The following is a 57,113-nucleotide window of genomic DNA, read 5'->3' as shown; positions in this document are numbered from 1 at the left end:
CCAAGGCGCGCATCGGCCACTTCGTCGAGGCGCAGATCCTCCAGTCGCTGGGCGTGGACTACGTCGACGAGTCCGAGGTGCTGACCCCGGCCGACTACGCGAACCACATCGACAAGTGGGCGTTCACCGTGCCCTTCGTCTGCGGCGCGACCAACCTGGGCGAGGCGCTGCGCCGGATCACCGAGGGCGCGGCCATGATCCGCTCCAAGGGTGAGGCGGGCACCGGTGACGTCTCGAACGCCACCACCCACATGCGGAGGATCCGGCAGGAGATCCGCCGGCTGTCGTCGCTGCCGGCCGACGAGCTGTACGTCGCGGCCAAGGAGTTGCAGGCCCCGTACGAGCTGGTCAAGGAGGTCGCCGAGAGCGGCAAGCTGCCGGTCGTGCTGTTCACCGCCGGCGGGATCGCCACCCCGGCCGACGCCGCGATGATGATGCAGCTCGGCGCGGAGGGCGTCTTCGTCGGCTCGGGCATCTTCAAGGCCGGCAACCCGGCGCAGCGGGCCGCCGCGATCGTCAAGGCCACCACCTTCCACGACGACCCGGACGTGCTGGCGAAGGTCTCCCGTGGTCTGGGTGAGGCGATGGTCGGCATCAACGTCGACGAGATCCCCCAGCCGCACCGCCTGGCCGAGCGCGGTTGGTGAGGATGAACTCACCTACCATCGGTGTCCTCGCCCTGCAGGGGGACGTCCGGGAGCATCTGGCGGCGCTGACCGCGGCGGGCGCGGATGCCCGTCCGGTTCGCCGTCCGGGCGAGTTGGACGCGGTCGACGGCCTGGTGATCCCCGGCGGGGAGTCCACCACCATCAGCAAGCTCGTGGACATCTTCGAGCTGCGGGAGCCGATCGACAAGCGGATCGCCGACGGCATGCCCGTCTACGGCTCCTGCGCCGGCATGATCATGCTGGCCGCCGAGGTGCTGGACGGCCGCGCCGACCAGCGCGGTTTCGCGGGCATCGACATGACGGTACGACGCAACGCCTTCGGTCGGCAGGTCGACTCGTTCGAGGCGCCGGTGGAGATCACCGGCGTGGCGGGCGACCCCTTCCACGCGGTGTTCATCCGCGCCCCGTGGGTCGAACGGGTCGGCGCGGGCGTCGAGGTGATCGGCACGGTGACCGGTGGCCCGGCCGCCGAGCGGATCGTGGCGGTCCGCCAGGGCAACCTGCTGGCCACCTCGTTCCACCCCGAGCTGACGGGTGATCAGCGCGTGCACGCGTACTTCGTCGAGCTGACCCGGGCCGCCTGAGCGACCGACACCGCCGCGCGGGCATGGATCCGGCCCGCGGACCGTTGGTCTGAGCGGGCCCCGACGTCGGGCCGCCGCCCCGGGCGGGTCCCGGGTGTGACATGGCGGGGTGTGACCTCGGTAAGATTGCCGCGGTTCGGCAGGGCCGTCGCCCGGCGCGGCTTTTTCCCGCGGGGCCGACCGGCCGCCGGATCGCCGGATGCGGCGCGGAATCGGTGCGGCAGTCGACGCAGGCGTGCAATGACAGACGGAGGTAGAAGATGTCCGGCCACTCAAAGTGGGCGACCACCAAGCACAAGAAGGCCGTCATCGACGCCAAGCGCGGCAAGATGTTCGCCAAGCTGATCAAAAACGTCGAGGTGGCCGCCCGGACCGGCGGCGGCGACCCGGCCGGCAACCCGACGCTCTTCGACGCCATCCAGAAGGCGAAGAAGAACTCGGTTCCCAACGACAACATCGACCGCGCGGTCAAGCGGGGCTCCGGCCTGGAGGCCGGCGGCGCCGACTGGCAGACCATCATGTACGAGGGGTACGGCCCCAACGGCGTGGCGATGCTGATCGAGTGCCTCACCGACAACCGCAACCGGGCGGCGACCGAGGTGCGGACCGCGCTCACCCGCAACGGTGGCTCGCTGGCCGACGCCGGCTCGGTGTCGTACATGTTCTCCCGCAAGGGCGTGGTGATCGTCCCCAAGGCCGACACCAGCGAGGACGACGTCATGATGGCCGTCCTCGACGCCGGCGCCGAGGAGGTCAACGACCTGGGCGAGGCGTTCGAGGTGGTGTCCGAGCCGGGCGACCTGATCCCGGTGCGCACCGCCCTGCAGGACGCCGGAATCGAGTACGAGTCGGCCGAATCGTCCCTGGTGCCCAGCGTGAACGTGCCGCTGGACGAGGAGGGCGCTCGCAAGATCTTCAAGCTGATCGACGTCCTGGAGGACTGCGACGACGTGCAGAACGTCTACGCCAACTTCGACGTCTCCGACGACGTGATGGCGGCCGTCGACGCCTGACGTCCGGCCCGCCAGGGCTTGATCAACACCAGGTCGCCGAAGTGGGGGTGTCCGCCCGTGCGGACACCCCCACTTCCGTGAACCGGAGTCGATCACGCGCCGAGCGCCGAGCGCCCGGCGCGGGCGTCACTTCGCGGGCACCGTGTCCACCAGGAACACCTGGTCGGACTGGCCCGTGCACGGCTCGGCGGCGGCCTCGGCCGGGACCTGGGTGGCGTCGTCGCGGATGCCCACGCACAGGTCACTGCCCGCCGGTCGCAGGCGGTACGCGTCCGGCGCCGAACCGGCCGGTTCGAAGCGGAACAGCTGGTACCAGGAGTCGGTGCTGCACTGGTCCCACGGCTCGATGAGGTTCTGCCCGGGATCCTCCCGCCGCACCGTGAGGCAGCCGACCCCGTTGACCGGGTGCTTCCACTTGACGAAGTACATGTCGTCGGCCACCGGCACCAGGTAGGTCTCCGGCGGGGTCGCGCCCGCGCAGGGGCGTTGGACCGCCACCGCGTCCTCGTACCGGCCGCTGCGGTCGCGCCCCTCGCTGATGCAGAGGCTCGGGTAACTGGCGGGACGGATCTGGATGCGGCCGCTGGCCGGCGACCGCTGACCGGCACCGGACGCGGTCGGGCTCGGCGACGCGCCGCCGGCGGCCGTCTCCGACGTCCGGCGCTCCTCGTCGTGGGGCCACCAGAACCAGACGCCGAGCCCGACGAGCAGGGTGGCGACGACGAGCAGCGCCAGCAGGGCGTGTCGACCCGACCAGCGCGGTCGTGCCTCAGCCGGGCGGTCGGTCCGCGTGTCGGAAGGCGCGTCCACCGGCGGCCCGGCGACGGCGTACTCGCCCGCGGCCAGCCGGTGCCGCGCGCGCAGCCACTCGTCGACCTGCTCGCCCGCCCCACAGGCGCGGACGAACGCCGCCAGCACCTCGGGGCGCGGCAGGGTGGACCGGCGCAGGAGGTCGGCGGCGGTGCTGCGGGCCAACACGTCACCGGCCGCGACGGCGCGCTGTTCGAGTTGCCGGAACGTCAGTCGGGAGCGGTCCTTGAGGTGGCGCAGCAGTTCGATGAACTCGGCCGGGTTGGCCGCCTCACCCGGTCGAAGCTCCCCCGTGGTCATCGCCTGATTCTGCTGACCCTGCACGCCTTCGGGCAAGTCGGTCCGACGTCTGTCCGAGGTGGTCGGACAAAACCCGGACAGGCCCCTCTGAGCTGCGCGGACACCGCACCGCCCCGACCAGGGCATTGTTCGCGACGACCCGGCTATCTAGCGTTTTCGTCGATGGCCACGGCGGTTCGCACCGTACCGGCCGTCGGGTTCGGAAACGGGGACCGGTCCGAACCCGACCACATCAACGACACGGGGGAGATCCGATGATTGACGCTGTCCGGGATCCGGTGCCGCAGGTGACCACGGCGGGGGAGTACGTGGCGTCGCTGCGGGACGTGCGGCGACGCTCCGGCCTGACGTACCGGGAGGTGGCCCAGCGGGCCTCGGCGGCCGGGCACTGGCTGCCGCCGAGCACCCTCGCCACCATGCTGGGACGCACCACCCTGCCCCGCGAGCGGACCGTCACGGCGTTGCTGGCCGCCTGCGGCACGTCCGCGCCCGAGATCGAACGGTGGCTGGACCTACGCCGCGACATCGAGGCCCGGCTCAGCGAGCCGATGCGCCCCACCGGCCGGCCGGCGTCGGGCGAGCCGACGCACCCCGCGCCGCCGGTCTCCGCTCCGGTGCCCGTCGAGGCGACCGGTCCTCGTCGGTCCACCGACCGACCCCGGTCCGCGCGTCGCCGGCTGCCGCTGGGAGCGCTGGCGCTGGTGGGCGCGCTGACGGTGGGCGCGCTGCTGCCCGCCGGTGACGTGATGACCCCCAGGTCCAGCGGTACCGGATCGAGCGCGCCGTGTCCGCTCGTCCTGCGCCAGGGCATGTACGGCCCCTGCGTGCTGGACCTCCAGGAACGGCTGGCGGCGAGCGGGTTGCGGGTGCCCGTCGACGGGTGGTTCGGGCCCGACACGACCAGCCGGGTGATCGCCTTCCAGGCGTTGCACAGCCTGGAGGTCAGCGGCACGGTGGACCGGCAGGTGCTCGACGCCCTCCAGGACAGCGCGGTGTCGCCCGTCGCGTGGACGGAGAACCGGATCAGCAAGTACCTCCGGGCACGGTTCCCGGAGGACCCGTCGGAGGCGGTGCGGCTGGCCCGGTGCCTGTCCGGACTGGACCCGCTGCGGGTGGAGGTGACCGCCGACGGGTCGCGGCGGTGGGGCCTGTTCCAGTTCAGCGACACGGAGCTGTCCCGCCTCGGGGTCGATCGCCGGACCGCGCTGGATCCGGGTTGGAACATCGGGGCGGCGCGCGACATCTGGTCGCGTACCGGCGATTTTCGTCATTGGACCTGCGTCTCCTCGGTGTGACGCGCGACGACTGCCCGCCCGGCCTCGCGGGGCCGGGCGGGAGTCCGGTCACTGCGGCGGACGACTCACGGCCGGAGCCGGTTGGCGACCACGTACGCGCCCACGGAGTTGCCGGTGGCGATGCCGGCCTCCGCGTCGAACCGGTAGTGCACGCCCAGGTAGATCCGACTGAGCGCGTTCTCCCGGGCGGCCTCGTCGAAGCCGCTCATGTGTCGGACGACCCCCGGTGCGTGCGGATCGTCGGTGGTGGCGTCGAAGGCGATGGCGTTGGTGCCGAAGAAGCCCTTCAGCACCGCCGCCCAGGCGCCGGCGAAGGTGGCGTGCCCGGAGACGTACGCCGGGAAGGGCGGTGAGAACGACACGCCGGCCTCGTCCTGCGACAGCGGCTGCCAACCGTTGCCGATGGCGCTCTCCGGCCGCCACAGGTCGATGGCGGTCAGGTACTTGGCATCCCAGGCGGCGATGGCCGCGTCGGCGAGCGCCAGGGCGACGAGCCCGAAGAGGCGGGCGTTGGCCAGGATGCCCAGCTTCCGCTGCTCGGACACGATCCGGGTGTGCGCGAAGAGTTGGCCCGGTGGCCGGTAGGTCGCGGGCAGGTCGTTGGCCCAGAAGTAGGCGATCTGCGTCTGCTCCGCGGTGCGCAGCGACGACGTCCGGCCGCCGTAGTCCCGTACCTCCTGGACGTTGCGGCGGTACTCGTCCCGGCCGAGCAGGTCGGCGTAACTGGTTGCGCCGGCCGGTGGGCCGGGCCGGAACTGGTCACCGGCGCTCAGGGCGAACGGCGTGACGCGCCCCCAGTTCGGACTGACCGCCGGCTTACCGTCGGTCGGCCGCCACGCGCCGTCGACGCCGTCCGGGGCGTACCCAGCTGGGTTGGTGGCGCCGTCGTTGACGCGAGCCTGGAGGTTCGCGGCGGCGGCCGCGGCCCCGACGGTCTCGCCGCGGGTGACCTCGGCGGCGTTCAGGCCGGACGGCCGCCGCGAGCCGGCGGCGACGTAGGCGGCGTCGAAGGCCGTGCGGCGGGACGGGTACAGGGCGACCAACACGTCGAATGCGGCCTTGTCGATCGCCGCGTGCAGCGACGGTGCCACCACGTCGTCCATGGTGCCCGGGTAGCTGACCGGCACCCGCACCCGGTAGGGGTTGCCGACACCGGTGACGGAGACGGCGGCGTCCTGCATCGCCGCGTGCAGGATGGCCGCGTGGCGGGACAGGACGGTCGGTGGCAGATCCATTCCCTTGAAGGCGTTCAGCAGCGTGTCGTTCCAGTGCAGGACCGGGTCGGTGGCCGGGTCGACGGCCAGCGGGGTGAGCGAGATGTTGTCCAGCCGGATCGTCGACGCGGCCTGGCCCCCGAAGTGGAACAGCAGCACCGCCTTCGGGTCGCCGAACGGCGACGTGAAGTCGAAGGTGAAGCGCCGCGACGTGGAGGTGAGCGCCACCGTCCGGTCGAACGCCGAGGTGAAGGGCGTGTCCACCCGGGAGACCGAGACCCGCACGTCGCGGCCGACGTCGGCGGAGGCGTCGAACTGTACGCGGTACGGCTGGGCCGCCGTCACCCCGAACTCGAAGTGCCCGACCAGGTCCTCCCACACCGGCTTGCCGACGGTGTTGCTGGTGCGGATGCGCAACTGCCCGGCGTTGACCGTGGTGCTGGTCGAGGAGAGCCGGGTCCACCAGGGTTCGGTGCTGCCGTTGTCGAACGTGCCGTTGAGGATCAGGTTGCCCGCCGCGGCGGCGGCCGGCGCGTGCGGGATGAGGGCGGTGAGGGTGCTGGCGAGGGCTACCGTGAGCACCAGGCTGAGCAGACGACGGAGTCGCCGTGCGGGGTTCGGTGGGGACATCGAGAGCCTTCCGGTCCGGGAACCGGCGACGACCAGGTCGACGCCGTGAGGATCGGCTCACGGTAGGAGTGTTCGCGCTGATCACGGCCACCGAACAGCGCTCGGGACAGTGCCGTACGGCAGCGGGCGTCGGCCTCCGATCAGGACACCGACGCCCGCGTCGAGGCGGCCGACCGGCTCAGCCGATCGTCTCCCGCTCCCGCCAGGCGGTACGCAGCGAGGTTCGGCCGTTGGTGCGCAGCAGCGACCCCTCGTACACCCGGGCCCCGGCGAGGACGAACGCGCCGGCGGTGAGCAGCAGGACGACGAGCGAGACGATCGGCTCCCAGCCGGCCGCGTCGCCGGTGAACAGTCGCAGCGGCATGGCCGTGGGCGACGAGAACGGCAGGTAGGACAGCACCCGCATCGCGGTGGCGTTGTCGTTCAGGAAGATCACTGCGAAGAACGGCAGCATGACGGCGAGCTGCACCGGCGTCGACACCGCGGCGATGTCCTCCTGCCGGTTGGCCAGCGCGCCGGCCGCCGCCCACATGGCGGCGAGCAGCACGAAGCCGACGAGGAAGAACGGCACGAACCAGCCGATCGCCGGGGCGAGCAGGCTGAGCAGCCCCGCACTGTCGCCGATCTGCAGCCCGAGCACCGCCACCACGGCGATCAGGGCGATCTGCGCGAACGCCAGGATGGCCCCGGCCACCACCTTCCCGGCCAGCAGGGCCCGTACCGGCACCGCGGCGACCAGGATCTCCACGATCCGGGTCTGCTTCTCCTCGATGACGCTCTGCGCGATCTGCACGCCGAAGGTCTGCGAGGTGAGGAAGAAGACGAACGCGAAGACGAACGGCACCAGGAACGCCACCACCGGATCGACCGCGTCCGGGTCGAGCAGGCGGACGGTCGGCTGGGTGCTCAGGGCCCGCACCACGTCGTCGGGGGCGTCGTCCATGGCCAGGACGGCCGGTCCGGTGACCACCGCGGCATCCACGTCGTCGTCGCGGACGGCCTGCTCGGCGGCCCGGTCGTCGGGGACGACCCGTACCTCGAGCCCGGCGGCGCGCAGCGGGGCGGCCATGCTCTCGGTCGCCGCCACGGTGGACGGCCCGCCGGAGAACAGCGGGGGCAGGATGGTGCCCGCCGCGGCGATCAGCAGGAAGAACAGGGTGCCGAACAGGAAGGTGCGGTCGCGGAGCTTGACCCGGATCTCGCGTTCGGCGACCAGCCGGGTGGCCTGGGTGACGTTCACTGGGTGACCTCTCGGAAGATCTCGGTGAGCGAGGGGCTGACCGGGCGGAAGGAGCGGACCGGGCCGCGCTCCAGAGCCGCCCGCAGCACGGGCTGTTCGTCGGTGCCGGTCGGCAGGTCGAAGACCACCCGTGCGCCGTCCAACTCGACCACCGTCGCCCCGGGGTGGTCGCGTACCCAGCCGGCGTCGTGCTCCACGACCAGCTCGAACCGGGGCACGGTGTACGAGTCGCGCAGTTGCTGGCGGCTGCCGGCGGCCCGGATCACCCCGTCCCCGATGATCACCAGGTCGTCGCAGAGGCGTTCCACGACGTCGAGCTGGTGACTGGAGAAGAGCACCGGCACACCGGCCGAGGCCCGTTCCCGCAGCACGGCCACGACGGTCTCCACGGCCAGCGGGTCCAGGCCGGAGAACGGTTCGTCGAGCACCAGCATCTCGGGGTCGTGTACCAGCGCGGCGGCGATCTGGGCGCGCTGCTGGTTGCCGAGCGACAGCGTCTCCAGCAGGTCGTCGCCGCGTTCACCGAGCCCGACCCGGTCCAGCAGCGCGTCGGTGGAACGCCGGGCCCTGACGGCGTCCAACCCGTGCAGCCGACCCAGGTAGGTCACCTGCTCGCGGGTTGTCATCTTGGGATAGAGGCCCCGCTCCTCCGGCATGTAGCCGAAGCGCCGACGGTCCTGCCGGGTCAGCGTCGTGCCGCCCCAGCTCACCTCGCCGGCGTCCGGGGCGAGGACACCCAGAATGATCCGCATGGTGGTGGTCTTGCCGGCGCCGTTGGCGCCCACGAAACCGGTCATCCGGCCGGCGGACACCTCGAAGGACACGTTCCTGAGCACCTGACGGTCGCCGAAGCTACGGTCGACGCCGTCGAGGCGAAGCGTTCTGGTCACGCACCCACGCTAGATCGAGTACGCCGCCGCGCCGTCCGCCCGGCGGCTGAGCGGACGGGTCCGCCTCGCGGTGGACGCGGGTCACCCGCCGGGCCGGACCACCCCGTTCTCGTACGCGAACACCACGGCCTGCACCCGGTCACGCAGGCCGAGTTTGGCCAGCACCCGACTCACGTGCGTCTTCACCGTCGCCTCGCCCAGGTGGATGGTCGCGGCGATCTCCGCGTTGCTCGATCCGGCGGCGATCAGCATCAGCACCTCCCGCTCGCGCGGCGTCAGCTCGGCCAGCGCGGCCTCGGCGTCCGGGCCCCGGTAGGCGGTGCCCGCCGGGTCGCCGGGTCGGGCGAAGGTGGAGATCACCCGGCGGGTGATCTCCGGGGCGAGCAGACCATCGCCCCTGGCCAGCACCCGGATCGCCTCGACCAGCTCCTCCGGTGTGCCGTTCTTGAGCAGGAAGCCGCTGGCCCCGGCCCGCAGCGCGGCGAACAGGTAGTCGTCGCGGTCGAAGGTCGTGAGGATCAACACCGCGGGGGCCCCGGGGCCGTCGGCGACGATCCGCCGGGTGGCCTCCAGGCCGTCCATCCCGGGCATCTCCACATCCATGAGTACGACGTCGGGGCGGGTGGCCCGGGTCATGCTGACGGCCCGTTCGCCGTCGGCGGCCTCGCCGACCACCTCGATGTCGTCCTCCACCTCCAGGATGACCCGGAAGCCGGTACGGACGAGGTGCTGGTCGTCGGCGAGCAGCACCCGGACCGTCGGGCCGACGTCGGACGCGTGCTGGGCTGTCACGCTCACGCCGGGGACTCCGCGTCGGCTGCCGCCAGGTGATGGTCGGCCGGCTCCCGCTGCGGGCTGATCGTGCGCACCGCCGACCCGTCGAGGGGGAAGCGGGCGCGGACCCGCCAGCCGCCGCCGGTTCGTTGCCCGACCTCCAGGTCGCCGTCGTGGGCGGCGACCCGTTCGCGCATGCCGAGCAGGCCCAGTCCGCCGGTGTCGGCCCGGCCACCGCCGCGCCCGTCGTCGGTCACGTCGACCTCCACCTCCCGGGCCAGGTAGCGGACCCGTACGTCCAGCAGCGCCGCCTCGGCGTGCTTCAGGGTGTTGGTCACCGCCTCCTGCGTCACCCGGTAGGCCGTCTGGGAGACCGACTCGGGCAGCGCGACCGGGTCGCCGTACACCCCGAGGGTCGCCGTGAGGCCGGCGGCCCGGGCCCGCTCGACCAGCTCGCCGATCCGTTCGACGCCGCCGGCCGGCGGCGTCGCGGCGTCGGTGCCGGTGGAGGTCCGCAGCACGCCGAGCATCCGGCGCAGCTCGTCGACGGCGGTGCGGGCGCTCTGTTCGATGGCCGTCAGCGCGGTGCGGGCCTTGCCCGGGTCGCGGTCGAACACCCGCCGGCAGGCGGATGCCTGCACGCCCATCACCGACACGTGGTGGGCGACCACGTCGTGCAACTCCCGGGCGATCCGGACGCGTTCGCCGAGCACCGCCCGTTCCCGGGCGGTGGCCTGCGACCGGCGCAGGTCCTCGGCCTGGGCGCGCAGCTCGTGCTCGCGGCGGGCGGCCACCCAGGCGGTCTCACCGAAGAAGTACGCGAAGCCGAGGACCAGCACGTTGAGCAGCACGCCGGTGACCATCATGGCGAGCCTCGGCGGCACCGGACCGACCGCGTCGGAGAAGGCATCCGCCGGGATGTGGTCGATCATCACCGCGTAGTAGATCCCCAACCAGGCGAACATCGCGGCGATCACGCCGATGCGCAGCCGACGGGCCAGTTGGCGGTTCCGCCCCCAGGCGCCGACGGTGTAGAGCGTGCAGAACAGGGCCCACGCGGAGAACTGGGTCTCCGGTGCCGAGCGGGCCTGAGCGGCGACGAACACCACCGCGACGACCAGCAGCGTCGCGCCCGGCCACCGCCGTCGCCAGATCAGCGGCACGGTCACGGCGACGGTCCAGAACAGCTGCTCCGGCCCGGACGGCGGCGGACCCAGCAGGAACGCTCCGGTGCTGCGGGCCAGGGTGAGGCTGACCAACGCCAGCGCGGTGATCCCCAGGCCGATCCAGATGTCGTTTCGGCGCTGTTCCGCCGTCGGACCCGGTCGGGCCCACTCCTCCCGCGTTACCGTGCTCATCCAGGAACGATGCCACGTCGCTCGGCAGCCCGTCGACCAGGCGGGTCGACGGGCGGCGGCCCGGCGCGGGGTACGCGCCGGGCCGCCGTCTGCGGTGTCGCTCAAGCGGTCGTCTGCTGGCGGGTCTTGCGGGCGGTGTCGATCAGGTCCCAGACCACGATCGCGGCTGCGCCGACCGCGATGGCCAGGCCGAGACCGTCCCGGTTGTCGGGCTCCGCCACCCAGCTCAGGCGCTCGGCCAGCGCCGGGTTGAGCAGCCGGTCGGAGAGCGCCAGCCAGGCCAGCGGCACCGCGAACGCCAGGTCGAGCAGCACCTTCGTGCCGAACAGGGGCCAGGTCCAGCGGTCGATCCGGTACTTGACGATCTCGAAGACAACGCTGAGGACCAGCACCCCGATCAGGGCCGGCAGCCAGAACGACCACAGCGCCGGGTCGAGGATGGCGATGTTCTCGCCGTCGGTGCCGTTCACCCAGGAGTGGTAGTGCTGCAACGGCAGGTACGCGATGGTCAGCACCAGCATGATCACGGATGCGATGGTGTCGGCGAGAGGGATGCCCCGTCGCACCGGCGCGTCGGGCAGTTGGTCGACGGTCCACCTCGGCAGGTCCACGGCCGTCTGGGTGCGCTCGATGACGGCGAAGGTCAGGGTGAGCCAGAAGGCGATCTGCACGGCCACCTGCATGGCCGTCACGATGCCGGGACCGATGGCGCCGAAGCCCTTTCCTTCCGCCGCCTCGACCACCGTGACGATCGTGCCGACGAGCGCCGGGATGAAGCTGAGCAGCAGCTTCAGCAGTCGCAGCCAGATCAGGTAGTAGGTCGGGCCGATGAGTTGCAGCCGGCGGTCGGCGTACCGGGCGGCGAGCAGGTCGGGGTTGCCCAGCTCGGTGAGCACCTCCCGCTCGGCGGTGGTGGCGTCCTGCCCGCCGTCGGTCCGGCCCTCGATCATGTCGTCGATGGAGGCGCGCAACTCGGTGGCGATCTCGTCGCGGCGCGGGGCGGGCACCGAGCGCAGGGTGGCGGCGAGGTAGCGATCGGTCAGGGTGTTCATCGGTCCGCTCCTTGGATCAAGCCGTTGATGGAGGTCTGTACGGCGGCGAGGTCGTCCAGGAGCCGGCTCAGCATCGACTCGCCCTCGTCGCTGGTCCGGTAGAACTTGCGCGGTCGGCTCTCCTCGGTGTTCCACTCGCTGGTCAGCAGGCCCTGGTCCTCCAGGCGGCGCAGCAGCGGGTAGAGCGTGTTGGCGTCCACCGGGAAACCGTGGTCGGTGAGCCGTTGCAGCAGTGCGTAGCCGTAGTCCGGTCGCCGGAGCGCGACCAGGCTGGCCACCACGACGGTGCCTCGACGCAACTCCTGCAGATGCGTCCGTAGAACGTCCTCGCTAACCATGCGTCACACCATACTGTGTGGCACACACTGTTGTCTACGCCGATGTCATTGTGTCGGCTGCGGGTACGCGAAGCGGGGCGCCCGGTCGACACCGGACGCCCCGCCACCTGCGCGGTATCAGCAGGACCCGCCCTGGCGGAAGTTCCGCTCGACGTAGTCGGCCGGACCGACCTGGAAGTAGCCCACGCCCGGCCGGATCGGGTGCCCGGTGAACAGCTCCACCCGCGACCCGACGCGAACCAGGTACGCCTCGGCGTCCCCCGCGTCGTTACGGATCATCGACCCGCGCGCGCCGTAGATCGCCTCCAACTCCGCGAAGGACATGCCGACCCTGGCCCCGGCGGGCGACTGCGGCGGTGCGGTCGCCGTGCCGACCTCCACCAGTCGTCCGTCGCGGAAGGCCAGCAGGAGGACACCGGCCCAGGAACCGGTCACGCCGGCGTTGACCACCGTGCCGCAGCCCGGCGCGGTCCAGCCGATGTGTCCGGCCGCGGTGAGCGCCGCCAGGCTGGCGCCGATCCGGTACACGCCGGCGCCGCGGACGCTGAGCACCCGCGGGTGGGTGTGCCCGGGGGCGGGCGGGTCGTACGCCGGGGCCGCCGCGACGCCGCCGGCCGGGGGCGCTGCCGCCGCCGGGCCCGCGACGGTCATCGGGACGAGCGTGCCGAGCGCCAGCGCGGCGGTGGTGAGAAGGATCGAGGGACGATTCATGGTGCGCTCCTTCGGTGATGGGTCTCCTGCCCTGTTAGTCACCGCGCCGGCGTCAGCGGTTCGTCGGCTTCCCGACCGACCCGGTCTACTGTGAGGAGACCGAGCTGGCCGGGGGTGACACGGTGACGGCTCCGCAGCGGATCGGGCCCTACGCCATCGAGCGACTGCTGGGCGTCGGCTCGTTCGCGACGGTCTGGTTGGGCTACGACGCGGTGCTCGACGCGCGGGTGGCGATCAAGGTGCTGGCCGAGAACTGGAGCCACGACCTGCGGGTCCGGGAACGCTTCCTCGACGAGGCCCGACTGTTGCGCCGCCTGGAGCAGGACCGGCTGATCCGGGTGCACACCGTCGGTGAGTTGCCCGACGGCCGGCCGTACGCGGTCCTGGCCTGGGCGGACCGGGGGAGCCTGCGGGACCGCCTCGACCGGGGCGAGATCCCCTCGCCGACCGCGCTGCGGCTGCTCGGCGAGGTCTGCGCCGGGGTCGCCGTGCTGCACCGGCACGGCGTCGTGCACCGGGACCTCACCCCCGGCAACGTCCTGTTCCGCTCCGCCGGCCCGGACGCTCCCGACGCCGAACAGGTGCTGATCGCCGACCTCGGCCTCGCCAAGGCGCTCGCCGCCGCCTCGGGGCTGACCGCCCGGGCCGGCACCCCCGGCTACATGGCCCCTGAGCAGGACGACCCGGGGGCGGTGGTCGACACCCGCGCCGACGTGTACGGGCTCGGCCGGCTCGGCGTCCGGCTGCTGGCCGCCGACCCGCTGGACGCGCAGCCGTCCCGGCCCGGCCCGCCCCCGGATCTCCGGCTCCGCGAGGATGTGCCACCGGCGGTGGCGGCGGTGCTCGCGCGGGCGACCGCGTACCACCCGGCCGACCGCTATCCCGACGCCGCAGCCCTGCGGGCCGCGTTGACCCGCGCGTGCGACCTGGCGGAGCGGCCCGTCGCCCTGACCCGGGCGGGTGGCCCGCAAGGGCTGGTTGCGGCGGCCGGTTCGGGGCAGCGGCCACCGTCACCTCGGCCGAAGGTCCGCCGTCCGCGCCGCTCGCTGCTCGCCGGGGTGGCCGTCGTGGTCGCCGTCGCGGTGAGCCAGGTGGCCGCCGAACCGGGAGGCACCGGGTCGGGCCGGTCGGCGGGCGGCGCGTACACGACCGGGCCGCTGACCGTGGCGTTGCCGCCCGGCTGGTCCGCCACGGGAGCGACCTGGGCCGGCCAGTACGGCGCCGACGGCGAACCCGAACCAGCCCTGGTGATGTCGCCGCGACCCCGCCGCTGGGCCGCCGACCTCCGACTGCCCGGCGCGTTCGTCGGCCTCTCGGCCACCACGGCGGCCCGCACCACGCCGGCCGGCTTCCTGGCCGAGCGCACGCACGGGGACTGCGCGCCCACGCCGGCCCGCACCACCCGACAGGCGGGCGTGGCCTGGACGGTGGTGCTCTACGTCTGCGACCGGGGCCGGCCGCGGATCGTCGAGTCGGCCGGCCTGCACCCCGACGGCTCCGCCCTGCTGTACGTGCAGATCGCCCCGCCGGAGGGCAGCGGGCCCGAGTTCGTGGACACCCTGCTCGCCGGTGTACGGGTGCGCTGACCCGCCCCGGGGCAGACCAGCCCGTCAGCGGACCACCACGGTGATGGTGTGCTCCCGACCCTCCTTCGGAATCGTCACGGCGACGGTGCCGGGGCGGACGAAGCGAACGTCCACCACGCCCGCCTCGTACTGCTGGGAGACCAGCTCCGGGCGGTCCACGGTGACGAGCCCGGGCCCGATGCCCTGGATCCGTAACACCGCACCGGTCGCGAAGCAGAGCGACCGCAGCAGCTCGATCTCGGTCTCGGCGAGCGGCAGGTCGTAGCGGACCGCGCCCAGACAGGCCGGTGTCGCGGGCGTCGGCGGGGCAGTCGTCCGGGGCGTACCCCGTGGTTTGGGTGGTGCGGGCGGACGCCCGCTGGTCGGCGGCGGTCGGGACGGCGACGCGGTGGGCGCGGGGGTCGCGGAGATCGCCGAGGGTGTCGGCGTCGGTGGGGTCGGGCCGGGCGGCTGGACGGGCAGCGGCGAGACGGCCTCGGCGCCGCAGGCCGCGACCCCCACGGTGGCCGCGAGGACGACGGCGAGCCGGCGCAACGACGCCGGGCTCATCCCGCGTCGAGCCGTTGCCGGACCTGGCGCCGGGCCAGGTGCAACCGGGACTTCACCGTGCCCACCGGAAGGTCGAGCAGGGCGGCGATCTCCGGGTAGCTCAGCCCGAGCACGTCGCGCAGGGCCACCACCTCGGCGTGGTCGGGGTGGACCGCGTCGAACGCGTCGAGCAGATCGAGGCGGGTGCCCGCGACCACGCTGGTCCGTCGGGGATCGGCCTGATCGGGCACCGGAACGCCGCCGGCCTCCAGTCGACAGCGGCGGCGCAGCGTGCGGTACGTGGAGCGGGCCCGATTGGCGGCCAGCCGATGCAGCCAGGTGCGGAACGAGGAGCGACCCTCGAACCGGGTGATGCCGCCGGCCAGCGCCAGGAGTGTGTCCTGGCAGGCTTCCTCGGCGTCCTGGCGGTTGGGCAGGAAGCGGGCGCACAGCCGCAGCACCTCCGGACGCACCGCGACCAGCAGGGCGTCCAGCGCCGCCGGGTCACCCTGCGCGGCGCGACGGGCCAGGGCGTCGAGATCAGCGGAGTCGGGCATGCCGGGTGTCCAATGCTCGCCGGTGGCCGATCCCCAAGCGTACGGCCGTCGGCGCTGGTCCGTCCTCGTCCGGTCCGGCACCCGACCCGGGCTACTCGAAGCGGGACACGTCTCCGGCGCCCCGGCGCAGGATCTCCGGCTCCGGACCGGACAGGTCGATCACCGTCGTCGGCTCCATGCCGCACTCGCCGGCGTCCAGTACCGCGTCGAGCTGGTGGTCGAGCTGTTCCTTGATCTCCCACCCCTGCGTCATCGGCTCGTCCTCGCCGGGCAGCGTCAGGGTGCTGGACACCAGTGGCTCGCCCAATTCGGCCAGCAGCGCCTGGGTCACCGTGTGCCGGGGCACCCGTACGCCGACGGTCCGCTTCTTCGGGTGCAGCATCCGGCGGGGCACCTCCCTGGTGGCCGGCAGGATGAACGTGTAGCTGCCCGGCGTGGACGCCTTCACCAGCCGGAACACCGCATTGCTGATCTGCACGAACTGGCCGAGCTGCGCGAAGTCCCGGCAGACCAGGGTGAAGTGGTGCCGATCGTCGAGGTGCCGGATATGCCGGATGCGGTCGAGGCCGTCCTGGTTACCGAGCTGGATGCCGAGCGCGTAGCAGGAGTCGGTGGGGTAGGCGACCAGGCCGCCGCCCCGGACCAGGTCGGCCACCTGCCGGATCACGCGGGGCTGCGGGTTCTCCGGGTGTACGTCGTAGTACCTCGCCATCTGTCGAGCCTATGCCGATCCGGTGCGGACAGGAGACGCGGACCACCCTCGGCGCGGACGGTGGAGCCGCCGAGATCACCTCGGTAGGGTAGGTGCCGGTCGGCTCCGACCACCTAGATCCACACCGCCGGGGGGCGCCACGCATGGCTGATTCGTTCGCGCATCTGCACGTGCACACCGAGTACTCGATGCTCGACGGAGCGGCCCGGTTGAAGGACCTGTTCGCCGAGGCCAACCGGCTGGGCATGCCGGCGGTGGCGATCACCGACCACGGCAACATGCACGGCGCGAACGACTTCTACAACCAGGCGATGGCCGCCGGGATCACCCCGATCCTGGGCGTCGAGGCGTACGTGGCGCCGGAGTCGCGCTACCACAAGGCGCGGGTCAAGTGGGGTCGGCCGGAGCAGAAGAGCGACGACGTCTCGGGTAACGGCGCGATCACCCACAAGACCATGTGGGCGAAGAACGCGCAGGGCCTGAAGAACCTGTTCACCCTCAACTCGCGGGCGTCCATGGAGGGGCACTACGTCAAGTGGCCCCGGATGGACATGGAGCTGATCGCCGAGCACGCCGAGGGGATCATGGCCACCACGGGCTGCCCGTCGGGGGCGGTGCAGACCCGGCTGCGGCTGGGGCAGTTCGACGAGGCGCTCAAGGTCGCGGCGAGCTACCAGGACATCTTCGGCAAGGAGAACTACTTCCTGGAGATCATGGATCACGGCCTCGACATCGAGCGCCGGGTCCGCGACGGCCTCACCGAGATCGCCCGCAAGCTGGACATCCCGCCGGTGGTCACCAACGACTCGCACTACACGCACGAGGCGCAGGCCACCGCGCACGACGTGCTGCTCTGCGTGCAGACCGGCAGCAACATCGACGACCCCAACCGGTTCCGGTTCGAGGGCGGCGGCTACTTCGTCAAGAGCGCCGACCAGATGCGCGCGGTCGACTCGTCCGAGCTGTGGCAGCAGGGCTGCCGCAACACCCTGCTGGTCGCCGAGAAGGTCGACCCGAAGGGCATGTTCGAGTTTCACAACCTGATGCCGCGCTTCCCGGTGCCCGAGGGCGAGACCGAGGAGTCCTGGTTCCGCAAGGAGACCTTCGCCGGCCTGGCCCGCCGCTACCCGAACGGCATCCCCGAGGGGCACGTCGTCCAGGCCGAGTACGAGCTGGGCGTCATCAACCAGATGGGCTTCCCGTCGTACTTCCTCGTGGTGGCCGACTTCATCCAGTGGGCCAAGAAGCAGGGCATCGCGGTGGGCCCGGGCCGTGGTTCGGCCGCCGGCTCGCTCGTCGCGTACGCGCTGGGCATCACCGACCTGGACCCGATCCCGCACGGCCTGATCTTCGAGCGGTTCCTCAACCCCGAGCGGGTCTCGATGCCGGATGTCGACATCGACTTCGACGAGCGCCGGCGCGGTGAGGTGATCAAGTACGTCACCGACAAGTGGGGTGAGGACAAGGTCGCCCAGATCGCCACGTTCGGCACGATCAAGGCGAAGGCCGCGATCAAGGACTCGGCGCGGGTACTCGGTTTCCCGTACGCGGTCGGCGACCGGATCACCAAGGCCATGCCGCCGGCCGTGATGGGCAAGGACATCCCGCTCACCGGCATCTTCGACCCGAAGCACCCCCGGTACGCCGAGGCGGGCGAGATCCGCGGCCTGTACGACTCCGACCCGGACGTGCGCAAGGTGATCGACACGGCGAAGGGCATCGAGGGGCTGATCCGCCAGACCGGCGTGCACGCCGCCGGCGTCATCATGTCCGCCGAGCCGATCATCGAGCACATCCCGCTGATGCGCCGCGACGCGGACGGCGCGATCATCACGCAGTTCGACTACCCGACCTGCGAGTCGCTCGGGCTGCTGAAGATGGACTTCCTCGGCCTGCGCAACCTGACGATCATCGACGACGCGGTCAAGAACATCGAGCTGAACCACGGCGAGAAGCTCGACCTGTTGGGCCTGCCGCTGGACGACAAGGCCGCGTACGAGCTGCTGGCCCGCGGTGACACCCTGGGCGTGTTCCAGCTCGACGGCGGGCCGATGCGGTCGCTGCTGCGGCTGATGAAGCCGGACAACTTCGAGGACATCTCGGCCGTGCTGGCGCTGTACCGGCCCGGCCCGATGGGCGTCGACTCGCACACCAACTATGCGCTGCGCAAGAACGGCCTCCAGGAGATCACCCCGATCCACCCGGAGCTGGAGGAGCCGCTGCGGGAGATCCTGGCCCCGACGCACGGCCTGATCGTCTACCAGGAGCAGGTGCAGCGGGCCGCGCAGATCCTCGCCGGCTACACGCTCGGCCAGGCGGACCTGCTGCGCCGGGCGATGGGTAAGAAGAAGAAGGAGATCCTCGACAAGGAGTTCATCCCGTTCCGGGACGGCTGCCGCGAGCGCGGCTACTCCGACGAGGCGATCCAGGCGGTGTGGGACGTCCTGGTGCCGTTCGCCGGGTACGCCTTCAACAAGGCGCACTCCGCCGCGTACGGCCTGGTCTCGTACTGGACGGCGTACCTGAAGGCGCACTACCCGGCCGAGTACATGGCCGGGCTGCTCACGTCCGTCGGCGACGACAAGGACAAGATGGCGCTGTACCTGTCCGAGTGCCGCCGGATGCGCATCCAGGTGCTGCCGCCGGACGTGAACACCTCGGCCGGGCCGTTCACCCCGGTCGGCAAGGACATCCGCTTCGGCCTGGCGGCGGTCCGCAACGTCGGCGCGAACGTGGTCGCCTCGATCATGCGGTGCCGTGAGGAGAAGGGCGAGTACACCGACTTCTACGACTTCCTGTCCAAGGTGGACGCGGTGGTCTGCAACAAGAAGACGATCGAATCGCTGATCAAGGCGGGCGCGTTCGACTCCATGGAGCACCCCCGCAAGGGCCTGCTCGCGGTGCACGCCGACGCCATCGACGCGTACGCCGACGTCAAGCGCAAGGAGGCCGTCGGCCAGTACGACCTGTTCGGCGCCGGCTTCGGCGACGCCGACACCGGCAGCACGACGGTGATGCCGGTCATCGGCGACAGCGAGTGGGAGAAGCGCGACAAGCTGGCCTTCGAACGCGAGATGCTCGGCCTGTACGTCTCCGACCACCCGCTGTTCGGCCTGGAACACATCCTGGGCGCGGCGGCCGACACCACCATCGCCTCCCTCGCGGAGGACGGGGCGGTGCCCGACGGGGCGGTCGTCACCCTCGCCGGCATCCTCTCCGGCGTGCAGCGGCGGGTCACCAAGCAGGGCCGGGCGTGGGCCTCGGCCACTCTGGAGGACCTGGCCGGTGGCGTGGAGACGCTGTTCTTCCCGAACACCTACGAGGTGATCGGCCAGTACATCGCCGAGGACGCCATCGTGGTGGTCAAGGGCCGTGTCGACCGCCGCGACGACACCCCACGGATCATGGCGATGGACATGTCCATGCCGGACGTCAGCACCAGCGCCACCAACAAGCCGGTCACCCTCACCATCCCGGTGCACCGGTGCACGCCGCCGCTCGTGGAACGGCTCAAGGAGACCCTGGTGCTGCACCCCGGCGACACCGAGGTGCACGTCAAACTCCTCAACGGCGGTCGTACCACCACCCTGCGGCTCGGGCCGTTCCGGGTAGCGGCGACGACCGCGCTGATGGGTGACCTGAAGAGCGTCCTCGGCCCGGCCAACGTGAGCTGACCGGCCGCGCGACCCGGCCGGCGCACGTCCGGCCGGGCCGCGCGACGCCGCCGTGCTCAGACCTGGTCGGGGGCCGCGATCTCGAGGAGCTGGCCGTCGGCCAGCCGCAGCCACCGCTGTACGCCGATCTCGGCCAGGAACCGCTCGTCGTGGCTCACCACGACAAAAGCGCCCTGGTACGCGGTCAGCGCGCTCTCCAGTTGGCCGACGCTGACCAGGTCCAGGTTGTTGGTCGGCTCGTCGAGCAGCAGCAGTTGCGGCGCGGGCTCGGCGCAGAGCACACACGCCAGGGTGGCCCGCAGCCGTTCCCCGCCGGAGAGCACCCCGACGGGCAGGTTGACCCGGTTACCCCGGAACAGGAACCGGGCCAGCAGGTTCATCCGTCGGGCGTCCGGCAGGCTCGGCGCGTACGCGGCGAAGTTCTCCGCCACCGTACGGTCGAGGTCCAGCAGGTCGAGGCGCTGCGACAGGTACGCGATCCGGCCGTCCGCCCGCTTGATGTCGCCGCCGGCAGCTTCGAGGTCGCCGTTGATGAGGCGCAGCAGGGTCGACTTGCCGACGCCGTTCGCCCCGGTGAGCGCGATCCGTTCCGGACCCCGGATCGTCAGGTCGGCCCCGTCGCCGCCGAACAGCTCCCGGTCGTCGAAGCGGGCCCGCATCCCCGTACCCGTGAAGACCGTCCGTCCGGCCGGGACGGTGGTGTCCGGCAGCTCCACGACGATCCGGTCCTCCTCGCGGACCGCCCGGCCGGCCTCGTCCAGCCGGGCCTTGGCCTCGCCGAGCCGGGCCGAGTGCGTCCCCTGCGCCTTGCCCGCCGACTCCTGCGCGCTGCGCTTGAGCCCGCCGGCGACGATCCGGGCCAGACCGGCGTTCTTCAGGTTCTTGGACGCGTTGCTGGCCCGCCGGTCGGCCCGCTCGCGGGCCTGCTGCATCTCCCGCTTCTCCCGCTTGACCTCCTGCTCCGCGTTGCGCAGGTTGCTCTCGGCCACCTCACGCGCCGCCCGCACCGCCTCGGTGTACGCGGTGAAGTTGCCCCCGTACCAGCGGATCTCGCCGCGGTCCAGCTCGGCGATGCGGTCCATCCGGTCCAGCAGCTCCCGGTCGTGGCTGACCAGCAGCAGGCATCCGGACCAGTCGGTGAGCACGTCGTAGAGCTTGTGCCGGGCCGCCAGGTCCAGGTTGTTGGTCGGCTCGTCGAGCAGCAGCACGTCCGGTCGGCGCAGCAGCTGCGCGGCCAGCCCGAGGGAGACCACCTGGCCGCCGCTGAGCGTACGCAGCGGCCGGTCGAGCGACAGCTCGCCGAGGCCGAGCCGGTCCAGCTCGGAGCGGGTGCGCTCCTCGATGTCCCAGTCGTCGCCGATGGTGGCGAAGTGGGCCTCGCTCGCGTCGCCGGCCTCGATGGCGTGCAGCGCCGCGATCCGTTCGGCGACGCCGAGCACCTGCGCCACGGCCAGGTCACCGGCGAGCGGCAGGGTCTGCGGCAGGTACCCGAGCAGACCGTCGACGGTGACGCTGCCGCCGGTGGGCCGCAGCTCCCCGGCGATCAGCCGCAGCAGCGTGCTCTTGCCCGCGCCGTTGGGCGCGACCAGACCGGTGCGACCGCCGGGGACGCTGAAGGACAACTCCGAGAAGACCGGGGTGTCGTCCGGCCAGGAGAAGGACAGGTTCGAGCAGACGATGAATGCGTCAGACATGGTGGTTGACCTCGAAGGGGTGGGCGGGGCGCGCGTAAGGCGCCCGACGACGAACCGGGACCGGTGGAACGACGACATGGCCACGCCGGCCGCGCACACGCGCGCCGAACCGATGGCCGAACACGTCCGGTCTCACCCGGAGATGTCGTCGTCACCCGCCATGTCTGGTCTCCCTGGTCGTACTGCTACCCGACCGAACGAGTCTAACAACGGATCTCCGCCCCGCCACGGAGTTCCCCCACATCCGCGATCTTGCACTTTGTGTTGAGGAAATGTCGCTATTGCAGGTAATGGTCCCCGCAGAAAGTGCAAGATCGGCGAGGTGTGTCGTCTGACCTCAGCGGGGGCGGTACTCGACCTCGGGGCGGCCGGGGGTGCCGTAGCGGGGTTGGCGGACGGCGCGGTCGATCGTCACCAGGTACTCCAGGTAGCGGCGGGCGGTCACCCGGGAGATGCCGGTCGCCGCGCTCACCTCGGTCGCCGACAGCCCCATCCCCGGGTGGGACCCGTCGGCCAGCGCGGCGCGTACCCGGGTGAGGGTCTGCGCGTCGAGCCCTTTGGGCAGGCTGTGCCCGGTCGTGCCGCGCAGGGTCGCGAACATCCGGTCCACGTCGTGCTGGGCGGCCACCTCGCCGTCGGCGAGCGCCTGGGCGCGGTAGTCCGCGTAGCGTTCCAGCTTGTCGCGGAACGCCGCGAACGTGAACGGCTTGAGCAGGTAGTGGGTCACGCCGAGGGACACCGCGGTGCGCACCACCGCCAGGTCCCGCGCGGACGTCACGGCGAGCACGTCGACGCTGCTGCCCGCCGCGCGCAGCGCCCGGCAGACGTCCAGGCCGTGCAGGTCGGGCAGCCGAAAATCCAGGAGTACGAGGTCCACCTCGCCGCCGTCGTTGGCGCGCAGGGCGGCCATCGCCGCCCGTGCGGTGTGTGCCACCCCGACCACCGCGAAACCGGGCACCCGCTCGGTGTACGCGGCGTGCGCCTCGGCCAGCAGCGGCTCGTCCTCGACCACGAGCACCCGGATGTTGGTCATCGTGGACTCCGGGCCGGTAGGCGGACGGTGAACTGGCTGCCGCCCGCGTCCGAGCGGGTCACCTCGGCGCTGCCGCCGTGCCGGCGGACCACCTGCCCGATCAGAGCCAGCCCCAGACCCCGTCCGGTGCTCTTGGTGGACCAGCCGCGTCGGAACGCGTCCGCCACCCGCTCCTTCGCCAGCCCGGGTCCGCTGTCGGCGACCCGGACCACCAGCTCGTCGTCGACCGTGCCGACGAAGACCCGTACGGTGCGCGGCGGGGGCGTACCGGCGACCGCCTCCAGGGCGTTGTCGACGAGGTTTCCGACGACGGTGAGCAGGTCGTTGGTCGGCAGCGGGCTGTCGTCGAGGTGGCAGTCGGGCTCGATCACCAGGTCCACGCCGCGTTCCCCGGCCTGCGCGGACTTGCCGAGCAGCAGGGCGGCCAGGGCCGGCTCGGTGACCGCGTCGACGACCCGGTCGGTGAGCTGCTGGGCGAGGGCGAGGTCCCGGGTGCCGAGCCGGACGGCCTCGTCGGCCCGGCCCAGCTCCACCAGGGTGAGGACGGTGTGCAGCCGGTTGGCCGACTCGTGCGTCTGCGCCTGCAACGCCTGGGTGAGCGCGCGAACCGAGTCCAGCTCGCTGGCCAGGGTTCGTAGCTCGGTCTGGTCGCGCAGGGTCAGCACGGTGCCCAGCGCCGCGCCCTCGAAGCGAGCGGTGCGCTGGTTGGCCACCAGTACCCGGTCACCGGCCAGCAGCGGCTCGTCGAGGGCGTCACGGCCGTCCGCGAGCAGTTCGGCCACCGCCGGTGGCAGGTCGACCTCGGCCACCGGTTGGTCGGTGACCGGCTGGTCGGCGTCGAGCCCCAGCAGTCGCCGGCCCTCGTCGTTGACCAGCGCCACCCGCCGGTCGGTGGTCAGCACGACGAGACCCTCGCGCACCGAGTGCAGGACGGCGTCGTAGTACTCGTACATCCGGGTCATCTGCGCCGGTCCCAGACCGTGGGTCTGGCGGCGCAGCCGGCGGCTGAGCAGCCACGAGCCGGTCGCGGCGAGCGCGAGCGCCGGCGCCGCCACGCCGAGCAGCACGGGGAGTTGGCGCAGCAGCTTGCGGTTGATCTCGCGGGTGGTGATGCCCACCGAGACCAGGCCGACGATGCGCTGCCGCTGGTCGTACACCGGGACGACCGCGCGCACCGACTCGCCGAGCGTCCCGACGTTTGTGGTGGTGAACGGGTGGCCGGCCAGGGCGGGCCCGATCTCGCCGACGAACGGCTCGCCGATCCGCTCCCGGGTGGGATGGGAGAAGCGGGTGCGGTCGGGGGCCATCACCACCACGAAGTCGGTGCCCGTGGCGTGCCGGGTCGACTCGGCGTACGGCTGCAGGATGCTGGCGGGGTCGGCGGTGGTGAGGGCTGCGCGGACGTCGGGGGAGTTGGCCACGGTCTGCGCCACGGCGAGCACCTCCTCCTGCGCGGCCTGGCGGGAGTCGGCGCGGGCCAGCCAGACGGCACCCGCCGCGCCGGCCAGCACGAGCAGCGTCACCACCACCGCCTGGAGGGCGAAGAGCTGCCCCGCGATGCTCCACTGCCGTCGGGTCACCGCCATCGTCCCCTCGCTTTTCGTCGTGAACAGAATGACCGCAAGGCTGTCAACGGGTGAGACGCGCTTCACATTGTCGGCATGGACTCCACCGCATCCACCACCACGGCGGAACCGTCGGCCCGCCGGGACCGTACCCGTTACCTGTACCTGGCCGTCGTCGTGGCCGTGCTCGCCGGCATCGTGGTCGGCCTGGTAGCACCCGATTTCGGCAAGGAACTCAAGCCGATCGGCACGGGCTTCGTCAACCTGATCAAGATGATGATCAGCCCGGTCATCTTCTGCACCATCGTGCTCGGCGTCGGTTCCGTCCGGCAGGCCGCGAAGGTCGGCAAGGTCGGCGGCCTGGCGCTCGGCTACTTCCTGACCATGTCGACCGTCGCGCTCGCCATCGGCCTGGTCGTCGGCAACATCATCCACCCCGGCTCGGGCCTGGACCTGGGTCCGGACCTCGCGGGCGCCGGCAAGGCCGCCGCCGGGGACGAGGCCGGCGGTACGACGGAATTCCTCCTCGGGATCATCCCGACGACCCTGTTCTCCGCGCTCACCGAGGGCGAGGTGCTCCAGACGCTGCTGGTGGCGCTGCTCGTCGGCTTCGCCGTGCAGGCGCTGGGCCGTCGGGGTGAGCCCGTCCTCGGCGCGATCGCCGTCATCCAACGTGTCGTCTTCAAGGTCCTCGCCATGATCATGTGGCTGGCGCCGGTCGGCGCGTTCGGCGCGATGGCCGCCGTGGTCGGCGCGACCGGCGTGGACGCCCTCAAGAGCCTCGCCCAGATCATGCTCGGCTTCTACGCCACCTGCCTGATCTTCGTGCTGGTGGTGCTGGGCGCGCTGCTCTGGTTCGTCGCCCGGATCTCGATCTTCTCGCTGCTGCGGTACCTGGGCCGGGAGTTCCTGCTGATCCTGTCGACGTCGTCGTCGGAGTCGGCGCTGCCCCGGCTGATCGCCAAGATGGAGCACTTCGGCGTCAGCAAGCCGGTCGTCGGCATCACCGTGCCGACCGGGTACTCCTTCAACCTCGACGGCACGGCCATCTACCTGACCATGGCGTCGCTGTTCATCGCCGACGCGCTGGGCAAACCGCTCGCCGTCGGGGAGCAGATCTCGCTGCTGCTGTTCATGGTGATCGCGTCCAAGGGGGCGGCCGGCGTCACCGGCGCCGGCCTGGCCACGCTTGCCGGCGGCCTCCAGTCGCACCGTCCGGACCTGGTCGACGGGGTCGGTCTGATCGTCGGCATCGACCGGTTCATGTCGGAGGCGCGGGCGCTGACCAACTTCGCCGGCAACGCGGTGGCGACGGTGCTGGTCGGCACCTGGACCGGCGAGTTCGACCGGGACCGGGCGGCCGGGGTCCTGCGCGGCGACGACCCGTTCGACGAGGCCACCATGGTCGACGACCACGACGACGAGCCCGAGCCGCGGCGGTCCGACGAGCAGGCGGCCGGCGTGCCGGCCTGACCTCGATCCACTCCGGTTCGGCGATGTGGAGGCATCTCGCTCGCGGGATACCCCCACATCGCCGCACTCGTGTCGATCACTTCGGTGCGAAACTCGTCGCCGCGCGGAGGCGGCGTGGAGAATGAGATGCCGGGGAGGGGTGCCGCGACGACCCTGGGGAGCAGGCGTGCTCGGATCCAGCCTCCTGGGCCGACTGCGCCGTCGTGACCCGAACGGCGCCGTGCTGCGGCGCGCGGTCCGGCTGACCCTTGTCGCGTCCGTCCTCTTCTACGCCTGCCGCTACGGCGTGGGCAGCCCGGTGCTCGCCACGTACGCGCTGTTCGGCACGATCGCCGCCGGGTCGTTCGCGCAACTGCCCGGCCCGGCGCCACAGCGGGCGCGGATCCTCGTCACGTCGCTGCCGGTGGTGTGGGCGCTGATCGCCGCCGGCACGCTTCTGGCGTGGAGTACCTGGGCGGCGGCCGGCGGCATGCTGGTCATCGGGTTCGTCGTGGCGTTCGCCGGGGTCGGCAACCCACGCCTGGTGGGTCTGGCCAGCGCGTTCCAACTCTTCTACATCCTGGCGTCCTTCCCGCCGTACCAGCCGGACAGCCTGCCGCAGCGCCTCGGCGGGGTCACCCTCGCCGTCGTCCTGCTCGCCGCGGCCGAGGTGGTGCTCTGGCCCGATCCGGTGCCCGTCTCCTACCGGCAACTGCTCGCCCGGGCGGCGGACGGCGTCGCGGCCTTCCTCGACGCCACGGCCGACGCCCTCGGCGACCCCGGGGGCGATCAGGGTGCTCGCGATGGGCGGCGCGCCCGGGCGTACGACCTGGTGGCCGTGCTCGGGTTGGCCCGCAATCCCCGGGAGTCGTCACCCACCGCGGCCGGGGCCCAGGACCGGGCGCTGCGGATCACCGCGTCGGCCCTGCGGGAGGCGCTGGCCACGGCCGACCGGCTCGCGGCGGACGTCCCCTCGACGCCGATCCCGGACCTGGCGGCGGCGCGGCTGCTGCGCCCGTGCGCCGACGCCATCCGGGCCGCCGGCCGCAGCCTGTCGTCCCACGGGCCCGAGGTGGACCTGCGGGACCTGGACGCCGCGATCGGCGCCACCGAGGCGGCGTACCCGGTGCGGTCGGCCGGTGGCGGAGACCGCCCGGACGTACCCCGGATGTGCCGGGACGCGACCGCGCTGGCCCTCGCCGACCAGGTGCGGATCGTCGCCGTCGGCAGCCGGATCGCCGCCGGGGCACGCGGCGTCGGCGCCGACGCCTACCCCCGGCTCTTCGAGTACGCGCGACACGGCGCGTGGACGCTGTACTGGCGACAGTTCCGCGCCCACCTCGCGCCCCGCTCCGCGCACCTGCACAGCGCGCTGCGACTGGCCGTGGCGCTGGCGATCGCCCGGGTGGCGGCCGGGGTGCTGCACCTCAACCACGGCTTCTGGGTGCTCCTGGCGACGCTCACCGTCCTGCGTACCTCGGCCGCCGACACCCGCACCGCGCTGCGACCCGCCGTGCTGGGCACGCTTGCGGGCGTCGTCGCCAGCGGCCTGCTGGTGCTCCTCGTCGAGAAGCCCGTCGCGTACGCCGTCGTGCTGCCCGTCTCGTTGCTGCTGGCGTTCGGGGTCGGTCGGCTGCTCGGCCCGGTGTGGCAGCAGGCGCTGTTCACCCTGCTGCTGACCGTCGTGTTCAGCCAGCTCAGCCCCGAGGGATGGCGGCTGGCCGAGGCGCGGCTGGTCGACGTCGGGCTCGGCGCGGTGATCGGGGTGCTCGCCGGGGTGGCCATGTGGCCACGCGGGGCCGGCCACGACCTGCGGCACAACGCAGGCCGTTACCTGGCGGCCAACGGGACGGCGGTCGAACGGACCGTCGCGGCGGTGCTCGGCGACGCGCCGCCACCCGAGCGCGACTTCGACCGGGTCGGCGAACGGATGATCCTGGTCGACTCGTCCTACTGCCAGTACCACTCCGAACGGCACGATCAGCGGCGCGGCCACGTCGACTGGGACGCCGCCCTGAGCGCCGGGCACCACGTTGTGCCCGGCGCGGAGTCGCTGCTGCGCCGGAACCCGCCCGGCTGCCTGGCCGGCTGGCCGGCGGCAGCGGCACTGCTGCGGGACACGGCCGGGAACCTGCGGTCGGCGTACGACGACCTGGCCGGCGAGGTGACGCACGGTCGGGCGGCCGACCCGATGCCGGTACCGACCGACTGCGTCGACGAGGTGAACCGGCTCCGCCCGCTGCTCGGCGGCGTCGACCCCGCCGCGGTGCGGCACCTGGTGGAGGTGGACCGGTGGCTAGCCGGGCTCGCCGACAGCCTCACCCGGATCCACGACGGTGACGACCGTGAGCCGGCCCGGTCAGGGGATGACCGGTAGGCCGCTGTGGCACAGGCACTCGAACTGACGCGCTCCGCCAGGCCGGCGCTGGGGACTACTGGCAGGCCGCCGATCGTCGATTGGCCATCGCTCACCTGCGCTGACCAGGCCTAGCGTCGGTGGTATGGAGATCGCGCAGGCGCAGCAGTTGTGGAAGCCGGAGCCGGGCTGGTTGAACACCGCGTCCTACGGGTTGCCGCCCGAGCCGGCCTGGACGGCGTTGCAGGACGCCCTCGCCCAGTGGCGTGTCGGCAGCACCTCCTGGGAGGGCTGGGGCGAGTCGGTGCAGCAGGCCCGTACCGCGTTCGCCGGCCTGATCGGGGTGCCCGACGTCGACGTGGCGGTCGGTGCGACGGTCTCGCAGATGCTCGCTCCGGTGGCGGCGTCGCTGCCGGCCGGCGCCACCGTCGTCGTTCCGGAGATCGAGTTCACCTCGAACCTGTTCCCCTGGCTGGTGCAGCAGGAGCGGGGGGTGACCGTCCGCACCGTGCCGGCGGACCGGCTGGCCGGCGCGGTCGACGCCGACACGGACGTGGTCGCGTTCAGCCTGGTGCAGTCGTCCGACGGATCCGTCGCCGGGTACGACGAGATCGTGGCCGCCGCCCGCGCGCACGGTGCGCTGGTGGTGGTGGACGCGACCCAGGCGTGCGGGTGGCTGCCGTTCGACGGCGGTCGGGCCGACGTGGTGGCCGTGGGCGGCTACAAGTGGCTGATGAATCCGCGCGGCACCGCGTACACCTATCTGGCCCCGGCGCTGCGCGAGCGGCTGCGCCCGGACGCGGCCGGCTGGTTCGCCGGCCAGGACCCGCACGCCTCCTACTACGGCCTGCCGTTGCGGCTGGCCGACGATGCCCGCCGGTTCGACATCTCGCCGGCCTGGTTCAGCTGGGTGGGCGCGGCCCCGGCCATGGAGTTGATCGCCGAGATCGGCGTGCCGGCGATCCAGGCGCACAACGTGGCGTTGGCCAACCGGTTCCTGACCGGCCTGGGCCGGCCGGCGGGGGACAGCGCCATCGTCGCCGTCGACGTGCCGGACGCCGAGCAGCGCCTCGCGGCGGCCGGCATTCGGGCGGCGGTCCGGGCCGGCCGGGTCCGCGCCTCGTTCCACCTCTACTCGACCGAGGCGGACGTGGATGCCGCGCTGGAGGCGCTGGTCGGCTGACGCGGCTCAGGCCAGGTGGCCGCCGATCTTCGTGTACCCGCGCAGCAGGTCCCGGGAGATGATGAGCCGCTGCATCTCGTCGGTGCCCTCGAAGATGCGGTACAGCCGGACCTGCCGGTACCAGCGCTCGATGGGCAGTTCCCGGGTGTAGCCCATGCCGCCGTGGATCTGGAGCGCCCGGTCGACGACGCGGTTGACCATCTGCGCGCCGTAGAGCTTGCCCATGGATGAGGCGTGTCGGGGGTCGAGGCCCTGGTCGACGGTCCACGCCGAGCGCAGGATCAGCCAGCGGGCCGCCTCCAGTTCGGTCTCCGAGTCGGCGATCATCCACTGGATGGCCTGGTTGGTGCCGATCTTCGCGCCGAACGTCTCCCGGGTGTTGGCGTACTCGATCGCCATCTGCAGGACCCGCTCGGCGATGCCGACGGCGTGCGACGGGATGGTGTAGCGGCCCTTGCCGATCCACTCCATGCCGAGGGCGAAGCCCTGCCCGATCTCGCCGAGGATGTTGCGGTGCGGCACGCGTACGCCGTCGAAGATCAGTGACGCCGGGCCGCCCTCGCCCATGGTCTGGATGAACTCCGAGCGCCAGCCCATCGCCCGGTCCACCAGGAACGCGGTCGCGCCGCCGTTGCGGGCGCCCTTCTCCCGGTCGGTCACCGCCACGACGATGGCGAAGTCGGCGTCGTGACCGCCGGTGATGAAGGTCTTCTCGCCGTCCAGGATCCAGTCGTCGCCGTCACGGCGGGCGGAGAGCCGGATGTTGGCGGCGTCCGAGCCGGCGCCCGGTTCGGTGATCGCGAAGCAGGACCGCCGCTCGCCCTCGATCGTCGGGATGAGGAACTCCTGCTTCTGCTCCTCGGTGGCGTGGAACAGGATGTTGTCGGCCTCGCCGCCGAAGCGGAACGGCACGAACGTGTGGCCCAGCTCCGTCCAGATCAGCGACTGGAGTACGGCCGGCAGGTTCATCCCGCCGTACTCCTCGGGGGTGGCGAGGCCCCAGAAGCCGAACTTGCGGGCCTTGAGTTGCAGCTCGCGGACCTCGGAATGGTCCAGGCCCGGCTGGTGCGCCCGCTCCCGGCGAAGCACCTCCGTCTCCAGCGGCATCACCTCGCGTTGAATGAACGACCGGGCGGTGTCCCGCACCGCCCGCTCCTCGTCGGTGAGCGAAAAGTCCACGATGGTCCTCCTGGCGTCGGCGCGGCCGGTCACCCCTAAACTAGCGGTGTAAGTTTTGCTGAGTCCAGTCCCGCGAGGAGCGTTGTGCCCCGACCCCGCCAGCCCCGGCTCACCCGGCAGCTGATCGTCGAGACAGCCACCGCGCTGATCGACGCCGAGGGCCTGCCCGCCTTCTCCACCCGCCGGCTCGCCGCCGCGCTGGGCGTGCAGGGACCCTCGCTCTACAACCACTTCGCCACCAAGGACGAGATCCTCGACGCGGTCGCCGACACGGTCACCGGCGCCGTCGACACCAGCGGCTTCGCCAGCCGGGACTGGACGACCGCGCTGCGCGAGTGGGCCTGGTCGTACCGGCGGGCGCTCACCGCGCACCCGAACATCGTGCCGTACCTGGCGCAGGGGCCGGGTCGACGACCGGCCGCCCTCGCCATGGCCGACGCGGTCTACGGCGGTCTCGTCCGCGCCGGCTGGCCGCCGGCCCGCGCCACCCACATCGGCGCCGCGCTGCGCTACTTCGTGGCCGGGTCGGCGCTCGGTTCGTTCGCCCGGGGTTTCGTCGAGGACCCCGAGTTGTACGCCGCCCACTATCCGCACCTGCGCCAGGCGCACCGGCTCGCCGAGCACCAGCAGAGCGTGGACGAGGGCGCCTTCGCCCTCGGCCTGGACGCGCTGCTGCACGGCCTGGCCGCCGAGTACGACCGCGCCGTCGGCCCGCTCGGTGCGGTGGAGTCCGGCCAGTCCAGCGGGTAGCGTCCAAACTCCCAGCGCTAGTTTCCTCCCGCCCGCCGCCGAGCCGCCCGTCGCCCACCCCCGAAGGGACGCCATGGATCTCGCCGCACCGCCGTCGCCACTCCCCGACATCCTGCGCCTCCGGCGTCACCTGTACGTCGGCGGCGAGTGGACGCCACCCGCCGGCACCGACGTGATCGACGTGGAGAGCCCGAGCACCGGCGACACCGTCGGCCAGGTGCCGGCCGGCACGGCGGCCGATGTGGACGCCGCCGTCGCCGCCGCCCGCGCCGCCTTTCCCGGCTGGGCGGCCACCGCGCCCGCCGAACGCTCCGCGCACCTCGACCGGCTGCACACCGCGCTCGCCGCCCGCGCCGACGACCTCGCCCGCACCATCGCCGTGGAGCAGGGCTCGCCGCTCAAACTCGCCACCCGGGTGCAGGTCGGGCTGCCGTTGACGGTGCTGCGCGACCACGTCGCGCTCGCCGCCCGTGCACCGGTCGAGGAGAGCATCGGCAACTCCCTCGTCGTCCGCGAGCCGATCGGCGTGGTCGGCGCGATCACGCCGTGGAACTACCCCTTGCACCAGGTGATGGCGAAGGTGGCGCCCGCGCTCGCCGCCGGCTGCACGGTCGTGCTCAAGCCGAGCGAGTTGACCCCGCTGACCGCGTACCTGCTCTTCGACGCGGTCGCCGAGGCCGGCCTGCCACCCGGTGTGCTCAACCTGGTCCCCGGCACCGGGGCGGTGGTCGGCGAGGCGCTCGCCGGGCATCCCGACGTCGACCTGGTGTCGTTCACCGGCAGCACCGCCACCGGCACCCGGATCATGCGACTCGCCGCCGACCGGATCGCCCGCGTCGCGCTGGAACTGGGCGGCAAGTCCGCGAACGTGATCCTCGGCGACGCCGACCTGGCCACCGCGGTCAAGGTGGGCGTCGGCAACGCCCTGCTCAACTCCGGCCAGACCTGTACGGCCTGGACCAGGATGCTGGTGCACCGCGACCGGTACGCCGACGCGCTCGACCTGATCACCGCGGCGGTGGCCGGCTACCGCCTCGGCGACCCGTTCGACCCGGCCACCCGGCTCGGCCCGCTGGTCTCCGCCGCGCAGGCGCAGCGGGTACGCGGCCACGTCGACCGGGCGCTCGCCGACGGCGCGCGACTGCTCGTCGGCGGCCCGGACGCCCCGGTCCCGGCGCGCGGACACTTCGTCGCCCCGACCGTCTTCGCCGACGTGCACCCGGACAGCGCGCTCGCCCAGGAGGAGGTCTTCGGGCCGGTCCTCGCGGTCATCCCCTTCGACGACACCGACGAGGCCGTCGCCATCGCCAACAACTCGCGGTACGGGCTGGCCGGCGCGGTCTGGTCCGCCGACACCGAGGCGGCGCTCGCGGTGGCGCGGCGGCTGCGCACCGGGGCGGTCGACATCAACGGCGCTCCGTTCAACCCGCTCGCCCCGTTCGGCGGCTACAAGCAGTCGGGCCTCGGCCGGGAGTTGGGCACGCACGGGCTCGCCGAGTTCTGCGAGGTAAAGGCGATCCAGCGATGACCGCCCGTGAGCTGGCCGCGACCGCGCCGGGCGGGGGCGTCGAGCCGGCGTCCGCGCCGGTCGTCGTCCGCGCGCTGGTCGCGCGGGGGACCGGGGCTGAGCTGCGGGTCGAGCGGGTACGCCTGCCCGCGCCCGGCCCCGGCGAGGTGCGCGTGACGATCCGGGCGGCCGGCGTCTGCCACTCCGACCTGTCCATGGTGAACGGCACCATCGCCGCGCGGTTTCCGCTGGTGCTCGGGCACGAGGCGACCGGGGTGGTGGCCGAGGTCGGCCCCGGCGGCCGGTTGCCGGTCGGCACCCCGGTGGTGCTCAACTGGGCGCCCGCCTGCCGGGCCTGCTGGTGGTGCCGGCGCGGCGAGCCGTGGCTCTGCGCCGACACCACGGCCCCGACCGTGCCGCGCGGCGAGACGGAGGACGGGCTTCCGTTGCACCTGACGCTCGGCCTCGGCGCGCTCGCCGAGGCGGTGGTGGTGCCGGAGAGTGCCGTCGTACCGATCCCCGCCGGGTTGCCGGTCGAGCAGGCCGCGTTGCTCGGCTGCGCGGTGCTCACCGGCGTCGGCGCGGTCGGCAACACCGCTCGGGTCGCCGCCGGTGAGTCGGTCGCCGTGGTCGGGCTGGGCGGGGTCGGGCTCGCCGTGCTCAGCGCGGCCCGCCGTGCCGGCGCGTCGCCGATCCTCGCGGTCGACGTGGCCGAGGCGAAGCGCGACCTGGCCATCGCCGCCGGAGCCACCGACTTCCTGCTCTCCGACGACCGGCTCTCCAAGGAGGTACGGGCCCGCACCGAGGGACGGGGCGTCGACCACGCCTTCGAGTGCGTGGGTCGTGCCGCCACCATCCGGGCGGCCTGGCGGCTCATCCGGCGCGGTGGCGCGCTCACCGTGGTCGGCATGGGCGCGAAGGACGACATGGTGAGCCTCGGCGCGCTCGACATCTTCCACTCCGCCCGGACGCTGCGATCCTCGGTGTACGGCTCGTCCGACCCCGACCGGGAGGTGCCGGCGCTCGCCGCCGGACTGGCCGACGGCACGCTGGACCTGGGTGTCCTGGTCAGCGGCACGATGTCGCTGGACGAGGCGCCGGTGGCGTTCGACCGGCTGGCGCGGGGCGAGGGCGCCCGCTGGGTCGTCACGCTGGACTGAGCCGTGGTGTGATCATGCTGTCGACGGCGAAGGGGGCACGGTGGGACGCAGCGCGATCATCTTCCACGGCACCGGCGGTAACCCGGACGTCGTCTGGTACCGCTGGTTGGCCGGCCGGCTCGAGGCACGGGGGTACGCCGTCGAGGTGCCGCACCTGCCGGGCCTCAACGTCGAGCCGATCGCGACGTTCCTGCCGACGGTGCTGGCCGGACGCCGCTTCGACGAGGACACGGTGCTGGTGGGCCACTCCGGCGGCGCGGCCCTGCTGCTGGCGCTCCTCGAGCACGTCGGCGTGACGGTGGCCCAGGCGATCCTGGTCGCCGGCTACTGCACGCGGCCCAACACGAGTGAGGAACCCGTCCTGCAGGAGCGCTACGACTGGGCCGCGATCCGATCACACGTCCGGGACATCTACTTCGTCAACTCGCGCGAGGATCCGTACGGCTGCGACGACCGGCAGGGGCGCGCGATGTTCGAGCGGTTGGGCGGCACCCAGATCGTGCGCGACGACGGCCACTTCGGCGACTACGACCAGCCGTACGAGCGGTTCGAGCTGCTGGACCGACTCATCCTCTGAGGCTCGTCACATCCGGGCCCGCAGCACGTCGACCTCGCAGCCGGGCGCGGCGGGGTCGAAGCCGTGCTCGGCCAGCCATCGGATCACCACCAGGCTGCGCCACGACCACCACGCCCGGACCACGTCGAGGTCGACGTCGCCGCCGTAGCCGGCCAGCACGTCGCCGAGGTGCTCCTCGTGCCCGAGCGTCAGCATGGCGAGGTCGAACAGGGCGTCGCCCCGGGCCGCCTCGGACCAGTCGAGGACGCCGGTCACCTCTTCCTGCTCGACGAAGACGTGGTCCGCCTGCAGGTCGCCGTGCGTGAACACCGGTGTCCACGGTCGTAGCGCCGCCTCGGCGATGTGCCGGTTGCGGGTGACCAGGTCGGTGGGGAGCACGGCGTTCGTGACCAGCCACGCGCACTCGCGGTCGAGCCGGGTGGCCAGCTCGTCGAGGCTCCGACCCGGCCAGGGCGGCAGCGGCGCGTCGTGCAGCGTCCGTACGGCGGCGCCGGCTGCCGCCCACGCTCCCGGCGACGCGTTCGACGGCTCGCCGAGGCGGCCGAGCGCTCGTCCGGGTAGGGCGGCGAGGGCGAGCACGGGCGGGTTGCGCCACAGGATCCGTGGGGTGGTGACGGGCGCCAGGGCCATCGCCTCGACCTCGACGTCGGCGCGCCCCTGGTCGGGGTCGATCTTGAGGTACACGTCGCCGACGCGGACGGTCGCGCGCTCGCTGTGGGCGACGACGACCTCGACCTCGTGCACGCCGGTCATTGTCGCCGGGCGGTGGCCCTCACTCGACTGGTTTTTCGCTGCGGGCGTTGCGCCGGGGCCTATACCTAGCACTACTATGCATCGTACTTCTAGGGTTGGGTGGGAGGTTCCGTGAAGGTCGCGAAAGACCTGGTCGCCGCGTCGGCGACGCCGATGGTGCTCGGCATCCTGGCCGAGGGGGAGAGCTACGGCTACGCCATCCTGCGGCGGATCAACGAGTTGTCCGGCGGTGAGCTGGACTGGACCGAGGGGCTGCTCTATCCGTTGCTGCACCGGCTCGAACGGCTCGCCTTCGTGGAGTCGAGCTGGCAGGCGGTCGCCGGTGAGCGCCGGCGCAAGTACTACCGCATCACCGACCGGGGCCGGGCCGAGCTCGCCGAGCAACGCCGCCAGTGGGACACGGTGGTGGGCGCGCTCAAGGAGGTCTGGCACGACCGGACGCCGCTGACCCCACGTCCGCTGGAGGGTTTCGCGTGACGGCGTACGACGGCCCGCAGGAGCTGGCGGCGCAGGTCGCCCAGTGGCGGCAGTACGTGCTGCGGCGCGGGACGCTGAGCCCGGCCGACGCCGACGAGCTGGAGGACCACCTGCGCGGCTCCGTCGACGCGCTCGTCGCCGCGGGCCTCAGCCCCGACGAGGCGTTCCTGGTCGCGGTCAAACGGATGGGCAGCCTCGACGAGCTGTCCCGGGAGTTCGCCCGGGAACACTCGGAGCGGCTCTGGAAGCAACTCGTGCTGACCGGCGACGCCGGCGCCCCGGCCGGCGGCGCGCGGTCCCGGCGGGACCTGTGGTGGATGCTCGCCGCGGCGGCCGGTGCTGTGGCGTCGGTCAAGGCGCCGGCGCTGTTCGGCCTGACCTTCGACGACGACGGGGCGTTCTACACGCGCAACTTCACCCTGTTCGCGCTGCCCTGGCTGGCGGCGTTCCTCGCCTGGCGTCGCCGAGCCCGACCGGCGGTGGTCGTGGCGCTGGTCGCGTTGTTCGTCCTCGGCGCGGTGGCGGCCAACGTCTACCCCCTGGCGGGCGACTCGCAGTCTTTCGTCGTCACCAGCGTCCACCTGCCGATCGCGCTCTGGCTCGTGGTCGGTCTGGCCTACGTCGCCGACGACTGGCGCTCCACCCGTCGACGCATGGACTTCATCCGCTTCACCGGCGAATGGTTCATCTACTTCGTGCTGATGGGCCTCGGTGGCGGGGTGCTCGCCGCGTTCCTGTTCAACACCTTCGAGGCCATCGGCATCGTCCCGGAGGCGTTCGTCTCGCAGTGGCTCCTACCCTGCGGCGCGGCGGCCGCGGTCGTGGTGGCCGGGTGGCTGGTCGAGGCCAAGCAGAGTGTCGTCGAGAACATCGCGCCGGTGCTCACCCGGCTGTTCACCCCGCTCTTCACGGCCGCGCTGCTCGCCTTCCTGGTGGCCGTGGTCTGGACCAGCCACGGCATCGACGTCGAGCGGGAGGCGCTGATCCTGTTCGACCTGCTGCTGGTCGTGGTGCTCGGGTTGCTGCTCTACTCCCTCTCGGCCCGCGAGCCACTGGCCCCGCCCGGCGCGTTCGACCGGCTCCAACTCGCGCTCGTGCTCAGCGCGTTGGCCATCGACGTGCTGGTTCTCTTCGAGATCACCGGACGGATCACCGACGACTACGGCGGTACGCCCAACCGGGCGGCTGCGCTCGGCGAGAACGTGGTCCTGCTGGTCAACCTCGCGTGGTCGGCCTGGCTCCTGCTGAGCTTCGTCCGCCGGCGGACCCCGTTCGCGGCCCTCGAACGCTGGCAGACCGGCTACCTGCCGGTCTACGCCGCCTGGGCCTGGATCGTGGTCCTGGTCTTCCCGCCGTTGTTCCACTACGCCTGACCAGCCATCGGGGACACCCCGGCGTGGCACCCGTTGTGGGACCATGCCGGGGTGCTCCGTGATCCGGGCAGCGGCGCTGCGTCATCCAGGTGGGTGGCCGACCTGATCGGTGAGGTGCTGAAGGCGTGCTCGAGCTGTTGCGGGACCCGACCTACCTGAAGTATTGGCTGGCGGTGGTGGTGTCGTTCCTGGGCGACGCCATGTCCAGGATCACCCTGATCTACGTCGCGGCGACGCTCGTGGACAACCCCGCCGTGATCGCTCTCGTCATCATGGCGCAGTTGCTGCCGTCCGGTGTCCTCGGCGCGTTCATCGGACCGCTGGCCGACCGTGTCCCGAAGCGTGCACTGCTGATCGGTTCGGACCTGGGCCGCATCGTCATCGTGCTGGCGATGATTCCGGCGCTGCGATCGGTGAGCCTGCTGCTGGTGCTCATCCTGCTGGAGGGTGTCGGCAAGGCGTTCTTCGAGACGGCGCGGATCGCGGCGATCCCGAAGATCATCGGATCGCGGCAGCGCATCCCGGCCGCCGTCACCCTGTTCCAGAGCACCAACCACACGTTGAATCTGCTCGGCCCGGCTCTCGGCGGCCTCCTGCTGGTCATCGGCAATGTGCCGGTGGTGCTGATGATCAACGCGGCGACGTTCGCCGGCTCGGCGCTCCTGTTGGCCGCCATGCCCGTCCTGCGGGAGGTCCCGACGGCCGCGGCCGGCGGCCACGAACCGTACTGGCAGGCGCTGCGCACCGGCGTGCGGGCCGTGCTGAGCGTCGCGTCGTTGCGGTTCCTGGCGGCGTTCCTGGTGCCCATCATGCTGGTGCTGGGCCTGTTCACCACCAACTTCAACGCTCAGCTGCTGATGGTCTTTGACCTGCCGGCTCTCGAGTACGGCGTGGCCCAGGCCGTGTTCGGCGGCGGCTGTGTGATCGGAGCGCTGCTCGGCCCGGCCATGATGAGGAGGCTGCCGGCCGGACGCGCACTCGTCGTCTCGGTCGGGTTGTTCGCGCTGACGTTGCTGGCGCTCGCCCCCGTCGACGGCCTCACCGGCCGGACCGCGCTGGCCGGCGCCGCGACCTGGTGCCTGCTCACCGGCGTCTCCTCCAGCCTGCTACAGGTGCCGATCGCCACCGCGATCCTGCAGGACCTCGGGGAGCAGGTCCGGGGGCGGGGCGTGGGGCTGATCAACTCGATCATGGTGCTGCTGACCATCGCCGGGGTCGGTCTGGGCGGACTGATCGCCACCGCCTGGGGCGTCACCGCCTCCATCGTCGTCGCGGGCGTCGCGCTGATCGTCGCGACGGCCGTCTTCGTTCGGCCGGCGCTTCGCCTCGGTACGGCCCGGCCGGGACCAACTCCGGCCGCTCCGCCTCGGGTGGAGGTTGGCCGCGACTGACCCGCCTGTCGCCCTGTCGTCACCGCAGCGACGCCGGTGGACGCCGGCCCACCCCGCCACGGGTGGGCCGACGACCGGTGTCACTTGCCGGTGACGATGCCGGGATTGATGCACAGGCCCGGGTTGGCGCCGTTCTTCTCGGCGATCTCCAGGCACCGGGTGACCTTGTCGACCTTCGCGTTGGTCTCGGTGATCTGCTTGGAGATCTCGGCGTTCTTGCGGTCCTGTTCCAGGTTGCGGGTCTGCGCCAGCTTGTCCTGGAACGCCTTGATGTTGCCCTCGGTCTTGTCGTCGTGGTTGACCCGGGTGATGGTCACCGACAGGATGTCGACGTCGGTGGCGAGGCGGCTCTCCGCGCTGGTCTTGATGTTCGCCGCGAACGGCTTGAGGTCGACGTTCAGGTCACCGGTCCGGGCGTCGATCTTCTCCAGCGGGTTGTACGCGGCGAACGCGTCGTTGACCGCGCTGTCGAGCTGCACGCCCACCCGCTGCCCCCGGAAGCTGACGAAGTCGCCCTTGTAGTCCATGAACTGCTTGGGCGCGTTCTCCGGCTTGACCTGCCATTCCACCAGCACCTCGACACAGGCGTCGGCGAGCGTCCCGGTGCGCACCCGGACGCAGTTGTTCCCGCCGATGTGGTCGTACTTCTGCCGGCCCGCGTCCCACTCGCCGACCTTCTGCCAGGGGGCCACCCACTTCAGGCCCGAGCCGGTCACCTCGCCGGTGGGCTTACCGAAGCTGGTCACGATGCCGACCGAGCGGATCGGCACCGAGTGGGCGCTGGAGGCGAGGCCGACCACCACGCTGAGGGTGAGGAAGCCGAGCGCGGCGAGGGCGGACATCCGCTTCAGCGAGCGGGCGGGGGCGACGAGCGCGGCGACGGCGCTGACGACCAGGGCGACGGCGAGGACGATCGCCATGGTGAAGCCGACGGGCATGGGGTGGACACCTTCCGGAGGGCTGTGTGGATCATCAACGTAAGCGGTCCGGTCAAGTCGTCCGGAGCGTGCGGTGGGGTCCGTGCCCTGGTCGGTCCGGGCGGGCGCAGCACCGCCGGCGGTGGGGCCGCCGCCGGTAAATTCGCGCCGGGCGCATCCGCCGCGCCCGGTCGCGGCGAACCCTGGGTAGAGAACACCTACCCGGGGGTACGTCTGTGCTGACCGATCCGATGCCGGCCGACGCCGTGCAGACCGCGCTCAAGCGGGTCTCGCTGGCGGCCGAGGACCTGGACGGTAACCGTGTCGCCTCGCTGATGCTGGAGTTGGCCGCCGAGTGGGGCGTGCCGGCGCTCTGGGAGCAGGTCTGCCAGCCGCTGCTGACGCCGTTGTCCGGGCGCGACGCCGCGCAGATCGCCGTGGAACACGCCCTGTCCGAGGGTGTCCGGGTGGGGCTGGACGTGCACCGCCGGGAGCCCGGGCGGTCCCTGCCGACCGGCGGGGTGCTGCTGGCCGGTGCCGAGCGGGAGGCGCACTCACTCGGCCTGCACGCCCTCGCCGCGGCCCTGCGGGAGCGGGGACGCGGCTGCCTGCACCTGGGGCCCGCGCTGCCGTGGTCCGCGCTGACCAGCGCCGTGCACCGCGCTCATCCGCACACCGTGGTGTTGTGGTCGCAGACGCCGGTCACCGGCCGCGCGTACCGATTGGTGCGTTTCGCCCGCGAATTTCCCGGCCTGCGCGTCTACGGCGCCGGGCCGGGCTGGATCGAACCGCTCGCCGCGCCCGCCGCCCACCTGAGCGCGCTGCCGGCCGCCGTAGCCGCCTGTCTGGCCGCGCCCGAGCCGGGGGAGCGTTGTCGCGTCGAGACGTGACGCCGACCACTTCCGATACGAAACAGTTCCGTATCGTTAATGGCGGTCGTAGTCTGATCGCCGTTACGAGTCTGGCCCGTATCGTATTGCGGAACGGGTGCAACCGGGGGGAGAACCGGGCATGGAGCTGCACGACAACACGGGACACCCGAGGAGGTGGGCGATCCTGGGGGTGCTGGTGATCAGCCTCCTCGTCGTCGTCCTCGACAACACGATCCTCAACGTCGCCCTACGGACCCTGGCCGACCCGGTGCACGGCCTCGGCGCCAGCCAGGGCGAGCTGGAATGGGCCATCAACTCCTACACGCTGGTCTTCGCCGGCCTGCTGTTCACCTTCGGGGTGCTCGGCGACCGGGCCGGCCGCAAGCGCTTCCTCATGATCGGCCTGGCGCTGTTCGGCCTGGCGTCGCTGCTCTCCGCGTACGCCGACAGCCCCGCGCAGCTCATCGCGGCCCGCGCCCTGATGGGCGTCGGCGGCGCGGCCATCATGCCGGTGACGCTCTCGATCATCTCCAACGTCTTCGACCCGCGCGAGCGCGGCCGGGCCATCGGCGTCTGGGCCGGCGCGGTCGGCCTCGCCGTGGCGATCGGCCCGATCCTCGGCGGCACGCTGCTGGAGCACTTCTGGTGGGGCTCGGTCTTCCTGATCAACGTGCCCGTGGTCGCCGCCGGCGTGATCCTGGTGGCGCTGCTCGTCCCCGAGTCGCGTGACCCCCGCCCCGGCCGCGTCGACCTGCTCGGTGTCCTGCTCTCCGTGGTCGGCCTGGTGGCCCTCTCCTACGGCATCATCGACGGTGGTGAGCACGGCTTCGACCGTCCGGTCGCCTGGGGCTCGATCCTGGTGGGCCTCGCCGTGCTGGCCTGGTTCGTGCGGCACGAACTCCGCTCCGACCACCCGTCGCTGGACGTCCGGCTGTTCAAGGTGCCGCGCTTCGCCGCGCCGGTGGCCATCGTCGGCCTGGTGTTCTTCGCCGCGATGGGCGTGATGTTCTTCAGCTCGTTCTACCTGCAGCTGGTCCGCGACTACAGCCCGCTGCAGACCGGCCTGCTCTTCCTGCCCTTCGCCGGCGCGCAGCTGATCTTCGCGCCGCGCAGCGCGGCGATGGTCCGCCGCTACGGCGGCCGGGCGGTCGCCGCCGTAGGGCTGGGGCTGACGGTCGTGGCGCTGGCCGCGTTCGCCTTCATCGACGCGTCCACCCCGATCTGGCTGGTGCTCGTCGTCTTCTTCATCCAGGGCGTCGGGATGGCCAACATCATGCCGCCGGCCACCGAGTCCATCATGTCGGCGCTGCCCCGCGAGAAGGCCGGCGTGGGTTCCGCGGTGAGCAACACCGTCCGCCAGGTCGCCGGCGCGCTCGGCGTGGCGGTCCTCGGCTCGGTGCTCAGCGCGGTCTACCGCAGCGACGTCAGTGACGCGCTGACCGGCCTGCCCGCGCGGGCACAGGACGCGGCCAACGAGTCGATCTCCGGGGCGTACGCGGCGGCCGGGCAACTCGGCCCGGCGGCACCCACGCTGATCTCGGCGGCCAACGACGCCTTCGTCACCGCCATGCACTGGGCGGCGGCGCTGTCCGCGATCGTCGCGGCGCTCGGCATGCTGGTGGTGCTGCGCTGGATGCCGGGCCGCGAGGCCCTGACGACGTCGACGGCGGCACCCGCCACCGAGCCCGAGTTGGCCGGCACGGCCTAGGTTCGGGAACAATGTCCGACATGACCTCCACCGCCGATGCTCCGCGGTCGCCCGGGCGACCGCGGAGCCTCCGCGCCGACGAGGCGATCGTCGAGGCGACCCTCGATCTGCTCGCCGAGGGCAGCACCATCGAGGCGCTCTCGATCGAGGCGATCGCCAACCGCGCCGGCGTCGGCAAGGCCACCATCTACCGCCGCTGGGCCGGCAAGGACGCGCTACTGATCGACGCGCTGCGCCGGCTCAAAGGCATCATGCCGCAGCCGGCCGGCCACTCCGTCCGGGACGACCTGCTCGTGCTGGTCGGCGCGGTCGGGCAGAACGTCGACCCGCGCGCGGCGAAGATCATGCCGTGCCTGGTGCCGGCGGTGAACCGCAGCCCGGACCAGTTCCAGCTCTACCAGAACATCATCGAGCCCCGGCGGCAGCTCATGCGCGAGGTGCTGCGGCGCGGCATCGACGAAGGGCTGCTCCGGCCGGACATCGACGTCGAGGTCACCATGGCGCTGCTCACCGGGCCGATGCTGATCCAACGCGTACTCCAGTGGAACCCCGAGCTGGACGACCGCAAGCTGCCCGCGCAGGTCGTCGACGCCGTCCTGGAGGGCATCCGCGCCCGCTGAGCGACCGCAACCCGCCGGGCTGGTCAGCCCGCCGGGGCGCGCAGCCGGTGCAGGCGCAGCGCCAACTGCACCTCCAGCGCCCGCTCCGGACGCTGCCAGTCCGCGCCGAGCAGTTGCCCGACCCGCTCCAGCCGCTGGGTCACCGTGTTGACGTGCACGTGCAGTTGCTCGGCGGCCCGGGCCAGGCTGCCGCCCACCCCGAAGTACGCCTCCAGCGTCTTCACCAGCGCCGTCCCGCGCCGGGCGTCGTAGTCGAGGACCGGTCCAACCGTGGTGGCGAGGAACCGCGCCACGTCCCGGTCCCCGCGGTCACCCACCGTGCCCAGCAGCAGCCCGACGAAGCCCAGCTCGGCGGTGCTCGCCCCCTGACCGGCGCGGCCCAGCGCGCCGAGGGCGGTGAGGCAGCGGTCCGCCTCGTGGAACGTCCCCGCCAGCGCCCCGGGCCCGGTCGCCGGGCCGCTCGCCCCGGCGGTCACCGGCCGGCCCGTCACCCGCGACAGGTCCCGCGCCACCGCGCGGGCGCTGCCGCCGGCGTCCTGACCCGGCAGCATCAGCACCACCCGACCGTCGCGCGCCGCCGCCAGGCCACCCCGCGCCGAGGCGTACGTGGTGGCCCAGGAGAGCACCCGCTGGCGCGCCGAACCGGTCGCCGCGATCGCATCATCGCCCACCGCCACCAGCACGTGCGGCGCGTCCAGGTCCACCCCCAGCCGACGCGCCCGACTGCGCAGCGCGTCCGTGTCGCGCAGCGGCCGGGCGATCAGGTCGTCCAGCAACTCGCCCCGGACCCGACCCTCCGCCTCGGCGACCGTCCGGCGGAACAGCAGCAGCAGGGCGGTCACCAGGGCGGCCCGCTCCAGGATGCGCTGGTCCGCGTCGACCAACTCGTCGTTGGGGCGCAGCACCAGGGCACCCAGGTTCTCCGTGCCGGCGACCACCGCCGCGTACCACAGTGGACCGCGACGGACACTGCGCCCCTCGGTCCGGGACGCGGCCACCGCCTCGACGATGTCCGCCCGCTCCGGCTCCTCGATCTCGCCGACCCGGGCCAGCAGGCGACCCTCGGCGTCCAACGCCAGCAGCGCCCCGCCCAGCACGTCGGTCACCGCCGCCGCCACGTCCTCCACGCCACCGCCGCGCAACACCAGCGCCGTCATCCGGTCGTGCGCCGCCGCGGCCCGCTCCACCGAGCTGCTGTGCGCCCGGATGGTGGTGTTCGCCGCCGACAACTCGGCCAGCGCCGAACGGGTCTCGGCCAGCAGCCGGGCCGTGTCGATCGCCACGGCGGCGTGCGCGGCCAGGGAGACCAGCAACGCCACCTCCTCCCGGGCGAACGGCCGGGCCGAACGGTTGGCGGCGTAGAGCACCCCGATCGAGGTGGAGCCGAGCCGCAGCGGCACCCCGAGGATCGCCACCAGGCCCTCCTCGCCGACCCCCGCGTCGATCTCCCCGGTGTGGTGGAAGCGCGCGTCCTCGCCGTAGTTCGCGGTGACGTACGGGGCGCCCGACTGGGCCACCAGACCACCCAGGCCGGCACCCATCGGCAGCCGCAACCGCTGGAAGCGGGCCGAGACCGACCCGTCGGTGACCCGCATGTAGGTGTCGCCGCGCTCGTCGTCGTTCAGCGTCATGTACGCCACGTCCGCGCCGAGCAGGTTGCGCGCCCGGTGCACGATCGCCCGCAGCACGTCGTCCAGGTCGCGCAGGCCGGCCAGGTCACTGACCGTGTCGTACAGGCCGGACAGCTCGGTCTCCCGGCGACGTCGACGCTCCAGGAGCGCACGTACCCGCAACGCCACCGTCTTGGCCTGCTCCAGCTCGGCCAGCCGGTCCGGCGGCACACCCGCGGCCCGCGCGGCCACCAGCGGGCCCTCGAACTCCACCGCGGCGGCCTCACGGGCGAGCAGTTCGAGGAACTCCACCGGCGACGACATGGTCGACATTGTGCGCGGACCCACTAGTTGGCCGTCCAGCCCCCGTCGAGCGCGATCGACGCGCCGGTGATGAAGGCCGCCGGCGGCGAGCAGAGGTACGCCAGCAGCTCGGCCACCTCCTCCGGCTCGATCAGCCGTTTGACGGCCGCCCGGGCCAGCATGATCTTCTCGACGACCTCGGTCTCCTCGATCCCGTGGCTCGCCGCCTGGTCGGCGATCTGGCTCTCCACCAGGGCGGTCCGCACGTACGCCGGGTTGATGCAGTTCGCGGTCACCCCGTGCGCGGCGCCCTCCAGCGCCACCACCTTCGAGAGCCCTTCGAGGGCGTGCTTCGCCGAGACGTACGCCGCCTTGTACGGCGAGGCGCGCAGGCCGTGCACCGACGAGATGTTGACGATCCGACCCCAGCCCCGGGCGTACATGTGCGGCAGCGCCCGGCGGATCAGCAGGAACGGCGCCTCCACCATCACCCGCTGGATGTACTCGAAGCGCTCGACCGGAAAGTCCTGCAACGGCGCCACATGCTGGAGCCCCGCGTTGTTCACCACGATGTCGACGTCCACGTCCAGGGAGTCCACGGCCGCCGGGTCGGCCAGGTCCACCCCCTCGGCGCGTCCGCCGGCCTGGGCGGCCACCGCCTTGGCCGCCTCCAGGTTTCGGTCCACCACGAGCACCTTCGCGCCGGCCGCGCCCAGGCGCAGGGCACACGCCCGCCCGATGCCGCTGCCGCCGCCGGTGACCAGGGCGGTCCGACCGGCGAGGTCGACCTGCACGACGTGGGGGACCGCCACGGGTTCTGCCGTCATGGCGCATGAAGTTACGAGCTGTGTGTCCACCCGCACATGGGCCGGAGCCACATACTCCCGAGCAAAGCTGTGTGCCCCCGGCCCACCCACGCCGTTCGGCGGCCCGCGGCGCTGGTGGCCCGGGGCGTGTGGTGGCCTGCGGCGTGCGGCGGCCCGCTAGGCCGCTGGGCCGACCGCAAGATCGCGCTGTATCCAGGATGTAGTGGTGTCGGAGCGTCGAGAAGGCCACTACATCCAGGATCGAGCGTGACCTTGGGCCGTGCCGGGCGCTGATCCCGGGTGCTGCCACCCTGCCTGTCGCTGCCCGCCGCCGGTCGGTCGTCGCGGGTCGCCCCCGCCGTCGAGATCTGCGCAACGTCGGGGAAGTTGCTGTTTCCGGTGCGGCTGAGGCAGCAACTTCCCCGAAGTTGTGAGGATCTTGCCGCCGCCGCCGCCGCCGCCGCCGCCGCCGCCGCCGCCGCCGCCGCCGCCGCCGCCGCTGCTGCCGCTGCCGCTGCCATGCGGCCGTGCCGTTGTGCCGGAAGTGGCAGGGCAGGGCGCGGGGCCGGGGAACGTGGCAGGGCAGGGCCATGGGGCGCGGGGTCTGGGGCGGAGGTGTGTCCCGTGGGGGCGGTGGGGCAGGCGGGGGTTAGGGTGTCGAACACACGTACTGGGGGAGGGGGCGGCGTGCGGGTGCTGGGGGTCGATCCGGGATTGACGCGCTGTGGGGTGGGCGTCGTCGAGGGCGTGCCCGGTCGCCCCTGCACGCTTGTCGCCTACTACGTGGTCTACACGGACCCGGCCGACGACCTGGCGTTGCGGCTGCTGCACCTGGACCGTTCGCTGACCGAGTTGGTGGCCAAGCACGAGCCGGAGAGTGTCGCCGTGGAGCGGGTGTTCAGTCAGCACAACGTCCGTACGGTGATGGGCACCGCCCAGGCCAGCGGCATCGCGGTGCTGGCCGGGGCGCGGGCCGGGTTGCCGGTGCAGACGTACACCCCGAGTGAGGTGAAGGCGGCGGTGACCGGTTCGGGTCAGGCCGACAAGGCGCAGATGACCGCGATGGTGACCCGGCTGCTGCGGTTGGCCGAGCCGCCGAAACCGGCGGACGCCGCCGACGCGCTCGCCCTGGCCATCTGCCATGTGTGGCGGGGCGGTACCCGTTCCAAGCTGGCCGCCGCGGCCGACCGGGCACGACGAGGAGGAGCACGATGATCGCCAGCGTGCGCGGCACGGTGACCGCGACGGGTCCGGATCTGGCCGTGATCGAGGTCGGCGGGGTCGGCCTGGCCGTGCACTGCGCGCCGGGCACGCTCGCCGAGTTGCGGGTGGGGCAACCGGCGCGGCTGGCGACCAGCCTGGTGGTCCGGGAGGACTCGCTGACCCTGTACGGGTTCGCCGATGACGACGCCCGGGCGCTGTTCGAGCTGTTGCAGACGGCGAGTGGGGTCGGCCCGCGGCTGGCCCAGGCTGTGCTGGCCGTGCACACGCCGGACGCGGTGCGCAAGGCCATCGCCAACGCCGACACCGCCGCGTTGACCCGGGTTCCCGGGATCGGCAAGAAGGGCGCCGAGCGCCTGGTGCTGGAGCTGCGCGACCGCATCGGCCCGGTGTCGATCGGCCCCGACGGGGCGGGTGGGGTGACCGGTGGCGCCTGGCCCGACCAGGTTCGGCAGGCGCTCGTGGGTCTGGGCTGGACGGCCGGGCAGGCGGACCAGGCGGTGGCCGCCGTGGCGGAGACGATCGACGGGGCCACCCCGCCCGTGCCGGTCCTGCTCAAGCAGGCCATCCGGCTGCTGGGCCGGACCCGATGAGCGAGACCGACGGGCTCGTCTCGGCGTACGTCAGCGATGCCGAGCGGGACGCGGAGGCCACCGTACGGCCCCGACGGTTGGCGGAGTTCATCGCTCAGGACCGGGTGCGCGACCAGCTCGACCTGCTGTTGCAGGGCGCCATGCGGCGGGGGTCGCCGCCGGACCACATCCTGCTTTCCGGGCCACCCGGGCTGGGCAAGACGAGCCTTGCGAACATCGTCGCCGCCGAGCTGGGCGCGGGCATCCGGGTGACCAGCGGCCCGGCGATCGAACGCTCGGGTGACCTGGCGGCGATCCTGACCAGCCTGGCCGAGGGCGACGTGCTCTTCATCGACGAGATCCACCGGATCGCCCGGCCGGCCGAGGAGCTGCTCTACAGCGCGATGGAGGACTTCCGGGTCGACGTGGTAGTCGGCAAGGGGCCGGGCGCGACCGCGATCCCGCTGGACGTCGAGCCGTTCACCCTGGTCGGCGCGACGACCCGTTCGGGTCTGTTGACCGGGCCCATGCGGGACCGGTTCGGTTTCGTCGCGCACCTCGACTTCTACGCCCCGGCGGATCTGGAGACGCTGCTGCACCGGTCGGCGCGCATCCTCGGGGTGCCGATCACCGCCGACGGCGCGGCGGAGATCGCCGGCCGCTCCCGGGGCACGCCCCGGATCGCGAACCGGCTGTTGCGCCGGGTCCGCGACTACGCCGAGGTCCGCGCCGACGGTGTGGTCACCCTCGGGACCGCCCGCAAGGCCCTCACGGTGTACGACGTCGACGCGCTGGGCCTGGACCGGCTCGACCGGGCGGTGCTGACCGCCCTGGTCGACTCGTTCCGGGGCGGCCCGGTCGGGTTGTCCACCCTCGCCGTGGCGGTGGGGGAGCAGCCGGACACGGTCGAGGAGGTCTGCGAGCCGTTCCTGGTGCGGGCCGGCCTGCTGGCGCGTACGCCTCGGGGACGGGTGGCCACGGAGGCCGCCTGGCTTCATCTGGGGCGTACCCCGCCGAATGGTACATTTGGGGCGGATGTCCCGCCAGCACCCGATCTGTTCTCCATGGATACCGATCAGCCGTAATGTGAACGTGATCTGTGCCGCATTCGGTGTTCTCAGGTGCAGGGATTAGACTTCGCCGCGGTCTGTACAGGATGTGAGAATCCGCCTCCGCTCCGGCACCCCCCGTGCCGCCAGGAGGCCAATGGGAAGGCAGTAACCGTGCAATACCTTGCAGCGGGTGGTGGAGCCGGTGGCTTCACGCCGATCCTGATGATCGTCCTGCTCTTCGGCGTCATGTACTTCATGATGATCCGTCCGCAGCAGAAGCGTCGCCGCGAAGCCGAGGCCATGCAGTCCGCGCTCGGCCCGGGCGACGAGGTCGTCACCATCGGCGGGCTCTACGGCACGGTCACCGGCGTCGAGGACGACGCCGTCCTGCTCGAGATCGCTCCCGGCGTCCAGACCCGGTACGCCCGGCCGGCCATCGCCCGGGTGGTCACCCGCGCGGAGCTGCCGAGCGAGCCGGTCACCGAGGACGCGGACACCGTCAAGGAGTGACCGCCCCGCCGGGGGTCGACGGTTCCGGCGGTACGGCCGGCCGACGGACTCCCCGGGGCGCCGCGCCCGACGGGGCAGCGGACGTGACGTGAAAACTGGATAGTTGGGTCGACGCCGGGCGTCGGCACGTTCCCGTGGCCGTCGGCGTCCCCGTGCCGGCGTGTCCGGCCACTGTGTCGGCACCCCGTCGGCGCAGGTCAAACCGTTGGCCGGGACCCCCGGCCCGACACTCGCCGCCGCCGCCGCGCGCAGCGGCGCGACCGTACAGGGAGACAGGACAACCGTGGCACCACCTCAGGGACAGATGCGCCCCGGCCGGCAACTCGCCGTGCTCGGGCTCATCTTCGTCGTCCTCTACCTTCTGGTGTTCTTCGCGGGCGGTGCCAGCGGCAGCTTCAAGGACCGGCTGGAGCCACGGCTCGGCCTGGACCTGATCGGCGGCACCCGGGTCACGCTGGAGGCGACCAACTCCGTCGACGGCAAGCCCCCGACGGCGGACAACCTCGAGGAGGCCCGCCAGATCATCGAGAGCCGGGTCAACGCGTTCGGCGTGGCCGAGGCCGAGGTGGTCACCGAGGGCAACCGGAACATCGTCATCTCCCTGCCCGGTGAGAACCGGGACCTCACCGACGTGGGCAGCGCCGCCGAGCTGCGCTTCCGCAAGGTGCTCAAGGCCGCCGACGGCAGCGGGACGGCCGTCGCGCCGCCGGCCGCCACCCCGGCTCCGGGCAGCGTCACCCCGTCCGGCACCCCCTCGGGCAGCGCCGCGCCGAAGGTGACCCCGTCGGCGACCGGCGAGGCGAAGGTCAGCCCGTCGGCCAGCGGTGGGCAGGGCGGGATGGCGCCCGCGCCGACCGCCAGCGCCACGCCGACCCCGTCGGCCTCGGCGAGTGCCGCGCCGTCGGCGAGCGCCAGCACCGAGCCGGTGCCCGCGAGCATCGAGGAGCAGCGCAAGGCCGTCGAGCAGAAGGTCGGGGCCGCCGCCTGGCAGGCCGCGAGCGGACTGCAGGCCCCCGCCGACCTGAGCGCCGACCCGTCGCTGGGTGACAAGCTCAAGCCGTTCAGCACGCTGAGCCCGCAAGAGGTGGCCGTGCTGCCGGCGCAGATGCAGTTCAACGTGCCGACGATCGGGTGCGCGCAGCTCGACAAGCGCCCGCCGGCGTCGATCTCCGACCCGAAGCAGCAGGTCGTCTCCTGCGAGGACGGCGCGTCGAAGTACCTGCTCGACCAGGCCAAGGTGCTGGGCACCGACGTGGACGACGCCGACGCGGTGCTCGACCAGACCAACGCCTGGGTGGTCAGCCTCGACTTCACCGGCGACGGCCAGGGCAAGTGGACGGCGCTCACCCGCGAGGCGTTCAACAACGAGGGCCAGGCCTGTGACGCCACCGCGCTGGGCCAGGACGGCAAGTGCCGGGTCGCCGTCGTGTTGGACAACGAGATCGTGTCCTCGCCGGAGATCCAGGGCGTGCTGACCGGCAACTCGCAGATCACCGGCCAGTTCACCCAGAAGGACGCCAGCACCCTCGCCGGCCAGCTCCGGTACGGCGCGCTGCCGGTGACCTTCGAGCAGCAGGAGGCGCAGAACGTCACCGCCACCCTGGGCGCCAGCCACCTGCGGGCCGGTCTGCTCGCGGCCGGCATCGGCATGCTGCTGGTCATCATCTACGCGTTCTTCTACTACCGGCTGCTCGGCTCGGTCATCTTCCTGAGCCTCATCCTCTCCGCGCTGCTGGTCTTCGGCGCGCTGGTGGTGCTCGGCCGGCAGATCGGCTTCACGCTCACCCTCGCCGGCATCGCCGGCATGATCGTCTCACTCGGTGTGGCGGCGGACTCGTTCGTCATCTACTTCGAACGACTCAAGGACGAGATCAGAGAGGGCCGCAGCCCGCGCAGCGCGGTGCCCCGGGCCTGGATCCGGGCCCGCCGGACGATCATCTCGGCCAACGCGATCACGCTGCTCTCCGCGGTGGTGCTCTACGTGGTGTCGGTCGGCACGGTCAAGGGCTTCGCGTTCGCGCTCGGCCTGGCCACGGTGCTGGACCTGGTCGTGGTCTTCCTCTTCCGGCACCCGATCATGACGATGTTCGCCCGGACCCGGGCGTTCCTGTCCCCGCGGGTCAGCGGCCTGGGCCGGGCGCTTCCGGCCCGCAGCCAGCAGACTCAGCCCCGCAACCCGCGCGCCAAGGAGGCCTGAGATGGCTCAAAACGGTTTGGCGAGCCGCCTCTACAACGGCGAGGCCGGTCTCAACATCGTCGGTCGCCGCAAGCTGTGGTTCGGCGTCGCCGGTGCCCTGATCCTGGTCGCGATCCTCAGCTTCGCGCTGCGGGGTTTCAGCCTCGGCATCGAGTTCGCCGGTGGTAACTCGTTCCAGGTGCCGGCCAGCGTCGGCACCCTGGACGACGCCGAGCGTGAGGTCAACTCGGCCCTGGCGGCCGAGAACACGGGCGTCGAGGTGGCCACCACGCAGAAGGTCGGCGGCCCGGGCGGCGACTCGTACGAGCTGCGCACGCCGCAGCTCACCGTCGAGCAGGCCAACGCGGTCAAGGCCCAGATCGCCGAAGACCTGAACATCAACGCCAACGAGATCAGCAGCAACCAGGTCAGCGAGGCGTGGGGCAGCCAGGTGACCGAGCGCGCGGTGCTCGGCCTGGTCATCTTCATCGCGCTGGTGATGGTCTACCTGATCCTGCGCTTCGAGTGGCGGATGGCCGTCGCCGCGGTCTCGTCGCTGTTCATGAACCTGATCCTCACCGCCGGTATCTACTCGCTGGTCGGCTTCGAGGTCACCCCGTCGACGATCATCGGCTTCCTCACGATCCTGGGCTTCGCGCTCTACGACGTGGTGGTGGTCTTCGACAAGGTGCAGGAGAACACGCGGGGCATCACCGCCAACAACAACCTGACGTACGGCGAGGCGGCCAACCTGGCCGTCAACCAGAGCCTCATGCGGTCGCTGAACACCTCCGTGGTGGCGCTGCTGCCCGTCGGTGGTCTGCTCTTCATCGGCGCCGGCCTGCTCGGTGCCGGCACCCTGAAGGACCTCGGTCTGGTGCTGTTCGTCGGTATGGCGGTGGCGTTCCTGACCTCCATCCTGGTGGCGACGCCGCTGCTGGCGCTGCTGAAGAACTACGACCCGCGTATTCAGGCGCACAACAAGCGGGTGCAGTCCCGCCGGGGTGCGTTGGGCCGCGGCGAGACCACCGGCGGCAAGGTCGCCCCGACCCGGGTCAGCGGGGATGCGGCCGACGTGATCGACCCGGAGTCCGCGGCGCTGGCCGGCGCGGCCCCCAAGGTGGGTTCCCGACCGGCGGGCAAGCGGCCGACCGGCGCGCGGGGCGGTCGCCCCGGCGGCGGCGGCAACCGGCCCGGTGGCGCCAAGCGCCGCTGACCGGCCGCAGCGTCAGGCGGCGCTGACCGGCCCGGTGGCGCCAAGCGCCGCTGACCGGCCGCAGCGCCAGGCGGCGCTGACCGGCCGCAGCGCCAGGCGGCGCTGACCGGCCGCAGCGCCAGGCGGCGCTGACCGGCCGCAGCGCTAGGCGGCGCTGACCGGTCCCGGCGCCCACCCGGCCAAAGGCTGAGAGTGCCAGCCGCCAAGGACCGGCCCCGGGGCTGACCCGGGAGGAAACGCCCGGACGGCGTCCGGCATGCTGTGCGAGCAGCATGCCGGACGCCGTCGTCGTTGGAAGGGAACGCAACAGCCGTGACGGAGACCCACAGCACCGCCCCGCGCGGGGACAGCGGCCCGGAGGCCGCCCGACTGGTGGCCAGCCGGGTGCTGGACGTGCCGGACTTCCCCAAGCCCGGTGTCCTGTTCAAGGACCTGATGCCGCTGTTCGCCGACGGCAAGGCGTTCCGTGAGGTCGTCGACGGGATCGTCGCGTACCACGGGCGGGACGCGTTCGACGTGGTGGTCGGCATCGAGGCGCGGGGGTTCGTCGTGGCGGCGGCCGTCGCGTACGCGGCCGGGGTGGGTGTCGTGCCGGTGCGCAAGGCCGGCAAACTGCCCCGTCCGGCGCACTCGGTCTCATACGCCCTCGAGTACGGCGAGGCCACCCTCGAGGTGCACGAGGACGCCTTCACCGCCGGTCACCGGGTGCTCGTCGTCGACGACGTGCTGGCCACCGGGGGTACCGCCGAGGCGACGCTGGACCTGGTCGAGCGGGCCGGCGGTACGGTGACGGGCTTCACCGTACTCTTGGAGCTTGGTTTCCTGGGCGCCCGGGAGCGACTGACGCCACGCCCGGTCCATGCCCTGCTGACCGTTTGATCCTTACCCCGATCGCGGTCCTGCGGGTGCCGACCAGGCCGGGCCGGTCGCCGGGGCGTCGACCGTCCGGCGGAGCGGCAGGGGACCGTCCGTGCGGGTAGCATTGCCCATTGCTGACGCCGGCGGTGCGCCGTCCGGCGACGCGAGACCAGGCCGGCCGACACACGGCCGGCGTGTTTCCGGCGAGCGGTGAGGAGGCCGGTGTCCCACGATGTCGTCCCTCCGGCGGAGGGCACGGTGCACCCCACAGGCGACGCTGACGGCTCGGTGACCGACCGGAACGGCGACGCGCCGGCCCGGGTGACGGGCACCGACAACGGCTCCGGCAGGGCTCCTGCCGACGGCGCGACGGCCCCGACCGGTGTCGCGGCGAGCGCCGTCGAGGCGTCGCCCGGCGCGGACGGGGTGGTGGTGCCGTTCCCGACCGACGCCGGCGTCGATCCGTCGCCGAGCGGTGGTTTCGGGCTCTCCAACGCCCCCACCGGCCGGCGGGTCCGCGCCCGCCTGGCCCGGTTCAACGCCCCCTGGCAGACCTCGCAGGTCAGCGAGGTGCTGGAGCCGCTCATCGCCAGCCACCGGGAGAACCACCCGAAGGCGGACGCGCGGCTGCTCCAGCGTGCCTTCGACACGGCCGCGCGGTGGCACTCCGGGCAGTACCGCAAGTCCGGCGACCCGTACATCACGCACCCCCTCGCCGTCGCGACCATCCTGGGCAACCTGGGGATGGACACCACGACGCTGGTCGCCGCGCTGCTGCACGACACGATCGAGGACACCGAGTACACCCTCGACGCGATGCGGGCCGACTTCGGCGGCGAGGTCGCCCTGCTGGTCGACGGCGTCACCAAGCTGGACAAGGTCAAGCTGGGCGACGCGGCCAAGGCCGAGACGATCCGCAAGATGGTCGTGGCGATGGCCAAGGACCCGCGGGTGCTGGTGATCAAGCTGGCCGACCGGCTGCACAACATGCGTACGCTCTCCTTCCTGCCGGCGCCCAAGCGCGAGCAGAAGGCCAAGGAGACCCTGGAGATCCTCGCGCCGCTGGCCCACCGCCTCGGTATGAACACGATCAAGTGGGAGCTGGAGGATCTGGCCTTCGGCACGCTGTTCCCGAAGCGGTACGAGGAGATCAACCGGCTGATCGGTGAGCACCAGCCGCAGCGTGAGTCGCTGCTGCGGCAGGTCACCCAGAAGGTGGGCACCGACCTCAAGGCCGCCAAGATCAAGGCGGAGACGACCGGTCGGCCGAAGCACCTCTACTCGATCTACCAGAAGATGATCGTGCGGGGTCGCGACTTCAACGACATCTACGACCTGGTGGGTGTGCGGATCCTGGTCGACACGGTGCGGGACTGCTACGCGGCGCTCGGCGTGATCCACGCCAACTGGCAACCGGTGCCGGGCCGGTTCAAGGACTACATCGCGATGCCCAAGTTCAACATGTACCAGTCGTTGCACACGACGGTCATCGGGCCCACCGGCAAGCCGGTGGAGATGCAGATCCGCACGTACGCGATGCACCGCACCGCCGAGTTCGGCATCGCCGCGCACTGGAAGTACAAGGAGCACAAGGGCACCCAGATCGTCGGCCCGCCGGCGCACATCGACGAGATGACCTGGCTGCGGCAGTTGCTCGACTGGCAGCGCGAGGCCGCCGACCCGAGCGAGTTCCTGGACGCGCTGCGCTTCGACCTGTCCAGCCAGGAGGTGTACGTCTTCACCCCCAAGGGTGACGTCATCCCGCTGCCGACCGGGTCGACGCCTGTGGACTTCGCGTACGCGGTGCACACCGAGGTCGGGCACAAGTGCATCGGCGCACGGGTCAACGGCAAGCTGGTGCCGCTCGAGTCGACGCTGTCCAACGGCGACGTGATCGAGATCTTCACGTCGAAGTCCGAGACGGCCGGCCCGACGCAGGACTGGCTGGGCTTCGTCAAGAGCCCGCGTGCCCGCACCAAGATCCGCCAGTACTTCAACAAGGAGCGGCGCGAGGAGGCGATCGAGGCCGGCAAGGACGCGATCGTCAAGGCGATGCGCAAGCAGGGCATGCCCCTGCAACGGATGCTCACCTCCGACGCGCTGATGTCGATCGCCCGGGACCTGCACCTCGCCGACGTGGCGTCGCTGTACGCGGCGGTCGGCGACAGTCAGGTCTCCGCGCAGTCGGTGGTGCAGAAGCTGATGGCCGCGTACGGCGGCGAGGAGGGCGCGGCGGAGGACATCGCCGAGACCGCCGTCGCCACCCGGCCGCCGCGCAGCCGGCAGAGCAGCAGCGACCCGGGCGTGGTGGTCCGGGGCGTCAGCGATGTCTGGATCAAGCTGGCCCGCTGCTGCACCCCGGTCCCACCGGACTCGGTGTTCGGCTTCGTCACCCGCTCCGGTGGGGTGAGCGTGCACCGCGACGACTGTGCCAACGCGGAGGACCTGCGGGCGCAGGCCGAGCGGGTGGTGGAGGTGAGCTGGAAGCTGACCTCCGCGTCCACGTTCCTGGTGGCGATCCAGGTCGAGGCGCTGGACCGGCACAAGCTGCTCGCCGACGTCACCCGGGTGCTCTCCGACGAGCGGGTCAACATCCTCTCGGCGACCGTCACCACCACCCGCGACCGGGTGGCGGTGAGCCGGTTCAGCTTCGAGATGGCCGACCCGAAGCACCTGGGCCACCTGCTGGCCACCGTCCGCAAGGTCGACGGCGTGTTCGACGCGTACCGGGTCACCTCCGGCGCCTGACCCGTCGTACCCCGGGAACGAGAGCGCCCGCCGGCTCAGCCGGCGGGCGCTTCGTCATCCTGGCGGGCGTCAGCCCTGCGGCGCGCTCATCGTGAGGGTCTTGATGACAACCTCCTTCTTCGGGTGGCCGCCGCCGGCCTGCTGCGCGAACGCCCCGTCGTCGCCGGCCTTGGCCACGTCCTTGACGATGTCCATGCCGCCGGTGATGGTGCCCAGCACGGTGTACGCCGGGTCGAGCGGCGAGTCGCCGTACACGATGAAGAACTGGCTGCCGGTGCTGCCGGGCTGACCGGAGTTGGCCATCGCGATGACACCCTCCGGGTACGGCGGGCGCTTGTCGGTGGGCAGGTTCTCCTCGGGCAGCCGGAAGCTCGGGCCACCCGTGCCGTCGGTGTCCCGCCAGCCCTTGCCGGTGGCGCTCGGGTCACCGCACTGGAGCACCTTGATGCCCTCGGTCACCAGCCGGTGGCACTTGGTGTTGTCGAAGAACTTCTTCTCGGCGAGGAGGCTGAACGCGCCCGCGGTGCACGGCACCTGCGACCGGTCGATCTTCGCGGTGATCGGGCCCAGGTTGGTGTCGATCGTCATGGTCTGCACACCGGTCGCCGACTGCTGGTTGCTCGGCACCCCGACGTCCTTGATCTGCGGGGACCGCTGGTCGGCGGGCATCGCGTTGTAGACGCACTCGGACGCGCCGGGCGCCGACGCGGCGTTGTTGCCCTTGTCGTCGTCGCCGCCGAGGGCCATGGCCAGCCAGACGGTGCCGGCGACCACGAGCACCAGCGCGGCGGCCGCGCCGACGATCGCCTGCGTCTGGCGACGCTTGCGGGCCTTGGCCGACCGCTCGGCCATCTCCTTCTCGAGTCGGGCGCGTGCCGCCGCGCGCTGCCGCTCTCTGGTGGACGTCACGCCTGGATCCTCCTGGCTGTCTGCTGCGGGGTGCCGCTCGGTTGGGTGGGGCGACCGGTCAGCCGGCGCTCGGGCTGCTGGCCGGGGCGCCGGACGGCGGCGGTGCCGCGCCGGTGACCGGCTCGCCGACCGTGAGGCTCTGGATCACCACGTCGGTCTTGGGCTTGACCTTCGCCCCGGTCCCATTGTCCACGGTCGGCTGGGCACCGATCTTCTCCACCACGTCCAGCCCGCCGGTGACCTTGCCGATCACCGGGTACTTCGGGTCCGCGGTGGTGAAGTCCTTGAAGAAGATCAGGAACTGGCTGCCGTTGGTGCCCGGCGGGTTGGAGATCATCGCGACGGTCCCCTTGGGGTACGTCGGCGGCTGGCCGGGCGCGGGGCTGGCCGAGGGCGAGGCCGACGGCGCGGTCGGGACGTCCTCGTCGTAGAACGAGTAGGTGGGCCCGCCGAGGCCGGTGCCGCTCGGGTCACCGCAGCGCAGCGCGCCGTCGGTGGTGATCTCGTGGCACTTGGTGTTGTCGTAGAACGACCGGCTCGCCAGGTGGGCGATGCTCGCGGCGGCGCACGGCGAGCTGGTCAGGTTCAGCTCGGCGGTGATCGGTGCGCCCTGGTTGGTGGTGATGGTCAT

The 57,113-nt window shown here is 72.2% G+C and carries 49 protein-coding genes (2 of these 49 cut by a window edge); 27 read left to right on the top strand and 22 right to left on the bottom strand.

The window, feature by feature from the left end; translation table 11 throughout:
• The 3 genes from pdxS to AC3EN4_RS14880 all read left to right on the top strand — a co-directional run.
• Window positions 1-647, top strand: partial view of a pyridoxal 5'-phosphate synthase lyase subunit PdxS gene (pdxS, locus tag AC3EN4_RS14890; RefSeq protein ID WP_422739515.1) — the 3' portion only. Its footprint begins 271 nt before the window's first position; only the last 647 of its 918 coding nucleotides appear in the window; the start codon falls outside the window, past its left edge; it ends in the stop codon at window positions 645-647.
• Window positions 648-649: 2 nt separating this feature from the next.
• The gene (gene pdxT / locus AC3EN4_RS14885; RefSeq protein WP_435206431.1) at window positions 650-1,252 is read left to right on the top strand and encodes a pyridoxal 5'-phosphate synthase glutaminase subunit PdxT; all 603 of its coding nucleotides are present in this window, start codon (window positions 650-652) and stop codon (window positions 1,250-1,252) included.
• A gap of 260 nt (window positions 1,253-1,512) precedes the next feature.
• On the top strand, window positions 1,513-2,265 hold the full coding sequence (locus tag AC3EN4_RS14880; protein WP_422739517.1) for a YebC/PmpR family DNA-binding transcriptional regulator: 753 nt from the start codon (window positions 1,513-1,515) through the stop codon (window positions 2,263-2,265).
• A gap of 126 nt (window positions 2,266-2,391) precedes the next feature.
• Here AC3EN4_RS14880 and AC3EN4_RS14875 read toward each other — a convergent pair whose 3' ends face one another.
• On the bottom strand, window positions 2,392-3,375 hold the full coding sequence (locus AC3EN4_RS14875) for an RICIN domain-containing protein (protein WP_435206430.1): 984 nt from the start codon (window positions 3,373-3,375) through the stop codon (window positions 2,392-2,394).
• A 254-nt stretch (window positions 3,376-3,629) separates the two neighbouring features.
• On the opposite strand from AC3EN4_RS14875, the gene AC3EN4_RS14870 reads away from it, so the two are divergent.
• Entirely contained in the window at window positions 3,630-4,670 is a 1,041-nt protein-coding gene (locus AC3EN4_RS14870) for a peptidoglycan-binding protein (protein ID WP_435206429.1), read from the top strand.
• Window positions 4,671-4,735: 65 nt separating this feature from the next.
• Here the strand turns inward: AC3EN4_RS14870 and AC3EN4_RS14865 are convergent, their stop codons facing one another.
• The 8 genes from AC3EN4_RS14865 to AC3EN4_RS14830 form a co-directional block, all read right to left on the bottom strand.
• Window positions 4,736-6,514, bottom strand: coding sequence for a carbohydrate binding domain-containing protein (locus tag AC3EN4_RS14865; RefSeq protein WP_435206428.1), 1,779 nt, complete (start codon window positions 6,512-6,514; stop codon window positions 4,736-4,738).
• Between the two features lie 178 nt (window positions 6,515-6,692).
• Complete coding sequence (locus tag AC3EN4_RS14860) at window positions 6,693-7,754, bottom strand: ABC transporter permease (RefSeq protein ID WP_435206427.1); 1,062 nt, start codon at window positions 7,752-7,754, stop codon at window positions 6,693-6,695.
• On the bottom strand, window positions 7,751-8,644 hold the full coding sequence (locus tag AC3EN4_RS14855) for an ABC transporter ATP-binding protein (RefSeq protein ID WP_435206426.1): 894 nt from the start codon (window positions 8,642-8,644) through the stop codon (window positions 7,751-7,753). The genes AC3EN4_RS14860 and AC3EN4_RS14855 overlap by 4 nt, the downstream gene beginning before the upstream one ends.
• A gap of 81 nt (window positions 8,645-8,725) precedes the next feature.
• Window positions 8,726-9,442: a response regulator gene (locus tag AC3EN4_RS14850; RefSeq protein ID WP_435206425.1), complete on the bottom strand. Its 717-nt coding sequence runs from the start codon at window positions 9,440-9,442 to the stop codon at window positions 8,726-8,728.
• Complete coding sequence (locus tag AC3EN4_RS14845) at window positions 9,439-10,776, bottom strand: sensor histidine kinase (RefSeq protein ID WP_435206424.1); 1,338 nt, start codon at window positions 10,774-10,776, stop codon at window positions 9,439-9,441. Before AC3EN4_RS14845 ends, AC3EN4_RS14850 begins: the two co-directional genes overlap by 4 nt.
• 101 nt (window positions 10,777-10,877) lie before the next feature.
• Window positions 10,878-11,828, bottom strand: a complete 951-nt coding sequence (locus tag AC3EN4_RS14840; RefSeq protein WP_435206423.1) for a permease prefix domain 1-containing protein — start codon at window positions 11,826-11,828, stop codon at window positions 10,878-10,880.
• Window positions 11,825-12,166, bottom strand: coding sequence for a PadR family transcriptional regulator (locus tag AC3EN4_RS14835; RefSeq protein ID WP_421475825.1), 342 nt, complete (start codon window positions 12,164-12,166; stop codon window positions 11,825-11,827). The genes AC3EN4_RS14840 and AC3EN4_RS14835 overlap by 4 nt, the downstream gene beginning before the upstream one ends.
• Window positions 12,167-12,283: 117 nt before the next feature.
• Window positions 12,284-12,877, bottom strand: coding sequence for a hypothetical protein (locus AC3EN4_RS14830; protein WP_435206422.1), 594 nt, complete (start codon window positions 12,875-12,877; stop codon window positions 12,284-12,286).
• Between the two features lie 122 nt (window positions 12,878-12,999).
• Between AC3EN4_RS14830 and AC3EN4_RS14825 the strand changes: the two genes are divergently transcribed.
• Complete coding sequence (locus tag AC3EN4_RS14825) at window positions 13,000-14,463, top strand: serine/threonine-protein kinase (protein ID WP_435206421.1); 1,464 nt, start codon at window positions 13,000-13,002, stop codon at window positions 14,461-14,463.
• Between the two features lie 24 nt (window positions 14,464-14,487).
• Here the strand turns inward: AC3EN4_RS14825 and AC3EN4_RS14820 are convergent, their stop codons facing one another.
• From AC3EN4_RS14820 to AC3EN4_RS14810, 3 genes are all read right to left on the bottom strand, one after another.
• The gene (locus AC3EN4_RS14820) at window positions 14,488-15,012 is read right to left on the bottom strand and encodes a hypothetical protein (protein WP_435206420.1); all 525 of its coding nucleotides are present in this window, start codon (window positions 15,010-15,012) and stop codon (window positions 14,488-14,490) included.
• Window positions 15,009-15,548 (bottom strand): RNA polymerase sigma factor, encoded by a 540-nt coding sequence (locus tag AC3EN4_RS14815; RefSeq protein ID WP_435206419.1) that lies wholly within the window; start codon window positions 15,546-15,548, stop codon window positions 15,009-15,011. Before AC3EN4_RS14815 ends, AC3EN4_RS14820 begins: the two co-directional genes overlap by 4 nt.
• 91 nt (window positions 15,549-15,639) lie before the next feature.
• Complete coding sequence (locus AC3EN4_RS14810) at window positions 15,640-16,260, bottom strand: L-threonylcarbamoyladenylate synthase (RefSeq protein WP_435206418.1); 621 nt, start codon at window positions 16,258-16,260, stop codon at window positions 15,640-15,642.
• Between the two features lie 143 nt (window positions 16,261-16,403).
• Here AC3EN4_RS14810 and dnaE point away from each other — a divergent pair, with 143 nt between their 5' ends.
• Window positions 16,404-19,934, top strand: a complete 3,531-nt coding sequence (gene dnaE / locus AC3EN4_RS14805; RefSeq protein WP_435206417.1) for a DNA polymerase III subunit alpha — start codon at window positions 16,404-16,406, stop codon at window positions 19,932-19,934.
• A gap of 56 nt (window positions 19,935-19,990) precedes the next feature.
• On the opposite strand, the gene abc-f is transcribed toward dnaE, so the two are convergent.
• The 3 genes from abc-f to AC3EN4_RS14790 form a co-directional block, all read right to left on the bottom strand.
• The gene (gene abc-f / locus AC3EN4_RS14800; protein WP_435206416.1) at window positions 19,991-21,628 is read right to left on the bottom strand and encodes a ribosomal protection-like ABC-F family protein; all 1,638 of its coding nucleotides are present in this window, start codon (window positions 21,626-21,628) and stop codon (window positions 19,991-19,993) included.
• A gap of 337 nt (window positions 21,629-21,965) precedes the next feature.
• Entirely contained in the window at window positions 21,966-22,661 is a 696-nt protein-coding gene (locus tag AC3EN4_RS14795) for a response regulator (protein WP_435206415.1), read from the bottom strand.
• A complete protein-coding gene (locus AC3EN4_RS14790; protein ID WP_435206414.1) occupies window positions 22,658-24,247 on the bottom strand; it encodes an ATP-binding protein in 1,590 nt (529 codons plus the stop codon). The genes AC3EN4_RS14795 and AC3EN4_RS14790 overlap by 4 nt, the downstream gene beginning before the upstream one ends.
• Before the next feature lie 75 nt (window positions 24,248-24,322).
• Between AC3EN4_RS14790 and AC3EN4_RS14785 the strand changes: the two genes are divergently transcribed.
• The 3 genes from AC3EN4_RS14785 (at window position 24,323) to AC3EN4_RS14775 (ending at window position 29,217) form a co-directional block, all read left to right on the top strand.
• On the top strand, window positions 24,323-25,699 hold the full coding sequence (locus tag AC3EN4_RS14785; RefSeq protein ID WP_435206413.1) for a cation:dicarboxylate symporter family transporter: 1,377 nt from the start codon (window positions 24,323-24,325) through the stop codon (window positions 25,697-25,699).
• Window positions 25,700-25,865: 166 nt separating this feature from the next.
• Entirely contained in the window at window positions 25,866-28,055 is a 2,190-nt protein-coding gene (locus tag AC3EN4_RS14780) for an FUSC family protein (RefSeq protein WP_435206412.1), read from the top strand.
• A gap of 124 nt (window positions 28,056-28,179) precedes the next feature.
• On the top strand, window positions 28,180-29,217 hold the full coding sequence (locus tag AC3EN4_RS14775) for an aminotransferase class V-fold PLP-dependent enzyme (protein ID WP_435206411.1): 1,038 nt from the start codon (window positions 28,180-28,182) through the stop codon (window positions 29,215-29,217).
• Between the two features lie 6 nt (window positions 29,218-29,223).
• Here AC3EN4_RS14775 and AC3EN4_RS14770 read toward each other — a convergent pair whose 3' ends face one another.
• On the bottom strand, window positions 29,224-30,396 hold the full coding sequence (locus AC3EN4_RS14770; protein ID WP_422739538.1) for an acyl-CoA dehydrogenase family protein: 1,173 nt from the start codon (window positions 30,394-30,396) through the stop codon (window positions 29,224-29,226).
• Window positions 30,397-30,480: 84 nt separating this feature from the next.
• Here AC3EN4_RS14770 and AC3EN4_RS14765 point away from each other — a divergent pair, with 84 nt between their 5' ends.
• From AC3EN4_RS14765 to AC3EN4_RS14750, 4 genes are all read left to right on the top strand, one after another.
• Complete coding sequence (locus tag AC3EN4_RS14765) at window positions 30,481-31,146, top strand: TetR/AcrR family transcriptional regulator (RefSeq protein WP_422739539.1); 666 nt, start codon at window positions 30,481-30,483, stop codon at window positions 31,144-31,146.
• Window positions 31,147-31,219: 73 nt separating this feature from the next.
• Entirely contained in the window at window positions 31,220-32,674 is a 1,455-nt protein-coding gene (locus AC3EN4_RS14760) for an aldehyde dehydrogenase family protein (protein ID WP_435206410.1), read from the top strand.
• A complete protein-coding gene (locus AC3EN4_RS14755; RefSeq protein ID WP_435206409.1) occupies window positions 32,671-33,813 on the top strand; it encodes an alcohol dehydrogenase catalytic domain-containing protein in 1,143 nt (380 codons plus the stop codon). Before AC3EN4_RS14760 ends, AC3EN4_RS14755 begins: the two co-directional genes overlap by 4 nt.
• A gap of 40 nt (window positions 33,814-33,853) precedes the next feature.
• Window positions 33,854-34,390, top strand: coding sequence for an RBBP9/YdeN family alpha/beta hydrolase (locus AC3EN4_RS14750; protein WP_435206408.1), 537 nt, complete (start codon window positions 33,854-33,856; stop codon window positions 34,388-34,390).
• 6 nt (window positions 34,391-34,396) lie between these two features.
• On the opposite strand, the gene AC3EN4_RS14745 is transcribed toward AC3EN4_RS14750, so the two are convergent.
• Entirely contained in the window at window positions 34,397-35,143 is a 747-nt protein-coding gene (locus AC3EN4_RS14745) for a phosphotransferase family protein (protein ID WP_435206407.1), read from the bottom strand.
• A 111-nt stretch (window positions 35,144-35,254) separates the two neighbouring features.
• On the opposite strand from AC3EN4_RS14745, the gene AC3EN4_RS14740 reads away from it, so the two are divergent.
• From AC3EN4_RS14740 to AC3EN4_RS14730, 3 genes are all read left to right on the top strand, one after another.
• Window positions 35,255-35,620, top strand: coding sequence for a PadR family transcriptional regulator (locus tag AC3EN4_RS14740; RefSeq protein ID WP_435206406.1), 366 nt, complete (start codon window positions 35,255-35,257; stop codon window positions 35,618-35,620).
• The gene (locus AC3EN4_RS14735) at window positions 35,617-36,993 is read left to right on the top strand and encodes a permease prefix domain 1-containing protein (RefSeq protein ID WP_435206405.1); all 1,377 of its coding nucleotides are present in this window, start codon (window positions 35,617-35,619) and stop codon (window positions 36,991-36,993) included. Before AC3EN4_RS14740 ends, AC3EN4_RS14735 begins: the two co-directional genes overlap by 4 nt.
• Before the next feature lie 125 nt (window positions 36,994-37,118).
• The gene (locus tag AC3EN4_RS14730) at window positions 37,119-38,384 is read left to right on the top strand and encodes an MFS transporter (RefSeq protein WP_435206404.1); all 1,266 of its coding nucleotides are present in this window, start codon (window positions 37,119-37,121) and stop codon (window positions 38,382-38,384) included.
• An 80-nt stretch (window positions 38,385-38,464) separates the two neighbouring features.
• On the opposite strand, the gene AC3EN4_RS14725 is transcribed toward AC3EN4_RS14730, so the two are convergent.
• Window positions 38,465-39,322, bottom strand: coding sequence for an SPFH domain-containing protein (locus tag AC3EN4_RS14725; protein ID WP_422739547.1), 858 nt, complete (start codon window positions 39,320-39,322; stop codon window positions 38,465-38,467).
• 215 nt (window positions 39,323-39,537) lie between these two features.
• Between AC3EN4_RS14725 and AC3EN4_RS14720 the strand changes: the two genes are divergently transcribed.
• The 3 genes from AC3EN4_RS14720 (at window position 39,538) to AC3EN4_RS14710 (ending at window position 42,501) form a co-directional block, all read left to right on the top strand.
• On the top strand, window positions 39,538-40,191 hold the full coding sequence (locus AC3EN4_RS14720; RefSeq protein ID WP_435206403.1) for a transcriptional regulator: 654 nt from the start codon (window positions 39,538-39,540) through the stop codon (window positions 40,189-40,191).
• Window positions 40,192-40,312: 121 nt separating this feature from the next.
• Window positions 40,313-41,881: an MFS transporter gene (locus AC3EN4_RS14715; RefSeq protein ID WP_422739549.1), complete on the top strand. Its 1,569-nt coding sequence runs from the start codon at window positions 40,313-40,315 to the stop codon at window positions 41,879-41,881.
• 11 nt (window positions 41,882-41,892) lie between these two features.
• Complete coding sequence (locus tag AC3EN4_RS14710) at window positions 41,893-42,501, top strand: TetR/AcrR family transcriptional regulator (RefSeq protein WP_435206402.1); 609 nt, start codon at window positions 41,893-41,895, stop codon at window positions 42,499-42,501.
• Between the two features lie 23 nt (window positions 42,502-42,524).
• Here the strand turns inward: AC3EN4_RS14710 and AC3EN4_RS14705 are convergent, their stop codons facing one another.
• A complete protein-coding gene (locus AC3EN4_RS14705; protein WP_435206401.1) occupies window positions 42,525-44,444 on the bottom strand; it encodes a helix-turn-helix domain-containing protein in 1,920 nt (639 codons plus the stop codon).
• 14 nt (window positions 44,445-44,458) lie between these two features.
• On the bottom strand, window positions 44,459-45,241 hold the full coding sequence (locus AC3EN4_RS14700; RefSeq protein WP_422739552.1) for a 3-hydroxybutyrate dehydrogenase: 783 nt from the start codon (window positions 45,239-45,241) through the stop codon (window positions 44,459-44,461).
• Window positions 45,242-45,907: 666 nt separating this feature from the next.
• Between AC3EN4_RS14700 and ruvC the strand changes: the two genes are divergently transcribed.
• From ruvC to AC3EN4_RS14660, 8 genes are all read left to right on the top strand, one after another.
• Window positions 45,908-46,435 carry a crossover junction endodeoxyribonuclease RuvC gene (ruvC, locus tag AC3EN4_RS14695; protein WP_210821188.1) on the top strand — a complete coding sequence of 176 codons (528 nt, stop codon included), beginning with the start codon at window positions 45,908-45,910 and terminating at the stop codon, window positions 46,433-46,435.
• Window positions 46,432-47,034: a Holliday junction branch migration protein RuvA gene (gene ruvA / locus AC3EN4_RS14690; protein ID WP_435206400.1), complete on the top strand. Its 603-nt coding sequence runs from the start codon at window positions 46,432-46,434 to the stop codon at window positions 47,032-47,034. Before ruvC ends, ruvA begins: the two co-directional genes overlap by 4 nt.
• On the top strand, window positions 47,031-48,098 hold the full coding sequence (gene ruvB, locus AC3EN4_RS14685) for a Holliday junction branch migration DNA helicase RuvB (RefSeq protein ID WP_422739553.1): 1,068 nt from the start codon (window positions 47,031-47,033) through the stop codon (window positions 48,096-48,098). The genes ruvA and ruvB overlap by 4 nt, the downstream gene beginning before the upstream one ends.
• Before the next feature lie 138 nt (window positions 48,099-48,236).
• Window positions 48,237-48,575 (top strand): preprotein translocase subunit YajC, encoded by a 339-nt coding sequence (yajC, locus tag AC3EN4_RS14680; RefSeq protein ID WP_435206399.1) that lies wholly within the window; start codon window positions 48,237-48,239, stop codon window positions 48,573-48,575.
• A gap of 283 nt (window positions 48,576-48,858) precedes the next feature.
• Entirely contained in the window at window positions 48,859-50,772 is a 1,914-nt protein-coding gene (gene secD, locus AC3EN4_RS14675; protein ID WP_422739555.1) for a protein translocase subunit SecD, read from the top strand.
• 1 nt (window position 50,773) lies between these two features.
• Window positions 50,774-51,967 (top strand): protein translocase subunit SecF, encoded by a 1,194-nt coding sequence (gene secF, locus AC3EN4_RS14670; protein WP_435206398.1) that lies wholly within the window; start codon window positions 50,774-50,776, stop codon window positions 51,965-51,967.
• A 312-nt stretch (window positions 51,968-52,279) separates the two neighbouring features.
• Window positions 52,280-52,846, top strand: a complete 567-nt coding sequence (locus AC3EN4_RS14665; protein WP_422739557.1) for an adenine phosphoribosyltransferase — start codon at window positions 52,280-52,282, stop codon at window positions 52,844-52,846.
• A gap of 201 nt (window positions 52,847-53,047) precedes the next feature.
• Window positions 53,048-55,573, top strand: a complete 2,526-nt coding sequence (locus tag AC3EN4_RS14660) for a RelA/SpoT family protein (protein WP_435206397.1) — start codon at window positions 53,048-53,050, stop codon at window positions 55,571-55,573.
• A gap of 69 nt (window positions 55,574-55,642) precedes the next feature.
• Here AC3EN4_RS14660 and AC3EN4_RS14655 read toward each other — a convergent pair whose 3' ends face one another.
• Window positions 55,643-56,482 carry a peptidylprolyl isomerase gene (locus AC3EN4_RS14655; RefSeq protein ID WP_422739559.1) on the bottom strand — a complete coding sequence of 280 codons (840 nt, stop codon included), beginning with the start codon at window positions 56,480-56,482 and terminating at the stop codon, window positions 55,643-55,645.
• A gap of 58 nt (window positions 56,483-56,540) precedes the next feature.
• Window positions 56,541-57,113, bottom strand: partial view of a peptidylprolyl isomerase gene (locus AC3EN4_RS14650; protein ID WP_422739560.1) — the 3' portion only. It continues 306 nt past the right edge of the window; 573 of the gene's 879 nt are visible here — the last part of the coding sequence; its start codon lies off the right edge, out of view — the gene reads right to left on this strand; it ends in the stop codon at window positions 56,541-56,543.

The sequence above is a fragment of the Micromonospora sp. bgisy143 genome (genome assembly GCF_057708145.1).
The sequence above is the reverse complement of the archived record's forward strand: the minus strand, read 5'-3'. Positions and strand labels throughout refer to the sequence as shown.

Bases quoted from the DNA above. Each gene is read 5' to 3' on its own strand.
- pdxT (WP_435206431.1), top strand. From the start codon at position 650: ATGAACTCACCTACCATCGGTGTCCTCGCCCTGCAGGGGGACGTCCGG.
- AC3EN4_RS14880 (WP_422739517.1), top strand. From the start codon at position 1,513: ATGTCCGGCCACTCAAAGTGGGCGACCACCAAGCACAAGAAGGCCGTC.
- AC3EN4_RS14875 (WP_435206430.1), bottom strand. From the start codon at position 3,375: ATGACCACGGGGGAGCTTCGACCGGGTGAGGCGGCCAACCCGGCCGAG.
- AC3EN4_RS14870 (WP_435206429.1), top strand. From the start codon at position 3,630: ATGATTGACGCTGTCCGGGATCCGGTGCCGCAGGTGACCACGGCGGGG.
- AC3EN4_RS14865 (WP_435206428.1), bottom strand. From the start codon at position 6,514: ATGTCCCCACCGAACCCCGCACGGCGACTCCGTCGTCTGCTCAGCCTG.
- AC3EN4_RS14845 (WP_435206424.1), bottom strand. From the start codon at position 10,776: ATGAGCACGGTAACGCGGGAGGAGTGGGCCCGACCGGGTCCGACGGCG.
- AC3EN4_RS14840 (WP_435206423.1), bottom strand. From the start codon at position 11,828: ATGAACACCCTGACCGATCGCTACCTCGCCGCCACCCTGCGCTCGGTG.
- AC3EN4_RS14835 (WP_421475825.1), bottom strand. From the start codon at position 12,166: ATGGTTAGCGAGGACGTTCTACGGACGCATCTGCAGGAGTTGCGTCGA.
- AC3EN4_RS14830 (WP_435206422.1), bottom strand. From the start codon at position 12,877: ATGAATCGTCCCTCGATCCTTCTCACCACCGCCGCGCTGGCGCTCGGC.
- AC3EN4_RS14820 (WP_435206420.1), bottom strand. From the start codon at position 15,012: ATGAGCCCGGCGTCGTTGCGCCGGCTCGCCGTCGTCCTCGCGGCCACC.
- AC3EN4_RS14815 (WP_435206419.1), bottom strand. From the start codon at position 15,548: ATGCCCGACTCCGCTGATCTCGACGCCCTGGCCCGTCGCGCCGCGCAG.
- AC3EN4_RS14810 (WP_435206418.1), bottom strand. From the start codon at position 16,260: ATGGCGAGGTACTACGACGTACACCCGGAGAACCCGCAGCCCCGCGTG.
- dnaE (WP_435206417.1), top strand. From the start codon at position 16,404: ATGGCTGATTCGTTCGCGCATCTGCACGTGCACACCGAGTACTCGATG.
- abc-f (WP_435206416.1), bottom strand. From the start codon at position 21,628: ATGTCTGACGCATTCATCGTCTGCTCGAACCTGTCCTTCTCCTGGCCG.
- AC3EN4_RS14795 (WP_435206415.1), bottom strand. From the start codon at position 22,661: ATGACCAACATCCGGGTGCTCGTGGTCGAGGACGAGCCGCTGCTGGCC.
- AC3EN4_RS14790 (WP_435206414.1), bottom strand. From the start codon at position 24,247: ATGGCGGTGACCCGACGGCAGTGGAGCATCGCGGGGCAGCTCTTCGCC.
- AC3EN4_RS14785 (WP_435206413.1), top strand. From the start codon at position 24,323: ATGGACTCCACCGCATCCACCACCACGGCGGAACCGTCGGCCCGCCGG.
- AC3EN4_RS14775 (WP_435206411.1), top strand. From the start codon at position 28,180: ATGGAGATCGCGCAGGCGCAGCAGTTGTGGAAGCCGGAGCCGGGCTGG.
- AC3EN4_RS14760 (WP_435206410.1), top strand. From the start codon at position 31,220: ATGGATCTCGCCGCACCGCCGTCGCCACTCCCCGACATCCTGCGCCTC.
- AC3EN4_RS14755 (WP_435206409.1), top strand. From the start codon at position 32,671: ATGACCGCCCGTGAGCTGGCCGCGACCGCGCCGGGCGGGGGCGTCGAG.
- AC3EN4_RS14745 (WP_435206407.1), bottom strand. From the start codon at position 35,143: ATGACCGGCGTGCACGAGGTCGAGGTCGTCGTCGCCCACAGCGAGCGC.
- AC3EN4_RS14725 (WP_422739547.1), bottom strand. From the start codon at position 39,322: ATGCCCGTCGGCTTCACCATGGCGATCGTCCTCGCCGTCGCCCTGGTC.
- AC3EN4_RS14715 (WP_422739549.1), top strand. From the start codon at position 40,313: ATGGAGCTGCACGACAACACGGGACACCCGAGGAGGTGGGCGATCCTG.
- AC3EN4_RS14710 (WP_435206402.1), top strand. From the start codon at position 41,893: ATGTCCGACATGACCTCCACCGCCGATGCTCCGCGGTCGCCCGGGCGA.
- AC3EN4_RS14705 (WP_435206401.1), bottom strand. From the start codon at position 44,444: ATGTCGACCATGTCGTCGCCGGTGGAGTTCCTCGAACTGCTCGCCCGT.
- AC3EN4_RS14700 (WP_422739552.1), bottom strand. From the start codon at position 45,241: ATGACGGCAGAACCCGTGGCGGTCCCCCACGTCGTGCAGGTCGACCTC.
- ruvA (WP_435206400.1), top strand. From the start codon at position 46,432: ATGATCGCCAGCGTGCGCGGCACGGTGACCGCGACGGGTCCGGATCTG.
- ruvB (WP_422739553.1), top strand. From the start codon at position 47,031: ATGAGCGAGACCGACGGGCTCGTCTCGGCGTACGTCAGCGATGCCGAG.
- secF (WP_435206398.1), top strand. From the start codon at position 50,774: ATGGCTCAAAACGGTTTGGCGAGCCGCCTCTACAACGGCGAGGCCGGT.